Below are 56,047 nucleotides of genomic sequence, written 5' to 3' on the forward strand. Positions count from 1 at the left end.
TTGGCGATGTGGGCGTCCGGGAAGTGGAGCAGCCGCGATCTCTGCGCGCGGCAATGTTATCTCTTGGCGGGCTTCCGCAACGTAACTACCGCCCGTCTGGCGCTGGTGGGCGCGCCGATACCGGACCCTGACGCCGTCCAACGCCAACGCGCCGCGTGGGAAACGCCGTAGCCGGCTATCCGGCGGCCTGTGGCGTTGCACCCGTTTCCGCGTGGGTATCGCTGCGCTCCACCCACCCTACGGTTGGAATCGTGTTGGGGCCGCGTTTGGGTAGGGTGGGTGGAGCCGTCAGGCGATACCCACCAAATCGGCGGCTGTCCGGCGGCCTGCGGCGTCGCACCCGTTTCCGCGTGGGTATCGCTACGCTCCTCCCACCCTACGGTGGGGCTGTGCTTGGGGCCGCGTTTGGGTAGGGTGGGTGGAGCCGTCAGGCGATACCCACCAAACAGGCGGCTATCCGGCGGCCTGTGGCATCGCACCCGTTTCCGCGCGGGTATCGCTGCGCTCCTCCCACCCTACGGTTGAAGCCGTGTTTGGGGCCGCGTTTGGGTAGGGTGGGTGGAGCCGTCAGGCGATACCCACCAAACAGGTGGCTGTCCGGCGGCCTGTGGCGTTGCACCCGTTTCCGCGTGGGTATCGCTGCACTCCTCCCTCCCTACGGTTGGAGCCGTGTTTGGGGCCGCGTTTGGGTAGGGTGGGTGGAGCCGTCAGGCGATACCCACCAAACAGGCGGCTGTCCGGCGGCCTGCGGCGTCGCACCCGTTTCCGCGTGGGTATCGCTGCGCGCCTCCCACCCTACGGTTGGAGCCGCGTTGGAGCCGCGTTTGGGTAGGGTGGGTGGAGCCGTCAGGCGATACCCACCAAACAGGCGGCTATCCGGCGGCCTGTGGCGTTGCACCCGTTTCCGCGTGGGTATCGCTGCGCGCCTCCCACCCTACGGTTGAGGCCGCGTTGGGTAGGGGGAAGCCGTCAGAACGTGTTCACGCCCTTGCGGGCGTGAACGGTTGCTTAATAGGGCTTATTGGGCAGGAACTTGCCGTCCAGGGTGATCACCGCGCGCTCGCCGCCGTCCGGGTCTTCCACTTTGCGGATGTCCAGCTTGAAGTTGATGGCGCTGATGATGCCGTCGCCAAACTTTTCGTGCACCAAGGCCTTCAACGTGGTGCCGTAGATCTGGATCATTTCATAGAAGCGGTAAATGGTGGGGTCGGTGGGAATGCCGCCGGGAATGCTGCCGCGCAGCGGAATGGTTTGCAGCTGTAGAGCGTCCGCGGCGTTCAGGCCCAGCCGTTCGCAGACCAGCTCCGCCGCGAGCTTGGACAGCGCGTGCTGGCCCAGCACGGCGGCGGTCACATAGGCCAGGCTGAGGCCGGTGCCGGCGGCCAATTGCTCCCAGCTCAGGTCTTTCAAGGCCTTGGCGGCCAGGGCGCGGGCGGTCAATTCCAGGCGGGGGTCTTGGTGGATATTGGCGTGTTGCATGGTGAGGTCCTTTCTTCAGGTTTACGGGAGGCGCCGGTTTCAGGCGGCGCGGGTTAGCGGAAAATCCGCTAGGGAAACGAAACGCTGGCTGGCGTGGTCCAGGGCCAGGACGGCGCCGGTTTCAATGTCGTAGACCCAGCCGTGCAGGGTCAGCCGGCCCTGGCGCATCGCCAGCGCCACCGAGGGATGGGTCTTGAGGTTGGCCAGCTGGGCGACGACGTTTTCCTTGACCATGTCGTCCAGCCGCTGGCGGGCGTTGTCGTGATGGCGCGCCGCGTTCACCACTTTGGCGGAGTCGGCGTGGCGCAGCCAGCCGGCCACCGCTGGCAGATGGTCCAGGCAGCGGCCGTTGGCGATCGCCGTCATCGCGCCGCAGTCGGAATGGCCGCAGACCACGATGTCGGCGACGCCCAGCGCCGCCACCGCGTACTCCACGGAGGCGGTGACGCCGCCCGGTTCCGGCCCGTAGCTGGGGACGATATTGCCGGCGTTGCGGATCACGAACAGCTCGCCGGGCTCTTGCTGAGTCAGCAGCTCCGGCACCACGCGGCTGTCCGAGCAGGTGATGAACAGTGCGCCGGGGGCCTGGCTGTCGGCCAGTTGGCGAAACAGCGCCGAACGCTGGGGGTAGGCTTCCTGTTGGAATTTCAGAAAACCGTCGATGAGGGCTTGCATGGCTTGCTCCTTGGCGGGGAAGGGATGCGCCAAGGATGAAGCTTTTTCATCATAGGGTCCAAGACCGATATAGAATGATTTCCATAATTATTTCCTATAGTTTGGACACATGATTCTTCGACATATCCGTTATCTGCAAGCGGTGGCCGAACACGGCAATTTCACCCGGGCGGCGGAGGCGCTGCATGTGTCGCAGCCCACGCTGTCGCAGCAGATCAAGCAATTGGAAGAGACGGTGGGCGCGCAGTTGCTGGACCGCAGCGGGCGGACGGTGCGGCCCACCGACGCCGGGGCCGCCTATCTGGAATACGCGCGCCGCGCGCTGCGCGAGCTGGAGGCGGCGCAGCGGGCCACCCGGGACGTGGGCGATCTGTCGCGCGGCAGCTTGCGGCTGGCGATGACGCCGACCTTCGCCAGTTATCTGCTGGGGCCGCTGGCGGCGCGGCTGCGCCGGCTCTATCCGGGCATAGAGCTATGCGTGCGCGAGGCGACGCTGGACGCGATCGAGCGGGCCTTGCTGGAGGACGAGATCGATGTCGGGATCGCTTTCGATCAGGCGCGCTCGGCGGAGATAGACGCGCGGCCCTTGTTCCGGGAAACCCTGGCCGTGGTGGTGGGTGACGGCCATCCATGGCGTCGGGCGGGGGCGATAGGCGCGGAAGCGCTGGCGCAGGCGCCCTTGGCGCTGTTGAGCGCGGATTTCGCCACCCGCGGCCATATCGATCGTTACTTCCTGGCGCTGGGTCTGAAGCCGCGGATCGCGGTCCAGGCCAACAGCATCAGCGCGGTGATGGAAATCGTCCGCCACGGCGATTGCGCCACCATTTTGCCGCGAGCGATCACGCGACAGCATCCGGCGCTGAGCGCGGTGGGCTTGAGCACGCCCTTGCCGGCGCGCACGGCGGCGGCGCTGACGCGCAAAGACGCATATCGCAGCGCCGCGGCGCGTGCGCTGATGCCTTTGCTGGATGCCTTGGGGAAGGAGTTGGGAGCGGAGGACGATAGGGAATAAGACGGCGCGGGCGGCGCGAGGCCGCCCGCTGCGGGGCCGACGGAGCGGCCCCCGGTAGGATTTAGGCTTGCTGGCCGGCCAGCTTGCCGCGCGGCGCGCTCTCGGCGGCCGCCATATCGGCCACCGCGCCGGCGTCGTGCTCGGCGTCCAGATAGCGGGTGCGCCAGCCGCTGTTGACGCCCCAGTAGTAGAAGCCCAGCGAGATCACCGCCACCACCGCCATGTCGGGGCCGTAGGGCAAGAGGCCGATGCCGCCGAAGTCCCGGCTGCCGATATAGGACATGAGGGCCATCGTCGGCAGGTAGAGCACCATCCACAGCGCGCCTTTCAGCTCGCGGCTGAATTCCGGCCAGCCGGCGCGGGCCTGATACCAGAAGTACACCGGCAAGGCGGCCACGATCAGGAAGATGATCTCGCCGGTCAGCGGCCAGCGCGCCCAGTACAGCACCAGGGACGCGCAGACGAAGGCGAAGGGCGCGATCACGCCGAGGCCGGCCAGGCGCAGCGGGCGCGGCAGGTCGGACGCGCAGCGGCGCAGCGAGGCCACGCTGATGGGGCCGGTCAGGTAGGAAATCACCGTGGCCACCGAGATCACCGCCGCCAGCGTGCCCCAGCCGCGGAAGAAGAACAGGAACACGAAGGAGATCGCCAGGTTGAACCACATCGCCGGACGCGGGATCTGGTACAGCGGGTGGATGCGGCCGAAGATCTCCGGCATGGTGCCGTTGCGCTGCATGCCGTAAATCATGCGCGAGGTGGTGGCCATATAGGTGGCGCCGGTGCCGCTGGGGCTGACGAAGGCGTCGAAGTACAGCAGCAGCATCAGCCAGTTCAGGCCCAGCGCCATCGCCAGTTGGGCGAAGGGGGAGCTGAAGTTCAGACCCTGCCAGCCGTGGGCCAGGTCCGCCGGCGACAGCGCGCCGATGAAGGCCACTTGCAGCGCCACATAGATCACCGCCGCCAGCAGGATGGAGCCCACCACGCCGAAGGGCACGCTCTTGCCCGGGTTGCGGGCCTCGCCGGCCAGGTTGATCGGGCTTTGGAAGCCGTTGAAGCTGAACACGATGCCGCTGGTGGCCACCGCCGTCATCACGCTGGCCCAGCCAAAGGGCGCGAAGCCGCCCGGGGTGTCCCCGCCCAGATTGCCGGGATGGAAGCCGCTGTAGATCAGCGCGCCCACGGTCAGCGCCGGCACGATCACCTTGAAGATGGTGATGGCGCTATTGGCCTTGGCGAACAGGCGCACGCCCCAGTAGTTGAGCATGAAGTAGACGATGACCAGCAGCGCGGACAGCATCAGGCCGGGCGGGGTCAGTTCGCCGTTGGAGAACAGCTGCTGGGCCCAGGGATACGGCCAGGAGCTCATGTATTGCACCGAGGCCTCGGCCTCGATCGGGATCACCGAGACAATGGCGATCCAGTTGGCCCAGCCGGCGATGAAGCCGAGCAGGGAGCCGTGGGAGTAACGGGCGTAACGCACCATGCCGCCGCTTTCCGGGAACATGGCGCCCAGTTCCGCGTAGCTCAGCGCGATGGAGAGAATGATCACCATGCCGACTATCCAGGCGACGATGGCGGCCGGGCCGGCGATCTGGGCGGCGTGGGCGGCGCCGAACAGCCAGCCGGAACCGATGATGGAGCCCAGACCGGTCAGCATCAGGGCGATGGGGCCGATATGGCGGGAGTGTTGCTGTGTCAAAGGTATCTCCTGTCAAAAGAACCTGCTGACGATCCGCTGCGCGTCGTGAGGCGTCACACGGCGAGTACCGCTTCAGAATGCTGAAGCCGCTTTCGCCCTGTCCCGCCCTGGCTCGCGAGATCGTAAACAGCTTCTGAAAACCCGACGGTCCGGCGGAGTCAGCTCCGGACGCGGCGGGCAAGCGATGGGGACAAGTTCCGGCCACGGCGCGGCGGCTCCGCCGTCCTTGTGTGGACGGGGGCGGAGCGGGGCGGTGTCGGTGCGCTGGAGACGCCGGCGCGGAGGGCGTCGGCGAGCTTGTCCCGGGTGCCGGGTGGGCCCGGTCTGATGTGCTCTTTTATAAGAGGGGGCTAATCTACCTTTGCTTTTCATTACAGTATGTAACGAAATGTACTCGCTAGCTTATTTCAAACATGACAAAAGATTGAAAATGGCGAGTCAAAGGGCGATCTATTGCGCGCTTAGGCCAATGGCAAGCGTTTGCGTTGAATAAATGCTCTATGTTTGATCCGGCGGCAATTTCCTGCCTAATTGCCGCCGGCGCGGCGGCTAGGCCGGCTGCTGCCGCAGCGGCCAATCCGGCGCCGCGGCGGAGGAGGGGGCGGGGTCCGGCGCGTCGATGCGGAACCAGCTCAGGGTCTGGTTCAAGTCCTGGGCCGCGGCGGCCAAGTGCTGCATCACCGGCGCGGCTTGCTGCATCTGTTGATCGATGGAGGCGGCCAGATGCGCGACCTCGTGGCCGTGCTGGCGGATGTCGCCGCCGGCGCGGGCCTGGGCGGCGCTGTGTTCGCGGATGTCGGCCATCAAGCGGTTCAAGCGCTCCAGCCCGGCGTCCACTTGCAGCAGCGCCTGATCCAGCGCCTGCTGCGAATCCAGCTTGTCGGCGCAGGCGCCGCCGGCTTGCTCCAGCGCGGCGTGCAGCGAGCCGGTGGCGCCTTCCACCCGGCCCAGCGCGTCGAAGATGCTGCCGGTGGCGGCGCGGGTGCGCTCCGACAATTTGCGCACCTCGTCGGCCACCACGGCGAAGCCGCGGCCGCTTTCGCCGGCGCGCGCGGCTTCGATCGCGGCGTTGAGCGCCAGCAGATTGGTCTGTTCGGCCACGTCGCGGATCAGGCCGCTGACGCCGGCGATGTCGTCCAGGCTGTGCTGGAGCTGGCGCATTTCCGTCTGCGCGCAGCCCATATTGTCGGCCAGCGTCCGCATCGTCTCGGCGTTGAGCCGGCCCAGTTCGCGCGCGCGTCCGGTATCGTCCGCCGCCTGCCGGGTGTGGGCGTCCGCCTGTTGCAGATGGCCGGCCACGATCTGGGCGCTGTCGGCCACCGCGTGGGCGGCCTCGTTGCTCAGCTTGGCCTTGGCGCTTTGCTGGCGGCTGGCGTCGGCCGCTTGCAAGGTCAGCAATTGCAACCGTTGGCAATCGGCGCCGCTGCGGCGGGCGTCGGCCTCCACCCGGCGCAGCAAATCGCTCAGCTTGTTCAGGAACTGATTCAGGCGGCCGGCGGTGGCGGCCAGCTCGTCGCGGCCCTGGGCCGGCAACCGCATCGCCAGATTGCCTTCCCCCAGCGCGTCGGCGGAGGCGGCCATCGCTTGCAACTGCCGTTTCAGCCGCCGCGCCAGCGTCAGCTGCATCGCCGTCACCACCAGGCTGGCCAGCGCCAGCGGCCCCAGGGTCAGCCAGGCCAGGCCTTGCAGCGTGTCCTGCAGTTGCGCGGTTTCCTGGGCCAGCCGGTTTTGCTCCTGCGCCTGCTGGCGGTCCAGCAGGGCCGCCAGCGGCTGCAAGCTTTGCTGCCAAGCCTGTTCCGGTATGGACAGCGCGTCCTGCGGCGCGGTCTCGGCGATGGCCAGCGCGCTGCTCAGATTGCGCTCGTAATCCTGCCACAGCCGGCCCACGGCCTGACGGAAGGCGGCGGCTTCACTGGCGGGCAGGCCGGCGGCGATCTCGCCGGTCAGCCGCGCGACGGTCAGGCTGGTTTCCCGCAGCCGCGCCGGGCTGTCCGGCAGCAGCGGGTCCAGCCGCGACAGCTGCAGCACGCCGGCCTTGAGTTGGTACAGGCCGGCGCTTAATTGTTGACGCGCGCTGTGGCGGTCCACCGCGCGGGTCAGGCCGCTCAACTGTTGTCCGGTGAGGATGAGGGCCAGCGCCAGGCTGGCGAGAGTGACGAGGATGGTCAGCCACAGACGTTTGGCCAATGTCATGATGGTGTCGTACGTTGCGATGCGGGAAGTGCCGCAGTCTAGGCGCGCGGGATGACGGGCGGATGACATGGAGATGAATTGTCTTGTCATGAAGCGTCTCGGCGCGACCATTCTTTGCCGACGCTGGGCGGCGATGCGGCTAAAATAGCCGGGTTTGTCATTTAATTTGGTTGTCGGCTTATGACTTTGCTATCCCCGGACCAGTTGGAACAGGCGCTGTGGGCGTCCACGGAACTGCTGCGCGAGCAAGTGGACCTGTACGACTACAAGAACCACGTGTTCGGCCTGTTTGTGCTCAAGCGCCTGAACGATGTGTTCGTGGAGCGGGTACAGGCCTTGGTGGCGGCCGAGGGCATGAGCCGCAAGCGCGCCGACGGCGTGGTGCAGGAGCAATACGGGATCTATCCGCAGACGGCGCGCTGGCCCGGCCTGCAGGAGCGCAAAAAGGGCATAGGCGAGGCGCTGGACAAGGCGGTGGCCGCCGTCGAGGAGCATCAACCGGCGCTGGCCGGGGTGCTCAGCGTGGCGCAATACCAGGGCCACAAGCGCTTGAGCGACGAGGTGCTGCATCCCTTGATGAATCATATCGGCGCGCTGAAGCTGGGCGACGCCGATCTGGAGGCGCCGTCCCGCCTGGGCGAGGTCTGCGAAGGGCTGGTGCGCCGCTACGCGGCGGAGTCCGGCAAGCGCGGCGGGGCCTTTTCCACGCCGGGACCGGTCAGCCAGTTGCTGCTGCGGCTGGCGGAGCCGCTGCCGGGCCACAGCCTGTACGATCCCAGCTGCGGCGCGGCCGGCACCTTGCTGGACGCCTGGCGCATGCTGGGCGGGCAGCCGGACGGCGGCGCGGCGCTGTTCGGCCAGGAAAAGCTGCCGGCCACCTGGGCGATGGCCAAGTTATGCGCTTATTTCCACGGCGTGGACATGAGTCTGGAACTGGGGGACACCTTGGTGGAGCCCAGGCATCTGAGCCCGGAAGGCTGGCTGCCTCGCTTCGACCGCATCGTGGCGCAACTGCCGTTCACGGTGAAAAACTGGTGGACGCCGCTGGAGGCCGAGGTGGTGGAACCGCCGCCCGCCGACGGCAAGAAGCGTCGCCGCAAGCGTCCGGCCGAACCCAATTACAAGAAGCTGGTGGATGAGCATCAGCGCTTCGGCTATGGCATTCCGCCGCGCAGCTTCGGCGATTACGCCTTCGTCCAGCATGTGCTGGCCACGCTGAAGGAGGACGGCCGCGCCGCGCTGGTGATGCCGCACGACGTGTTGTTCCGCGACGGCGACGAGGGCCGCATCCGCAACGGCCTGCTGTTTGGCAGCCAGGGCCAGTCCGGCGACCGCATCGAGGCGGTGATCGCCTTGCCGCCGGCGCTGTTCTACGGCTCGGGCATGCCCACCTGCGTGGTGGTGTTGAACAAGAACAAGCCGGCGGGCCTGCGCAACAAGGTGATCATTGTCGACGCCAGCAAGGAGTACGGCCGCGGGCGAGTGCAAAACACGCTGCGGCAGGAGGACATCGAACATATCCTGCGCGCTTACCGCGCCGCGGTGGACGAGGAAACGGAAGAGCCGGACTATCTGCGCCTGGTGGGGCTGCGCGAGATCAAGCAAGGCCACCGGGGCAATCTGAACGTGCAGCGCTACTTCGCCCAGGACGAGGCGGCCGAGGTGGTGGACGCGGAGGCGCTGGCCACCGAGCTGGCCGCCTTGACGGAGCAGGAGCAGGCGCTGGACGCGCGGCTGGCGGCCTTCTTCAGCGAAGAAGAGGGCTGGCGGGCGGAGGAGGGCGAGCTGGAGGGCTGCCTGGCCTTGACGGACGAAAAGCTGGAATTGCTGTCCAGCCAATACGCGGCCGAGCGCAAGCTGCGCCCCAGCCGCATCCAGGCCTTGCTCAATCGCGGCTACGGCACCCGGCGCATGGGCAAGTGGAGCCCGCATCAATCGTTCAAACCCAGCGCGCTGGGGGTGATTCCCGGCAACTGGGAGGTGTGCAAGCTGGGCGAGCTGGCCGCGCCGCTGGCCGCCGCCGCCGAGGGCGAATTATTGGAGGCCACCGTGGGCGGCAGCTGGCGCCGGGCCGGCGCGGGCCTGGGCACGGCCTTGCCGCCCAACGCTTTCGCCTACGATCCGGCGCGCTTGTATCAGGGCGCGCTGGCGCGGCACGTCGGGGAGGCCCCGGCGCTGGCCGCGGCGGATCAGCAGGCCTTCGCGCTGGACGAGGCGAGAATCTCGCCGGCTTTCCTGGAGTGTTACCGGCAGTCGGAAGGCTGGCGCTTTTGCCTGGAGCGGCTGGGCGCGGCGGTGGAAGGCGTCGAGTTCGGCTTCGAGGCGCTGGCGGAAATGCCGCTGCCCGTGCCGCCGATGAGCGAGCAACGCAAGCTGGTGGAGGAATGGGCGCGCCAGGACGAAGCCTTGCTCGCCCTGCAACAGCGCCTGCTGCAATGGCAGGCGCGTCGCGACGCCTTGGTGGCGCGCTTCCCGGCGGAAGACTGAGGGCCGGTCGGCCGCCGGCGGGCTTATTTCTGCCAGTAGGTCTTGACGTTGACGAACTCGTACAGGCCGAACTCGGACAGCTCGCGGCCATAGCCTGAGGATTTGACGCCGCCGAAAGGCAGGCGCAGGTCCGAGCTGGTGTGGCGGTTGATGAACACGCTGCCGGCTTCGATCTGCCGCGCCAGCGTCCAGGCGCGTTCCTTGTCCGCGCTGTAAATGCTGGCGCCCAGGCCGAAGGGGGTGTCGTTGGCCAGCCGCAGCGCGTCGGCCTCGTCGCGCGCGCGCAAAATGCTGGCCACCGGGCCGAACACTTCCTCGTGGTAGACGCGACAGTCCGGATTGACCCGGTCCAGCACCGTGGCCGGATAGAAGAAGCCGGGGCTGGCCGGCATCTGCCCGCCCAGCCGCAGTTCCGCGCCGTGGGCGACGGCGTCCAGCACCTGGGCGTGCAGCGCTTCGCGCAGGTCGGCGCGGGTCAGCGGCGACAAGGTGGTGGCCGGGTGGCGCGGATCGCCGGCGCGCAGCTTGGCGGCTTCGGCGCAGAAGGCCTCGATGAAGGCGTCGGCGATTTCCGGCGCCACGATCATGCGCTTGGCGGCGTTGCAGCTCTGGCCGGCGTCGCGGAAACGGGAATTGGCGGCGTCCTGGGCCGCGGCGGCGACATCGGCGTCGGCCAGCACGATGAAGGGATTGCTGCCGCCCAATTCCAGCACGGTCTTTTTCAGATGGCGGCCGGCCAGCGCCGCGATGGCGCGCCCGGTCTGGGTGGAGCCGGTGAAGGCCACCGCGTCGCACTGGCGGACGGCTTCTTCCACTTGATCATGGTCGATCCAGGCCACGTCCAGCACCGCCAGGCCGGCGGCGCGCGCCAGCTCCAGCAGGCCTTGGGTGGATTGCGGCACCGAAGGCGCCGGCTTGACCAGGCAGGCGTTGCCGGCCATCAGCGCCGGCACCGCGAAGCGCAGCACCTGCCAGATCGGATAATTCCACGGCATCACCGCCAGCACCGTGCCCAGCGGTTCGAAGGCCACGCCGCTGCGGCTGGCCTGGGTGGGAATCTCCAGCGAGGCCAGCAGTTCCGGCGCCAGTTGGGCGTAGTAGCGGATCAGCTGGGCGGATTTGTCTATTTCCGCCAGACATTCCGCGGTGCGCTTGCCCACTTCCAGCGTGACCAGGCCGGCCAGTTCTTCGCGATGGGCCTGCAATTGGTCGGCCAGACGCAGCAGTTGCGCGGCGCGCTCGGCCACGCTCAGCTCGCGCCAATGGCGCTGGGCCTGGCGCAGCTGCGCCAGGGCGGCGGGCAGTTGGGATTCCGGCCAGGCGGCGCGGGTGTAGACGACTTCTCCTGTGGCGGGGTTGCAGCTGGTAAAGGCGGTCATGACGTGCTGTATTCGGTTGGCAAGCAAAGACACAATGTAGCAAAAATCCCCGGGGACGGGGGTGAGCGGGGTCAATTCCGCGGCGATTTCTCCTTATATTTCTAATTTGAATAAATGATTAAATTTATAGTTCTTTAGGTTTTATGTGACTTGCTTATAGACTGATTCGCAATCGCCAGGCAGTGGCGTTGACGGACGGCGGGATTCAGAGGCAAGGCATGATTGAAATAGAGAACTTATACAAGCATTACCGGGTGGACGGCCGCGACGTGCCGGCGCTGGACAATGTCAGCCTGCGCGTGGCCAAGGGCGAGGTGTTCGGCATCATCGGCCGCTCCGGCGCGGGCAAGAGCACCCTGGTGCGCTGCCTGAACCTGCTGGAACGTCCGGACCGCGGCGCGGTGCGCCTGGGCGACACCGATCTGACCGCGCTGGACGGCCGGCAATTGCAATTGCGCCGTCAGCGCATCGGCATGGTGTTTCAGCATTTCAATTTGCTGAAGTCGCGCACCGTGGCCGCCAATGTGCGTTTTCCGCTGGAGCTGGCCGGCGGCGCGTCCGCGGCCGAGATGGACGCCCGCGTTGAAGAACTGCTGGCCTTGGTGGGCCTGGCCGGCCACCGCGACAAATACCCGGTGCAGCTGTCCGGCGGCCAGAAGCAGCGCGTCGGCATCGCCCGCGCGCTGGCCAATCACCCGGAATTATTGCTGTGCGACGAGGCGACCTCGGCGCTGGATCCGGAAACCACGGATTCCATTCTGACCTTGCTGGCGGACATCAATCGTCAGCTGGGGCTGACTATTGTGCTGATCACCCATGAAATGCGCGTGATCCGCCAGCTGTGCGATCAGGTGGCGGTGCTGGAGCACGGCCGCGTGGTGGAGCAGGGGCCGGTGCTGGACGTGTTCCTGCATCCGCAGCACGAGGTGACCCGCGGCCTGCTGGCGGAAACCGGGCTGTATCAAGAAGAGGCGCGCCAGACTTGGCAGCAGCGCGTGGGCGCGCCGCTGATCAAGCTGACCTTCGTTGGCGATCCCACCTTGCAGCCGGTGCTGGACGTGGTGGGCAAGCAGGCGGGCGCTCGCTTCAATCTGGTCAGCGGCACGCTGTCCGAGATCAAGGGCACGCCGTTCGGCCAATTGGTGGCCGGCGTGATCGAATCGGAGGCCCCGCTGGAGAGCCTGCCCGAGTTATTCGCCCGTCTGGGCGTGCGTTGCGAGGTGCTGTGATGGAAGGTTTCGACTGGGCCCAATTATTGAGCATGGACTGGCTGGAGATAGGCCAGGCCACGCTGGACACCTTGACCATGCTGGGCGCCTCACTGCTGTTCACCGTGCTGTTCGGCCTGCCGCTGGGCGTGGTGCTGTACGTTAGCTCGCCGGGGCAATTGCTGTCGCGGCCGCGCCTGTACGCGACGCTGTCCTTCCTGGTGAATGTGTTCCGCTCCTTGCCCTTTGTGATTCTGCTGATCGTGATGATCCCGCTGACCTTGAAGCTGGTGGGCACCTCGATCGGCGTGGCCGGCGCGATTCCGCCGCTGGTGGCCGGCGCTTCGCCCTTCTTCGCGCGGCTGGTGGAAAACGTGCTGCGCGAAGTGGATCGCGGAGTGATAGAAGCCAGCCAATCCATGGGCGCCAGCCTGTGGCAGATCGTGCGCCATGTCTTGCTGCCCGAGGCCTTGCCCGGCCTGGTGGGCGCGGCGACGGTGACCACGGTGGCGCTGGTGTCCTACACCGCGATGTCCGGCGTCATCGGCGGCGGCGGCCTGGGAGACTTGGCGGTGCGCTACGGCTACCAGCGCTTCCAGACCGAGGTGATGGTGGTGACCGTGGTGTTGCTGCTGTTGCTGGTGCAGTTGATCCAGAGTTTCGGCGACCGGCTGGTGCTGCGCTGTCAACGCGGCTGAGAACCTGTTCACGATCTGCTGCGCGTCGTGAGACGTCACACGGTGAGTGCCGCTTCGAAATGCTCATGTACCACGCGTACATTCCGCTTTCTCAGCCGCAACGCCTTGTCTCGCCTTAGCTCGCGAGATCGTGAGTTGGCTCTGAGCGCCCGGCGCTGCGGCCGCATCGGAAACCCAAGAGATTTGAACCCAACATTGTGTTGAATAGAGGAAATCGCATCATGAAAAAGAATATCGCTCGCTTCGCCTTTACCGCCGTCGCCGCGCTGTGGGGCGCGCAGGTGCTGGCCGCCGATCCGGTGACCGTCACCGTGGCCGCGTCTCCGGTGCCGCACGCGGAAATCCTGGAAGCCTTGAAGCCCACCCTGGCCAAGCAAGGGGTCAAGCTGGAGGTGAAGGTGTTCAACGACTACGTGCAGCCCAATCTGCAAGTGTCCGAGAAGCGTCTGGACGCCAACTTCTTCCAGCACATCCCCTATCTGGACAAGTTCAACAAGGACCGCGGCACCAAGCTGGTCGTGGCCAGCAAGCCGGTGCACATCGAGCCGTTCGGCGCTTATTCCAGCAAGTTCAAGAAAGTGGCTGACCTGCCCAAGGGCGCGACCGTGGCCATTCCCAACGATCCGACCAACGCCGGCCGCGCCTTGCTGCTGCTGGACCAGGGCGGCGTGATCAAGCTGAAGGACCGCAACAATCTGTATCCGACGGTGAAGGACATCGCGGCCAACGCCAAGCAGGTGAAGATCAAGGAACTGGAAGCCGCCACGCTGCCGCGCGTGCTGCCGCAGGTGGATCTGGCGCTGATCAACGCCAACTACGCCTTGGAAGCCAAGCTCAATCCCAAGCGCGACGCGCTGTTCATCGAGACCACTTCGCCGTACGCCAACCTGCTGGTGGCGCGCGCCGACAACAAGGACAGCGTCGGCGTGAAGAAGCTGGCCGCCGCGCTGGCCAGCCCGGAAGCGCGCAAGTTCATCGAGAGCAAGTATCAGGGCGCGGTGATCCCCGCTTTCTGAGCCTCTTGTTTAGGAGGCGCCCGGCATGCCTGGGTTTGAACGACAAAGCCCCGCAGAGCGGGGCTTTGTCTTGTCGGCGTCTTCAGCGCCGGCTCATGACGCGGCGAGATCGGCCGGCTTCTCCCCGGTCAGGAAGTAGCGGATGGTTTCGCTGACGCTGCGCATCGAACTGCCGAAGGGCAGCGGATCGGCGCCGCGGAAGAACAGGCCCTTGCCCACTTCGCCGCGGAAAGCGGCCGCCAGTTTGAGGTCGATGCAGAACTGACCCATCTTGGCCACGCCGTCGCGCAGGCCGCAGGCGCTCAGGCAGTTGAGGCTTTGGGTGCAGCGCGCCGGATCGGCCTTGGCGTTGGCCTGCAGCTTGGCCTCGCGCTTCAGATAGCTTTTCAGGAAGGGCGTCAGCACGCCGCGCGCCGGCAAGCCGGCCACGCTCATGAATTCCGCGATGTCTTCCGGCTTGGCCTCGGCCAGCGTGCGCTTGAAGTTGTCGTGGGCGTCGCCCTCGCGGGTGACGGCGAAGGCGGTGCCTATCTGCACCGCGGATGCGCCGAAGTCCTGGATGCAGGCCTTCATCTTTTCGAAGCTGTTGACGCCGCCGGCGACGATCAGCGGAATCCGCTCGCTCTCCAGTTGCAGGCTTTTGAACAGCTGGCGGGTGTCGTCCAGCACTTTCTGGAAGCTGAAGCGCTCGGCGTCCAGTTCGGCGAGGCTGGCCGCGCCCAGGTGGCCGCCGGCGTGCTTGGGATGCTCGATCACGATGGCGTCCGGCAGCCGTCCCTTTTTCATCCAGCGCTTGAGCACGATGCCGATGCCGCGCGCCTCGGACAGGATGGGAATCAGGGCCACCTTGGGAAAGCCGGCGGTCATGTCCGGCAGATCCAGCGGCAGGCCGGCGCCCATCACCACCGCGTCGGCGCCGGATTCGCAAGCCTGGCGGACATAGTCCGGATAGGAGGCCACGGCCTTCATCACATTGACCGCCACCATGCCGCGGCCCTGCGCGTAGCACAGCGCGCCCTTCACTTCGCGATCCAGCGCGATTAGGTTGAGGCGGTCCAGCTCGGCCTGGCCGCGCGCGTATTGCGACTGCTCGACCAGATCGGCGTGCAGATGACGCAGGTCGACGCTGGCGACCGTGCCCAGCGCGCCTTCGCGCGCGACATGGCCGGCCAGGCTTTTGGCTGAGACGCCTATGCCCATGCCGCCCTGCACGATGGGAAGCAGGACGCGTTGTCCTATCTGCAAGGGAGCGTAGAGCGGGAAATTTGTGGTCATTTAGCAACGATGCCGGGGCGGATGAATAAAAGGCGATCTTAGGCATGGCGGCCTTAAGAGTCTTTGCTCTAGAGCAAAAAACTAAGGATGGCTCGCTTTCTAACTCGGAAAAACTATTGACGCTTCAAAGACTTGAGCGCTTGCCTCTGCCGGACATGGCACGCAAACTTTTGATTTTAGTGAGGATATTTTTAGCTAAGCCATTGTGATGCGTTCAAATATGTCTTTGGTATTTTTTGTGAAAAGAAATCGCGCGGCGAAAGTCCCGGCAAATCCAGGGTAAAGACTTTTTGCCATCGTTGGCCTTAGCACATTCCTAAAAATCAGCTCCTGTCCATTTGGTCAGATTTCCCGGTTCAGTCCTGCTCTTACAGTGCCCGTGCCGGTAACTTGATGATTGGAGAAAATAAAATGGCTCATTTCTTTCCACTGGAGTTGGATGGCTTGCAGATGAAGAAGGTCAACGCGACGTCTTATGAAATTGATTTGCTGAAGTTCCGCCACCAGGTGTTTCGCGTGCAACTGGGTTGGGTGCCGCCGCGGCCGGACGGCCTGGACCTAGATGATTACGACGCGTTCTCCGACAATCTGGCGGTGATTGCGCAGCAGCAAGTGGTGGGGTCGGCGCGTTTCACGCCAGGCGATCAGCCCTTCATGATCGAGCGGGAGTTTGCCCGTTTGCTGGCGCCTGGGGAGCGCATCCGCAAAGGCGCGGGTTGTGGGGAAATCACTCGCTTCGCGGTGGGCAAGACGATTTCCGGCCGTGAGACGAGAGCGATTGCGCGCTTGTTGTATCTGAGCTTATGGGAGTGGTCGCGCGCCAACGAGGTGCGCTGGCTTTATTTCGTGGTGGAGCCGTCTTTTTATCGGCATCTGTCCCGAATGGGGTTTCCGATACAGCCGGTGGGCGTGCCAAGACCGCTGGACGGCGGAGTGATGTCGGTTGCGGGCTGCTTTGACTGGGAGCAGGCTGATCCGGAGTTCATCAAGTCGCTGCGACGGGAAGTCGCTGCGCCAAGAGAGTGCGTCCGTTCCTGGTTGGAATACGACCGTGCGCATGCTCCCGCGTGGGCTTAAGCTGGCCGGCCCGCAGCTAATCGCTGACCTGGAGTCCGGGAGGCGGCAACAAGTGCATGCCCAGCACGATGGCGTGAGTGCGATTGTTGGCGTTCAGCTTGCGGATGACGTTGGCGACGTGGAACTTCACCGTTCGTTCGCTGATGTCCAGGATGGTGGCGATTTCCCAATTGGTCTTGCCGCGGCTCATCCAGTGGAAAATATCGTATTCACGCTGCGATAGCGGCATGGAACTGGGTGTGGCCGGGGCCAGATTGGCGATGCGCACCGCAGCTTGGTGCAAGTGGGGCGTCAGACATTCCAGCATGGCGACCAGATTGGGGTCGGAGCTGGCGTCTTTGCCGCTGACGGAGAAAATGCAACCCAGATTATTGCGTTTGGAGGCGGCGCTGAAGGTGACGCCGCTTTCCAATCCTACGGTGGCGGCCTCGGCGATGAACTTGCGTTCTTCCTTGCCCTTGGCACGGCTGAAGCGCTCTTGCCACTGCACCGGTCCGCTGCCCAGATGGATCTTCAAGATGGGATCGTGCTGGGCGTAGTTTTCCTCCATGTAATGCTTCAGCCATTCCGTGGGATAGCTGACATTCAAGACCCGCTCCAGCCGCTGAATCTGCTGGTGCTGGTTGATGCGACCCAGCGCCAGCACCATGTGCTCGGAAGGCGCCTGGCTGAGCAACATGTCCAGAAACCCCCTGAGCTCGGCTTCGGTTTCGATTTGTCCGGCAAGGTGAATCCATTCCAGCAACGTCCATTGCTGACTCGCGGACAAGCCGCTGGGCAGCGGCCGTGCTATCGCGGAATTTGAGATGACCATGAGCAAATCTTTCTTGATCTTGTGGTTTTACGCTGCTGGATAGTAGCCCACATGCAAAAGGCATGGGAAGCGCTAACTCCTTGTTCTGGTGCCAAGAACAGCGACTGTTGCATTCGTCGCCGACATTATAACAAATTGCCTGTCCAAAAATCCGTAAGTAGAAATAATTATATTGATCAATGACTTATTTGGTGCTATTTGGCGAGGGACAAACTAGGCGGGAAGTTGGGGCGTCATAAGGAAGACGCCGGGACAAGCTTGGAAAACTGGACCTTCTGTCAGTGTTCCCGATAACTGAAGCGCTGGAACAAAGGCGCGATCTCTTCTATCAGTTGCGGCGCGGGCCAGCCGGCCGGGGCCGGAGGCAGGGCGAAGGAGGGCGGCGGACGCAGTTGCTGCCAGTGATAGTCGGCGACGCCCAGCGCCGCCAGCCGCCGCGCCAGCGCGGCCAGTTGGATCTCATTGTGCCAGTGCGGATGTATGCTGCTGCGACATTCAAAATTGCTGTTGTTTTGCAACAAACAGTGCAGCGAGGCCTCGGTCTGCTCCCCGCTGCGGGGCAAGCCGGTCAGCGCCGGATAGGCGCTGAAATCGGTCTTGATGTCCAGGCCGACCCAATCCAGCAACGGCAGCACCCGCCGCAAGCGCTGCGGGTACGCGCCGCCGGTATGCAGGCCGGTGGCGAAGCCCAGCGCCCGGGTCTGTTCCAGCAGCGCCGGCAGCGCCGGCTCCTGCAGCGGTTCGCCGCCGGAGAACACCACGCCGTCGAGCAGGCCGACCCGGCTTTGCAGCCAGCGCAGGGTGTCCGGCCAGCGGGTTTCGCCGTTTTGGCGCCGCAGCAGGTGGGGATTGTGGCAATAGCCGCAACGCCAGGGGCAGCCGGCGAGAAAGACCACGGCGCACAGTTTGCCCGGCCAGTCGCAGCTGGAGAACGGCGTCAGCCCGCCGATGCGGGCTGCTGCGGGGTCAGCGGGCGGCGTGTTCACTGAAGCAGACCCGTTCGTCGAATTCTCCGCGTTTGCCGATATTGAAAGACTGCACCGGGCGGTGATAACCCATTACGCGGGTCCAGACTTCGCAGCGGGTGCGCTGTTCGTCGTTGAGCGGGGCGGCGTCTTGGCCGGGGATGCGGGTGGGGGGAGTCATGAGCTTTCCTTTCTTAAGGGCTTATGAAGGCTGGCGCGCCAGCAGTTCCGCGTCGCAGCGCGGGCAGAATTCGTGGTGACCGGACAGATAGCCGTGCTTGGGGCAGATCGAGAAGGTCGGGGTGACCGTGATATAGGGCAGGCGGAAGCGGGATAACGAGCGGCGCACCAGTTCGCGGCAGGCGTCGGCGCTGCTGACCGCCTCGGTCATATAAAGGTGCAGCACGGTGCCGCCGGTGTATTTGCGCTGCAGCTGTTCCTGGCGCTGCAGGGCCTCGAAGGGGTCGTCGGTGAAGCCCACCGGCAGTTGGCTGGAGTTGGTGTAATAAGGATGGGCGTCGCTGCCGGCCTGCAGGATGCCGGGGTAGCGTTTGCGGTCTTCCTTGGCGAAGCGGTAGGTGGTGCCTTCCGCCGGGGTGGCTTCCAGGTTGTACAGGTGGCCGGTGCTTTCCTGGAACTCCACCATGCGCTGGCGGATGTGATCCAGGTAGTCGCAGGCCAGTTGGTGGCCTTCCTCGCTGGTGATGTCGATGCGGTCGCCGCTGAAGTTGCGGATCATTTCATTGATGCCGTTGACGCCTATGGTGCTGAAATGATTGCGCAGCGAGCCCAGGAAGTGACGGGTGTAGGGGTAGAGGCCGTCGTCTATCCGCGCTTGCACTTCGCCGCGTTTTTTCTCCAGCGCGTCGCGGGACAATTCCAGCAAGCGGTCGGTTTCGGCCAGCAGCGCGGCGTAGTCGCCGGCGAAGCGGTGGCCCAGACGCGCGCAATTGACGGTGATCACGCCGACGGAGCCGGTTTGTTCGGCGCTGCCGAACAGGCCGTTGCCGCGCTTGAGCAGTTCCCGCAAGTCCAATTGCAGCCGGCAGCACATACTGCGCACCATCTGCGGCTCCAGGTCGGAGTTCACGAAGTTCTGGAAATAGGGCAGACCGTATTTGGCGGTCATCTCGAACAAGAGATCGGTGTTTTCGCCGTGCCAGTCGAAGTCGCGGGTGATGTTGTAGGTGGGAATCGGGAAGGTGAAGGAGCGGCCCTTGGCGTCGCCGGCCAGCATCACTTCGATGTAGGCGCGGTTGATCATCGCCATTTCGCGCGCGCAATCGCCGTAGCGGAAGCTCATTTCCTCGCCGCCTATCACTGGAATCTGCTCGGCGATGTCGTCCGGGCAGGTCCAGTCGAAGGTCAGATTGGTGAACGGGGTCTGGGTGCCCCAGCGGCTGGGCACGTTGAGGTTGTAGATCAGTTCCTGGATGCACTGGTGCACGTCCGCGTAGCTCAGCCCGTCTTTTTTGACGAAGGGGGCCAGATAGGTGTCGAAGGAGCTGAAGGCCTGGGCGCCGGCCCACTCGTTTTGCAAGGTGCCGAGGAAGTTGACGATCTGGCCGCAGGCGGAGGACAAGTGACGCGGCGGCGCGGATTCCACCTTGCCGGGAATGCCGTTGAAGCCATTTTGCAACAGGGTGCGCAGCGACCAGCCGGCGCAGTAGCCGGACAGCATGTCCAGATCGTGGATGTGCAGATCGCCTTGGCGGTGGGCGAGGGCGGCTTCCGGCGCCAGCACCCGCTCCAGCCAGTAATTGGCGGTGAGTTTGCCGGCGATGTTGAGAATCAGGCCGCCCAGGCTGTAGCCCTGATTGGCGTTGGCGTTGACCCGCCAGTCGGCCCGGTCCAGATATTCGTCGATCGCGGAGATGGCATCCACCATGGCGGTGGGCGCGGAGGCTGTGCTCATTTCTATATCTAGTGAAGTTATCGAATGATCGCCACTATAAATTGTGTTTTGTACGCTGTGTGGCTGAGGTGGCGATAACTTGACGCGGATCAAGCGAGGCGCTTTTGACGACGGCGAAGGCTGGATTCCGGGGCGAAAACCTGGCCATTGGGAGCGCAATGTCATGTTGTTTGCGACAGCGCATGACTTATGCTGGATTGGGGCCGGCTGTGGCGTTCAAGGGCGGCGCGGGCGGGGTTGCGGCATATTGTTGCCAACTTGATGCTGTTTCATTGAGTCTGTTGCAACAAACTCATGGCATTCAGACCGAATCAGGTGCATACTTGGATTGCATAGAAAATAGGGCAATGTATTTTCAACTAAGCTGTAAAACTATATGACAAAGTGCGCTCCGCGAGCGGTGCAGTGGGGAAGCTGCGGTCGGTTCTGTTCCTGGCGTGGATTTGTCCATGAAGATGCATTCACAACAATTTGCAAGTTCTTCTTTAATCATCAAAGGGTATGGTGTACCCTTTTTAAAGAGATACTACTTAATAATGTTATCAGCATTGTCAAATCCAGGGCGTCCGTCCGGGCGTGAAGGGTAGGCGATGCCGAGCCTGGAACATCCCTGATTATGGACACCTTAAAAGCATTGATGGTCTTCATGACCACGGCGGAAAACGGCAGTTTCTCCGACGCCGCGCGCAAGCTGGGCGTATCGCCGGCCGCTATCAGCCAGAGCATCGCCCGGCTGGAGCAGGAACTGGAGGTTCGCCTGTTCAACCGCACCACGCGCCAATTGACGCTGACCGAGGACGGGCGCCGTTTCTACGCCCAGTGCCGCGGGCCGGTGAACAATCTGGATTCGGCGATCAATCAGTTGAAAGCCAGCCGCGACGAGCCGGCCGGCCATCTGCGGGTCAGCATGCCCAACTCCTTTGGCCGGCGTTTCATCCTGCCCATCATGGGCGAGTTCTGCGAGCGCTATCCCAAGGTGCGGGTCTTCTTCGGCCTGGACGATCATTTCAGCGATCTGATCGAGGACGGCTACGATGTGGGCGTGCGTTCCGGCATGATGCCGGACAGCCGCATGGTGGCGCGCAATCTGGCGCAGATGCCGCTCTATGTGGTGGCTTCGCCCGGCTACTGGGATTTGCACGGCCGCCCGAGCGCGCCGGAGGAGTTGAGCAACCACGATTGCATCAACTTCCAGTTCCCCACGTCCGGCCGTCTGTTCAAGTGGGAGTTCGACCGCAAGGGCGAGCGGATTCCGCTGGAGGTCAACGGCACGTATACGCTGAACGAGATGGAGGCGGTGGCCGAGCTGGCGCGGCTGGGCATGGGCGTGGCTCAGTTGCCGGGCCATGAGGTGGTGCATCTGATCCGCTCCGGCGAACTGGAGCCGGTGCTGACCGATATGGTGTCGCTGGAGCGCTCTATCTACATCTGTTTCCCGCATCGCGATCACATCGCGCCGCGTACCCGGGTCTTCGTTGATTTCGTGGTGGAGAAGTTGGCCGACCATCCGGACATCATGGCGGACCTGCCGGGCCTGGACTTGAGCGCCAAGCGCAAGGCGGCCCAGAAAAACGCGATCTGATCCCGTCTCCGTCTGAACCCGAAGCCAGCGCTTGCGCTGGCTTTTTTCATGTCTTTTTGTCGCCGCGACCCATCCTTTCTCCCAGGTGTTGTTAAATATAATGAGCGCGTGTATTGTATTTTTATACCAATCATGAACGGACGCTCCGCGTTCGCTTCGCCAAGGAGACAGCCATGAACGCGCCGGCCAGACTGGAACACACGAGCTCTTATTACGCCGCATCCGCCCATCCGTCGCCGGAGCGTCCATCTTTGCAAGGGGCGGAGCAGGTGGACGTTTGCGTGATCGGCGCCGGCTACACCGGGGTGTCCGCGGCGCTGCATCTGGCGGAGCGCGGTTATCAGGTGGCGGTGCTGGAGGCGGCGCGGGTGGGTTGGGGCGCGTCGGGCCGCAACGGCGGGCAGATCGTCAACAGCTATAGCCGCGACATGGACGTGATCGAGCGGCGGCACGGCAGGGCGGCGGCCGAGGCGCTGGGTGCGATGGCTTTCGAGGGCGGCCGCATCATCCGCGAGCGCATCGCGCAATACGGCATTCAGTGCGATCTGAAAACCGGCAATGTGTTCGCCGCCTTCACCCAGAAGCAGCTGGACGAGCTGGCGGCCAAGAAGCGGCTGTGGGAGCGCTATGGCCATACCGGCCTGCAACTGGTGGGCCGAGAGGGCATGCGCGGCATCGTGGCGTCGGACCAGTACGCCGGCGCCTTGCTGGACAATTGGGGCGGGCATATCCATCCGTTGAACCTGGTCTTGGGCGAGGCGGCGGCGCTGGAGTCGCTGGGCGGGCGGATTTTCGAGCAGTCGGCGGTCTTGAAGATTCATCCGGGCGGCCGGGTGCGGGTGGAGACCGCCGGCGGCGAGGTCAGTTGCCGCTTCCTGGTGGTGGCCGGCAACGCTTATCTGGGCGAGTTGCTGCCGGCGCTGGCGGAGAAGAGCCTGCCCTGCGGCACCCAGGTGGTGACCACCGAGCGTTTGCCGGAGGCGCTGGCCAAGAGCTTGCTGCCGGGCGATCACTGCGTCGAGGATTGCAACTTCCTGCTGGATTATTACCGGCTGACCGCCGACAACCGGCTGTTGTACGGCGGCGGCACCGTGTACGGCGCGCGCGATCCGGGCGAGGTGGAGCGGCTGATCCGTCCCAAGATGCTGAAAACCTTTCCGCAGTTGGCGGATTACAAGATCGAGTTCGGCTGGACCGGCAATTTCTCGCTGACCCTGTCGCGGCTGCCGCAGGCCGGGCGCATCGGCGACAATGTCTATTACTCTCAGGGTTGCAGCGGCCACGGCGTCACGTATACCCATTTGGCCGGTCGCTTGCTGGCGGAGGCCATCCACGGCGACAGCCGGCGCTTCGATCAATTCGCCGGTCTGCCGCACTATCCCTTCCCTGGCGGACGCGCGCTCCGCGTGCCGATGCTGAGCATGGGGGCGTGGTGGTACGGGCTCCGGGACCGTCTGGGGCTGTGAGTTATTCGTCGGGGGCGAGGCGGCGTTCGCGGCTGGCGCTGCCGGCTTCGCCCACCGCCCGGTTGCGGCCCGCGTTCTTGGCCGCGTACAGATACATGTCGGCGCGGTGCAGCAAGGTTTCCGGCATGTCGTCCACGGTCTGGGTGGCCACGCCTATGCTGGCGCTCAGGCGTTTCACCGCCGGCAGCTCGGTCTGAGCCAGCCGCTGGCGGATGTCGTCGGCCAGCGCCAGCGCGCCGCTTTGCTCGGTCTCAGGGCAAATCACCAGGAATTCGTCGCCGCCCCAGCGCGCCACCGTGTCCAGCTGGCGCGCGCGTTTTTGCAGCAACTGGCCAAAAGCGGCCAGCACCTGGTCGCCGGCCAGATGGCCGTAGTTGTCGTTGACGTCCTTGAAGTGGTCGATGTCCAGCAGCAGCACCGAAAACGGCCGCCGGGTACGGTAGGAGCGCTCGGTTTCGCGCTCCAGTATGGTGTTGGCCTGGCGGCGGTTGGCCAGGCCGGTGACCGCGTCCTGGCCGGCGATGGTGTTGAGCTCTTGCAGCATGGCGTGGGATTCGCGGGCCCGGCGGTAGGCGAACAGCGCCAGCGACACGGCCAGGTTCACGCATAGCAGCAACGCCAGCGCCATGGTTTGCGCATTGCCGTCGCCGGGGCCCGTCCCCAGCGCGGACAGCAGTTGGTAGCGCTGGGCCAGCCAGAGCAGCAGCAGATTGGCCATGAGCAGGATGGCCAAGTCGAACAAGATCTGCCGCAGGCTGAACAGGCGTGGCTTCATGGGGCTTGGGCCGTTTCCGATGAGTGCAGGCCGCCGGGAGGCGGCTTGATTGCGTTGATTCTTTTCGGATTAGCCCAAACTTGGCTCAGCCACAAGGGGCGAGCGCCGACGAGGCGCTCCAAGCAGCGCGTCAAAGTCCGCCGCGCGCCGGCGGGATGGATGGAAAAGGGCTTTGAAAACGCCTTGGAAAGGCTTGCGCGCCATCCGCGCCTCCCGCTTGCTCGGCGGTTTCGGCCTTGCCTCGTCCCCGGCCGCGAAAGCTTGAACAGGGGATTAAACGGCCATGAAGCGCGCCAGCGGCGTGGCGCTCCAGTCCACGCTGTCCAGCAGATTCTTGACGATGAGCCCCAGCTCGGTGTCGCCTTCAATCAGCAGCTTGCGGTGGAAAAACAGCGTGTCCGGGTCTTCCTCGCGCAGCATCATCCGGGCGAAGTCGGCCAGCGTGGCGGAGAGCTGCAAATCGGCGGCGCCGTCGTCCCGGTCGCGGTGGAAGCCTTGTTCGTCGGCGCGGAAGCGCAGGGTCAGGCCGGCGTCCAGCACGCGGATGGCGAAGCGGCGGCCGGCCAGCAGCGCCATGTCGGCCGGCAGCACGCCGCGCCGCGCCAATTGATTGAGGCTGGCGACCAGCAGCCAGGCCGGCGGCGCGGCGGGCAGCCGGGACAGCAGCGCGGCGGCGGCGGCGGGCAGGGCGAGATCAGGAATGCGCATGGGGGGCTCCTATGGCTTGGTTGCCGGCCTGACCGCGCCAATAGCCGTCCACCAGTTCGGCGTCGGCGTGCCGGCCGCTGGCGGCTTGCAGCGCCGCCGGGTCGGCGCCGTCCAGCGCTTGGCGGAACAGGGCGACGATATCGCCGGTGGCGCGGGACTGCGGACTGAGGCGCACGGCGTCGACGCCGATGGCGGCCAGCTCGCGCAAATGCGGCAGCAGGCTGTGGCAGCCGGCGGACAGGGTCTGGATGCCGTTGAGGGTGAGGAAGTCCTGCTGGTCCTGGGTGCGCATGGCGAGGCCGTCCGGGTGTTCCAGGCAGCGGAACTGGCAATCGTCCTTGCTCAGATTGTAATGACGGGCGGTGAAGCAGCGCGCGGACAGGGCCAGGGGCAGCTTGCCCCAGGCGAACAGCTCGGTGGCGATGGGCGCGCCGATCTCGGCGTAGCGCGCCAAGAGCTCGGCCAGCGTGGCGCGGTCCATTTCCACCGGGGGCACCCAGCGTTCGGCGCCCCAGCCGCGGATCAGCTTCAGGGTGTCGGCGTTGTAGATGTTCAGATGCGGGCCGGCGACGAAGGGCAGGCCGTGTTCCCGCGCCAGCTTGATCGCGCCCAGGTCGTTGGCTTCCAGCGCGATGTCGCCGTTGGCGGCCAACTGGCGCGCGCGGCGCAGATCGGATTCGCTCTCCAGCAGCGCCTGGCAGCTGAGCGTGACGCGCTTGCCGGCGGCGGCCAGATCGCGCGCCAGCGAAATCCAGTCTTGCGGCCGCATTTGCTGGCGGCGGGAGCACACCACCTCGCCCAGGTAGATCCGGTCCAGCGGCCAGTCGGCGGCGGCGGCGTAGAAGTCCAGCAGGGTGTCGCGCGGCCAGAAGAACAGCACCGGGCCCAGCGTCAATTGCAGATTAAGGCTTGTCATTGGCGGTTTTCCATCGGGGGCGGCGCTCATTTCCACGGCCGGTTGTAGGCGCCCAGCGTCTGCTGCTGCCCTTCCGACACTTTGTTCAGCGCCTGGTGCCAGGCCGGACGCGGCTGGAAGCGCGCGCCGTCGCGGGCGGCGGCGTCCAGCGCTTCGCGCAGCGCGCGCGTCACCTGGGCCACGTAGGCCGGGCTGCGCTGGCGGCCTTCCACCTTGATCGCGGCCACGCCGCTGGCGATGATTTGCGGCAGCATGTCCAGCACATTGAGGCTGGTGGGTTCTTCCAGCGCGTAATAGGTTTCGTCGCGCACCTGGAAGCGGCCCTTGCACAGCGTCGGGTAGCCGGCGGGTTCGTCGTCGCGGTAGCTGTCGATCAGGATGTGGTTGAGGCGGGCGTTCATGCTCCGCTCGCCCGGTTCCCAGCGCACGAATTTGGCCGGCGAGCATACGCCGTGGGTGTTGGGCGATTCGCCGGTGGCGTAGCTGGACAGCTGGCAGCGGCCTTCCACCATTACGCACAGGCTGCCGAAGCCGAAGACTTCGATCTCGACGTCGGTGTGCTCGATCACATGGCGCACCTGGTCCAGGGTCAGCACCCGCGGCAGCACCGCGCGGCGGATGCCGAACATGTCGCGCGCCAGATTGATGGCTTCGTAATTGGTGGCCGAGCTTTGCACCGACATGTGCAGGCGCAGCTGCGGATGGCGCTCGGCGGCGTAGGCCATCAGGCCCAGGTCGGCCAGGATCAGCGCGTCGGCGCCCAGCGCCGCGCCCTGGTCCACCGCCGCGCGCCAGCGGCCGGCGTCGCCACCCTGGGCGAAGGTGTTGATCGCCATCAGCACTTTGCGGCCGTGGCGGTGCGCGTAGGCGATGCCTTCGCGCGCGCTGGCGTCGTCGAAATTCAGCCCGGCGAAGTTGCGGGCGTTGGTCTGGTTTTTAAGGCCCAGGTAAACGGTGTCGGCGCCGTTGTCCACTGCGGCCTTGAGCGCCGGCAGGCTGCCGGCGGGGCAGACCAGCTCGGGCAGGAATGTGTGCAGAGCCATCTTGGTCGGTCCGGTTCAAAACCCGCCGACGATAACAAGCCCCGCGTCGCGGGGCCTTGTTCTGGGTCAAGCGCAGGCGGAGGGCCTAGAAGAAAGGGAAGACCAGCTTGGTCTTGGCCACCAGCACAATGTAGAACACCGTCGCCAGCGCGCAGAGGAAGGCGATCAAGCGGGTTTGCGGGGTTTTGCCGCGGCGCAGCGCGATGGTGCCCAGCGCCACGTACAGCACCAGGCCGACGATCTTGGCCAGCAGCCAGGGGCTTTGCAGAATGGGCCAGCCGCCCATGACCACCAGGGCGATGGCACAGCCCAGCAGCAGGGTGTCGACGACGTGGGGCAGGATGCGCACCGGTTTCAGCGCCAGGATGTGCTGCTTGCCGCCCAGCATCAGGCCGCCGCGCACGGCGAACAGCAGGATCGATAGATAGGCGAAGCCCATATGGGCGTGTTTGACGATCAGATAAGGGTACATAGGCGTCCAAAGTTGAGGAGTGAGAACGGGTTTACGCTCTGGCAAGGCATGGCGGATCGTAAACAGGCTCTTAGACGGCGCTTAACGATAGCGCGCCCATAATACCCGGGCCGCGCCCGTTTGCGGGTTCGGCGTGCCGCCGCCGCCTTCGCCCGGCAATCCGTTCTGACCGCTGATGTCGATCACGGTTTCCGCGCCCAGGCTGTTCAGCGGCCGGGAGGGCGGCGGCGCGCCGGGCGGGCGGCTTTGCAGCCCCGCGCTGACCGGGCCGAAGATATGGGTGCTGCCGGCGGTGTCCAGGGTGTCGCCGGCCAGTACCGCGCCGTGGATGCGGTTGCTGGCGCCCAGCCGGATCTTGCCGCCGCCGAAGGCCTGGGCGGCGTCGTAGCCGCCGGCCAGCAGGGCGATGCCGAGCAGCGGGGATTCGCGCAGCGAGTTCCGGTCCGCGGTGCAGTGGTTCAGCGGATAGACGTCCGGGAAGTCCGGGCTGCGGCACACGCGCGCCGCGCCGGCCTGGCGCAGGCTCCACAGTTCCACATTGCTGCTGGTTTCGATGTGGCCGGTGGCGAGAATGGCGTTGTCCAGCCGGCCGTACAGCGACAGATTGCCTTCGAACAGCGCCACGCCGGGCAGCATGCCTTGCGGCGGCTTGAGGCGCAGCAGCCATTGCTGAGCGGTGCTGCCGGACAAGCAGCTCTCCGCGTCGCTCTCGCACAGCCGCAAGGCCGGCTGGCCGGCGACCGGGGCGCAGCGCCTGCCGTCGGCCTGCAGGGCCGGGCACAGATCGTTGCGCTGCCAGTCGTCGGCCCGCTGCCGGCCCAGCCGGTAGACCGCGCCGTCCGGCACGCCGGCCACATGTTGCAGCCGGACGCGGATGCGCTGCAGCGCGTCGGCGGAACGGTCCGCCGCATCCCAGTAGACGATGAGGTTGGCGGCGTCGCGGTAATCGTTGGCGTTGATGCGGGTCGCGCCCAGGCGGAACTCCGGCACCGGCTCCAGCGGCACTTTCAGCCCGGCCTGATGGCGCACCCGCACGGTGTTCGGCGGCGGCTGGCGCGCTTGGCCGGCGGCGTCGAAGATCTGCGCGCCGTTGTGGGTGAAGGCGCCGCCGATGAGGCCGTCGTCGATATTGGCGTTGCCGCGGCTGTCCAGCAGGCCCTGAGCGCGCAAGGCGTTCAGCCGGTTGCTGCTGCTGGTGCGCACATCGCCCTGGCTCAGCAATTGCGCGGAAACGGCGACGTTGCCGGCCAGGGTCACGTCGCCGATGGCGGACAGCCGGCCCACTCGTTCGCCGCTGCTGCCGACCGAGCCGTTGGCGGCGGCGGTCTCCACGTCGCTGCCGCTGCCCATGACGATGTTGCCGCGCGCTTTCAGCGTCAGGAACTGGCCGCTGTTGACGCGGATGTCGCCGTTGCTCCACAGGCTGAGCGGGGCCTGGCCGTCGCCGCGGGCCGGATTGCCCTGGAACAGGATGTCGCCGGTGGCCTGGATCGCGCTGACGCCGCTCAGGCTGCCGCTGGTGTCCACTGCGCCTTCCACTTGCAAGAGCGCGTCCTTGGCGCCGGTGACCACAATATTGCCGCTGGTGGACAGGCCGCCGCGGATTTGCGCCGCGGCGTTGGCGGCCGGCGGCGTCGGCGCGCCGTTCAATTGGTAGACCACCTCCAGCGTCACCGTGGCGTCGCCGCTGCGGGCGGTGATCCAGGCGGCGACCTTGTCGTCCTCGATCACGGCGCCGGCGGCGCGCGGCGCCGGCAGCAGCTTGATCTGGAGGGCGTCGGCCAGCGCCTGGCTTTCCGGCGGCAAGCTGGCGCGCTCCAGATTCAGCGCCGCGCCGTCCAGCTCCAGCGCCTTGATTTGCGCCGGTGTCAGCGCCGACAGGTATTGCCGCACCAGTTCCGCGCCGGTCCAGGCGCGCCATTGCGCCTCGCTATTGCCGCGCAGCGAGCGGGTCAGTTCCTGCTGGCCGCGCAGATGATGCATGCCGCCCAGCGCCAGCGCGGTCAGGGCCATGCCGGTGAGCAGCACCATCAGCACCGCGGCGACGCCGCGCTGCCGGCGCGGCGGGAGGGAACGGGCCTTCATGCGGGGGCCGCCAGATTGGTCAGACAGCTGGCGAAGCTGCGGCTCTCGCCTTGCAGCGTGTTGTCGTAGTTGAGCAGCAGCTGCGGAAAGGTCTGGCTCGCCGCCGCGGCGACGGCGTAGGGCCAGCAGGTTTGTTCCAGCCGCAAGGCCATGCCGAGCTTGTGCCGCGGCGGCAGCGGGCCGGTCAGCGCCCGCGCCCGCCATTGCGAGGGCTGGGTCAGCGCGTCGGCGATGGCCGCGCAGTCGTCCGCCTGCAACTGGTACAACACGCTGCTCTGGCCGGCGCCGTCCACGCTGGCCACGCCGCGGCAGGCGTAAGCGCCGGCGTCCAATTGCGGACGGTAACGCCAGACCGCCGCGTTGGCGGCGCCGGAAGCCGCCGGCGCGGCGCTAAGCGCGGAGACGGCGCCGTCGGCGTCGACGCTCAAATCGCTTATCGACAGCAGTTGAAGGTTTTGTTCGCGGCCGCCGGCGGCGCCGAAACCGGCTTCCTGCGCCTGCTGCTGCACGCTGAGCAGCGCCGCCATCAATTGGCCGTCCCGCTGCGCCAGCTTGGCGCTGCCCTGATCCGGATCGAACACGCTGCGCGCGGTCTGGCGGTAGAGGGTCAGCATCGCCAGCGTGGTGATCAGCGCCAGCAGCATGCCGATCAAGAGCTCCAGCAGACTGAAGCCGGCGGCGCGCTTATTCATGATTGCTCAGACTGAGGGTGGAGGAGGCCGCGTCCCGCAGCTGCAAGGTTCGGCCGCTCAGCGCGGCCTTGGCGCTGATGTCCGCGCCGCCGTTCTGCGGCTGTCCGCGCAGGGTCACCGCGGGCGCGGAACTGCAGCTCAGCCGCGCGGTGGCGCTGACGCCGCTGGCCAGCGGCCAGTCGTTGGGGCTGTCGCAGGGCAGGCCGCCCTGTTGCAGTTGTTCCCGCGCCTTGCTCAGGGCCAGCGCATGCTGTTGCAGCTGCTGTTGACTACCCAGGCTGCGCGCGTTGACGAAAACAATGCCGAGGCCGGTCAGCATCAGCAGCAACATGGCGATCAGGCTTTCCAGCAGGCTGACGCCGCTTTGCGTTTTACAAATCACCGCTGAGCTCCTGCTGCGCGCCGCGGATGCAGTAGGCCGGCCGCGTGCCGCAGGCGACGCCGGCCGCCTGCGCCGCCAGCGGCTGGCCCTGGTTGTTCAGGGCCAGGCATTGCGCGGCCGGGGTCGCCAGGCAGCTTTTTCCCAGGCTCACCGGGCGCGGCGCGGCGGTGCGCCACAGCGCCGCGCCGTGGCAACGCTCGCCCTGGGTGCCGCTGGCCGGCGTGCCGGCGAAGACGCACAGCTGGCCTTCTGCGCTGGACATCAGCACCGCGGCGGGCTGGTCCGGCGCGGCCGCCAGCGGATTGCTCAGCGCCGCGGCCTGGGTTTGGGCGTAGGCCCGCGCCAGTTGGCTGCGGCCCAGCGCCAGTTTGTGGGCGTCGCTCCAGCCTTGCGCCAGCGGCACGCTGAGCAGCGCCAACAGGCCGATCAGCGCCAGCGTCGCGCACAGCTCCATCAGGGTCAGGCCGCGCTGGCGGCGGGGCGGGGTCACCATTGGGTCCGGCAGTCGGCGCTGCTGGTGTTGGCGCTTTGATCCGCGCCGTCGAGTTTCAGCACGCAGCCGGACAGCTGCGGGCTGACGCCGCTGGCGGTGAGCAGGAAGCTGCCGCCTTGCGGCTGGTAACGATAGTTGAATTCAGGCTGCGCCGGCTGCCAGCTGTTATTGCCCAAAGCGGCGCGGATGGCGCTGGCGTTGTCCGCGCTGGCGGCGGGATAGGCCAGGTGCAGCAGTTTGTGGTTTTCCAGCGCCAGGCTCAGGGCCATCAGATCACTCTTGGCGGTATTGGCCTTGGCCGCCTGCACATGGCGCTGATAAGACGGCACCGCCACCAAGAGCAGGATGCCGACGATGGCGGCCACCACCATCATCTCGATCAGGGTGAAGCCGGAATGGCCTTGCGGCCGGACGGATGCGCTCACGACATCGCCTTGCTAAATAAACGTCATATTTTAGCGTTATTGGACTCACATTGGTATTGATTGGCATCAATATGCTTTGTAAATATCTTGGCGAGAAGCAAGCCGCCGTCTGAGCGTCGCCTAGCGGCATAATCTGCCGCGCGCGGCGCATGCGGCCGATCCGGGCCGCGGATGCTACACTTGGGCTGATCTCACCTACCGCCTATCCCCGCATGCTGCTTCTTTACCAGTCCAACCGCTTGGAGCAATTGGGTCAGCTGTTTTGCGGCATGAGCCAGAGCCTGCCGCTGTCCGACTCGTTCGCGCCGGAAACCGTGATCGTGCAGAGCCGCGGCATGGGGCGCTGGATCACGCTGGACCTTGCCCGCAGCAACGGCGTGGCCGCCAATCTGGACTTCGTGCTGCCGGCCGCCTTCGCCTGGCGGCTGATGCAGCGGGTGATGCCGGATCTGCCGCGCAAATCCTCGTTCGCGCCGGAAGTGCTGAGCTGGCGGCTGATGGAGCTGCTGCCCACGCTGGAGGGCGAGCCTTTTCTCGCTTTGTCGCGCTATCTGGAGGGCGGCGAGGCCGCCTGTTTCGAGCTGGCCGGCAAGGTGGCCGACATCTTCGACCAATATCTGGTGTTCCGGCCGGATTGGATCCGCGCCTGGGAGGCCGGCCAGTTGCTGGGCCTGGGCGACGACGAGGCCTGGCAGGCCGCCTTGTGGCGGCGGCTGGCCGACAGCGATCCCAGCCGCCACCGCGTGCGCATGCTGGACGAGTTCTTCGCCGAGCTCAGGGCCGAGCATCTGCCGGAACGGGTGACGCTGTTCGGCATCGCCAGCCTGGCGCCGATGTATCTGGCCCTGGTCAAGCGCCTGTCCCAGCTTACCGACGTCTGCCTGTTCACCCTCAATCCCTGCGAAGCTTACTGGGGCGACATCGTCGACGCCCGCCGCAAGCTCAAGCTGCAGCAGAAGGGGGATTTGTTCGCCACCGAGGGCCATCCCTTGTTGGCCTCGCTGGGCAAGCAGGGCCGCGATTTCTTCGAACTGATCGCCGAAGACAGCGAGCTGGACGCGCGGCCCCTATTCGACATTCCCCGCGGCGACGCGCTGCTGGCGCGCTTGCAGCGCGACATCCTGCAATTGAACGATCCCAAGGACGCGCCGCGTCCGCTGGCGGCGGACGACGATTCGGTGCAGATCCACGCCGCCCACGGGCCGATGCGCGAACTGGAAGTATTGAAAGACCGCTTGCTGACGATGTTCCGCGAGGACTCCGGCCTCAATCCCGCCGACGTGGCCGTGCTGACCCCGGACATCAACAGCTACGCGCCTTATATCGACGCGGTGTTCGGCGCTCGTCCGCAGGAGGACGCGGCGCCGGACATTCCCTACAGCATCGCCGACCGCCGCATCGCGCGCGAAGAACCGCTGCTGGCCAGCTACGCGGCCTTGCTGGACCTGGCCGACTCCCGCTTCGCCGCCGATCAGGTGCTGGCCTTGCTGGACGCGCCGGCCTTGTTGCGCCGCTTCGGCCTGGACGACGCCGACGTGCCCTTTGTGCAGCAATGGGTGCGCGAGGCCGGCATCCGCTGGGGACGGGATGCCGCGCACAAGGCGGCGCTGGGTTTGCCGGCGGACCCGCTGTTCACCTGGCGCTGGGGCCTGGACCGGCTGTTGCTGGGCGCGGTGCTGCCGCCGGCCTTGGCCGGCGACGACAGCGGCCTGTACGCCGGCCTGCTGCCGCACAGCAGCGCTCAGGGCCAGTTGGCGGAAGCGTTGGGGCGCTTTTCCGCCTGCTATCGCGAACTGGAGCGCGTGGCGGAGGAGTGGGCGCGTCCGGCCGCTCCGGCCCTGTGGGCGGAGCGCTTGCAACAGGCTTGCGAGCGGCTGTTCGACGCGGACGCCGACGACGAGAAAGCGCTGGAGGTATTGCGCGCCGCGTTGGCGGAACTGGCGGGGGACGCCGAGCTGGCCGGCTTCGAGCAAGAGGTGGGCCTGCCAGCGGTGCGGGATTGGCTCAAACGCAAACTGACCCTGGCCTCGCCGCTGGGCTTTCTGTCCGGCGGCGTCACCTTCTGCGCGATGGTGCCGATGCGCTCCATTCCCTTCCGCGTGTTGTGCCTGATCGGCATGAACGACGGCGCTTATCCGCGCGACGAACGCCCGGTCAGCTTCGACCTGGTGGCGCGCCATCCGCGCCGCGGCGACCGCTCGCGCCGTTTCGACGACCGCTATCTCTTCCTGGAGGCCATTCTCTCCGCGCGGGAAAAGCTCTATCTGTCCTATGTGGGCCAGTCCGCCCGCAGCGGCGAAACCCTGCCGCCCTCGCCGCTGATCGCCGAATTGCTGGATTGCTTCTCCGCCATGTGCGGCCAGGATCTTGGCCGGGCGCTGACGGTGCGCCACCCGCTGCAGCCGTTCTCGCCCGCCGCCTACGACGGCGCGGACCCGCGGCTGGCCAGCTTCGAGCCCACTTTCGCCGCCGCCCTGTCGCAGCCGGAGGCCGCGCCGCGGCCGTTCGCCGAAGCTTTGCCGCCGGCGGCGCTCAGCGGCGTGGTCAATCTGCACGACTTCATCCGTTTCTGGCGCAATCCGGTGCGCGCCTGGCTGGCGGACCGGCTCGCCATCCGCCTGTTCGGCGGCGACGAGGAGCTGCCGGTGCGCGAGCCTTTCGCCGTGGACGGCGACGCCAGCCAGGCGGTGCGCAGGCAGTTGGTGGACGCCATGTTGCATCGCCGTCCGCAAGCGCCGGTGCGCGAGCGCGTCGCCGCCGCCGGCCTGCTGCCGCCGGCCGCGCTGGGCCGGGCCTGGCTGGTGGAGGAGGCGCGTTCCAGCGTCAAGCTGGCGGCGCGGCTGCCGGCCGCGCTGAGCCGGGACGTTCTGCCGCCGCAGCCGGTCCATCTGCATGCGGCCGGCCTCACCCTGGTGGGCGAGCTCACCGGGCTGCGCCCCGAAGGTCAGCTGGATTTCGTCGTCGGCAAGATCAACGCCGCCCAGCGCGTGGCCCTGTGGCTGAGCCATCTGATTCTGTGCGCGGCGCGGCCGCCGGGCGTGGTCTGCCGCACCGCCTGCTACGACGATACTGGCAGCCTGCTGCTGGAGGACGAGCCGGAGGCCTTGGCCTTGCTGGAGCCGTGGCTGGCGCGCTGGCGTCAGGGCCAGGACCAAGCCTTGCCCTGGTTCGGCCGCACCAGCTGGGCGTATGCCGAAGCTTTGGCGGCGGAGCCGGAGCGGCGCGACAAGGCGATGCGGAAAGCGCTGGAAAAATGGGACCCCGGCTTTGTCCGCGAAGGCGGCATGGCGCAAAAGGACGAGGCGGCGATCGCGCTGGCCTTCCGCAATCAACAGCCCCTGGACGATCCTCTGTTCGCGCAACTGGCGGAAACCCTGCTGTCGCCGCTGGCGGAGCGGCTGCAGGGCGGCGGCGCGGAGTGAGGCGGCCGGCGCCGGCTCATTCCTCCGGATACGGCGCTTCGAAGTAGCGCTGATACAAGGTCTGAATCGAGCCGTCGCGCCGCATGCCGGTCAGGGCCTGCCGGAAAGCGTCCGCCACCGGCTGCGGCACGCTGCTTTTGCTGAAGATGAAATACGCGCCGCCGATATTCCAGACCGGCGCGAGCGGCACGATCTCCGCTCCCGTCGGTTGGGCCTGCAGCGCCGCGCGCAGGGTGGCGCTGTTGGCCAGCAACAGGTCCAGCCTCCTGGCTCGCAGCTTTTGGATATTGATGTCCAGCGTCGGCCCGATGTCCACGGCGACGCTTGGCGGCGGGAGTTTCAGCCAGGCGTCCAGGCTGGCCCCGTAGCTGTCGCCGCGGGTGACGCCCAGGATGAGCTTGCCGTGCTTGCCCAAATCTTCCAGCCGGTGCGTCGGCCATTGCGCCGCGCGGCCGCGCAAGCTCCACAAGCGCACGGTGGTGGGGCTGTAGGCCCAGACGAAGTGGGCGAAGGACTCGCGCTCCGGTGTTTTCAGCGCCTCCATCGCCACGTCCACCAGACCGTTTTTCAGGCTCAGCAAGGTCCGCGGCCAGGGCATTTGCTGGTAGTGGAGCCGGCAGCCGGTCCGGCGCGCGGCTTCGTTGAGCACGGCGACGGCGTAGCCGTCCAGTTGCTGGCGCGCGGATAGATAGTGGTAAGGAGGCCAACTGTCCCAGCCGACGCTTAATTCCCGGACGCAGGCGCTGACGGCCGGTTGAGGCGCGGCCAGGACCGGTCCGGCGCATAGCGCCGCGGCAGAGGCCAGGCCGTGGACGGCGAGGCGGAAAAGTCGGCGCATGGCGAGGCTCCGGCGGGGGATGCTTTACTATAGCCGGGCGGAGGCTGGGGATAACTTTGCGTAGCCGTGCGGGTCTGTGGATAAACGGGAAGGGGCCGAAGGCGGCGGGAATGCGAAAAGGGTCAGCTTGCGCTGACCCTTTTCATTTTGGTGGCGAATCAGGGACTCGAACCCCGGACCTGCGGATTATGATTCCGTCGCTCTAACCGACTGAGCTAATTCGCCGTGAAGACTTGTCGAAAACAACTCTTCGCAAACTGTGGTGGCGAATCAGGGACTCGAACCCCGGACCTGCGGATTATGATTCCGTCGCTCTAACCGACTGAGCTAATTCGCCACGTTTTTCGATGCACGAGTGCACCGAGACGCGAAATATACGCAGCCGAAAGCCGGCTGTCAACAAGATTCTCGCGGCCGCCGGCTTACAGGGTGTAGCAGCGGTCGCCGCGCAGGAAACCGCTCCAGTCTATGTTTACCCCCTTGCCGAAGCCTATGGCCTTGAACAACTCGCCCATTTCCGACGGCGACAGCAGCTTCTGCACCGCGGCGGCCTGCGGCAGATAGCCGGCGGCGTCGGCCGGGTCCAGCTGCTCCAGCAACTGGGTGATGCCGGCGTTGATCAGGAATTGAGCCTGGGTGGTGTAGCCGATCAGGTCCAGACCGGCGTCTATGCCGGCCTGGGCCACCGCGCTGAAATCGACGTGGCAGGTCAAGTCCATCAGGCCGGGCAGGAAGAAGGGATCGTCCACGGTGTGGTGGCGGTAATGGCCTATCAGCGTGCCCATATGGCGCTGCGGGTGATAGTACTCGGCGGCGGGGAAGCCGTAGTCCAGCAGCAGCACGGCGCCGTGATCCAGTTTTTGCGCCAGGGTGTGGAGGAAGCCGATATTGGCCGGGCTGATTTCGGAAACATAGTCGTCGTGCCGCGGCTGGATGGCCTGGGCCAGTTGCAGCAGCCGCGGGTCCTGAATGGCGCGGTCTTCCCAGACGAAGCGCTCGCCGTCCAGCGCCACGCCGCGCCGTTGGGCTTCGGGGGTCCAGCGGATCAGCTCGCAGGGCATGGCGTCCAGCACTTCGTTGCCGATGATCACGCCGTCCAGCCGCTCCGGCAGCTGGCTCAGCCACTGCACGCGCTCGGCCAGTTGCGGCAGCGCCTGGCGGATATTGCTTTGCTGGCGTTCGATCAGGTCTGGCGACAGATCGACGATGCAATAGCGTTCCGGCAGCGCGTCCAGCGCTTGCAGTTCGCTGAGAATGTCGATGGCCAGCTTGCCGGTGCCGGCGCCGAACTCATAGACCACATTGGCGGTTTGCGGCAGCAGTTCCGCCAGCTGGCGCGCCAGCGCGCGGCCGAACAAGGCGCTCATTTCCGGCGCGGTGGTGAAGTCGCCGGCCGCGCCCAGTTTGCGGCTGCCGGCGGCGTAATAGCCCAGGCCGGGCGCGTACAGCGCCAGCTCCATGTAGCGGGAGAACGGCATCCAGCCGCCCTGCTGGCGGATTTCCGCCTGAATGGCGTGGACAAGTCTTTGGCTGGTGGCCAGCGCGTCGGCGCTGGCGGCGGGTAAGGTGGTCATGGCGGTCATCCTGCTACAATGTGCCGCGATTGTGGTGGAAACTGAGGGACAGGAGAAGAGGGTGAGCGGATTTTACCGTTGGATGGCCGGCTGCGCGGGCGGCCTGTTGCTGGGGCCGGCGCTGGCGGCGCCGCAGTGGGCGGTGTCGAAGCCGTATCCGGACAATCCTTTGCAAGTGGCCAGCCTGGACGGCGAGGCGACGGTGGGGCGCAGCCGCTTTCCGGCGCGTTTGGACGTGGCTTGCCGCGCGGACAGCCCGCCCTTGCGGCTGTCCTTGCACGTGTCGGATCAATTGGGCGGCTGGGACGTGCGTCCGTACGAGGGGCCGGGCGGCCTGGGCGAGCGGCGCAAGCTCAAGCTGAACCTGGCCGGTTTGCGCCGCGGCGTGGACAGTCATTTCGCCGGCTGGTACGAGGCGAGCGGCCGCTTTGTGTTCGAGTGGCCGTCGCGGGGCGAGTTCTTCGCCTGGCAGTCCGCCGCGCATAAGGAACTGCTGGTGACGATAGACGGCGCCAGCCGCAAGCACGGCAAGCTGGTGGCGCGTTTCGTCTTGCCGCCGTCCAGCCAGGCGGCCCTGGCGGCGGCCCAGCCGTGCATGGGCAAGAAATAGAGCGCGCGGCCGGCGTCATCGCGGCGTAAGGCGCGTGTGGGAGCCTGCGGCGGCGGGCGAAGATTCAGAGGAGCGGAAATGGCGGATCAGGGGACGACAGGAGAGCAGCGGGTGGCGCTGATCAGCGGCGCGGCGCGGCGCGTGGGCGCGGGCATCGCCCGGCATTTGCACGCGCGCGGCCTGCGGGTGGTGTTGCACTATCGCGGTTCGCGCGGCGAGGCGGAGGCCTTGGCGGCGGAACTGAACGCGGCGCGGCCGGATTCCGCGCGCTTGCTGCAGGGCGATTTGCTGGACACGGCGGCCTTGCCGGCGCTGGCGGCGCGGGCGGTGGCGGCGTTCGGCCGGCTGGACGGCCTGGTCAACAACGCGTCCAGCTTCTTCCCCACCGAGGTGGGCCGGATCGACGAGGCGGCCTGGCACGATCTGATGGGTAGCAATCTGAAGGCGCCGCTATTCCTGTCCCAGGCGCTGGCGCCTGAGCTGGCCAAGCGTCGCGGCGCCATTGTCGGCATCGCCGACATCCACGTGGAGCGGCCGATGGCCCGCCATGTGGTGTACAACCTGGCCAAGGCCGGCCACGCGCAGCTGATCCGCAGCCTGGCGATAGAGCTGGCGCCGGCGGTGCGGGTCAACGGGGTCTCGCCCGGAGTGAATCTGTGGCCGGAGGACGACGCGTCATTCGACGCGGCGGAGCGCGCGGCGATAGAGGCCAGCATTCCCTTGCGCCGCACGGGAGTGCCGGAGGACATCGCCCGGGCGGTGGCCTTTCTGCTGCTGGACGCCGGCTACGTCACCGGTCAGATTCTGGCGGTGGACGGCGGCCGCAGCGTGGTGTTGTAGCCGCTGCGCGGGCGGGCTGCGCGCGCGCCTTGTTCGCCGTCGTGGATTTCGCCGCGGAAAAAAAGTAAAATCGCCTGTTTTTCAATTTCTTAGCCGTACTCCATGTCCGAAGCAAGCAGCGTCCTCGACGACAAGGCCAAAAAGGCCGTGTTTGAAGGCAATAAACTGGCCAAGCGCCTGCGCCACCATGTGGGTGACGCCATCAATGACTTCAATATGATAGAAGAGGGCGACCGCGTGATGGTCTGCCTGTCCGGCGGCAAGGACAGCTACACCTTGCTGGACATTCTGCGCGGCTTGCAGAAGTCCGCGCCTATCGATTTCTCCATCGTGGCGGTCAATCTGGACCAGAAACAGCCGGGCTTCCCCGAGCACGTGCTGCCGGAATACCTGGATTCCATCGGCGTCGAATACCGCATCGTCGAAGAAGACACCTATTCCATCGTCAAGCGCCTGGTGCCGGAAGGCAAGACCACTTGCAGCCTGTGTTCGCGGCTGCGCCGCGGCATTCTCTACCGCGTGGCCGACGAACTGGGCGCGACCAAGATCGCGCTGGGCCACCACCGCGACGACATTCTGCACACCCTGTTCCTGAATATGTTCTACGGCGGCAAGCTGAAGTCCATGCCGCCCAAGCTGGTGTCCGACGACGGCCGCCACATGGTGATACGCCCGCTGGCTTACTGCCGCGAAAAGGATATCGAGCGCTATGCCGCGCTGCGCGAATTCCCCATCATTCCTTGCAATCTGTGCGGCTCGCAACCCAATTTGCAGCGCCAGGTGGTCAAGGACATGGTCAATGACTGGGACCGCCGCTTCCCCGGCCGTCTGGAGAGCATGTTCCGCGCGTTGCAGAACGTGGTGCCGTCCCATCTGGCCGACACCGGCCTGTTCGACTTCGCCGGCCTGAAGACCGGCGACGCGCCGTTCGAGGACGGCGACACCGCTTTCGACAAGGAAGAATTCCGCGACCCGCCGCCGCCGCAGGACGACGAGGCCGACGCGGCGCCGAAGAAACGCACCATCAGCATTCTGGATTCGCGCAAACCGGCGGGAGAGGACTCAGGCTGTGGCGCGTAGGGCCTTGCATCCGTTCCGCCGCCGCGTGCGCCCCGCGGTGGAGGAAATGCCGGAGGTGGAGATCTCGGAGGCGGACAATATCCGTTCTTTGCACCTGGGCTCGGAAACGATACAGAGTTCCATGGATCTGGACGACCCGGCCGATCTGGTGCTCAGTTACAGCCGGGCGATGATGGGTTTTCTACTGTGGAACGACGCGCCGCAGCATATTTTGCAGATCGGCCTGGGCGGTGGCTCCTTCGCCCGCTTCATCGATGAATACCTGCCGGACGCGGTCAGCGTGGCGGTGGACATCAATCCGCAGGTGATCGCGGTGGCGCGCGCCTTTTTCCAGCTGCCGGAGGAGGGCGATTTCTTCGAGATCGTCGAGGCCGACGGCGCCGATTACGTGAAGATCTTCCGCGGCTCCACCGACGCCATCCTGGTGGACGGCTTCGACGGCCTGCAGATCGTCGACGCGCTGACCACCGAGGACTTCTTCGAGGACTGCAAGCGCGCGCTCAGCCCCAAGGGCGTGTTCGTCACCAATTGGTGGAGCGGGGACAAGCGTTATCAGTCCTTCATCGAGCGCCTGTTGAACGTGTTCGAGGGCCGGGTGCTGGAACTGCCGGCGGCCAGCCACGGCAATGTGGCGGTGATGGCTTTCCGCCAGAGCCCGACGCTGACGCAGTGGGAGGCCTTGAAAAAACGGGCCGACGAACTGGAGGGGCGCTTCGGTCTGGAGTTCGTCGATTTCGTCAGCCGTTTGAAAATGACCAATCAGCACACGGCGGGGCATTTACTGGTCTGAAGCGGGGCGTCTGCGTACATTTGCTTACCCAATGACGCGCGGGAAGAGGCGTATAATGCCGGCATTACGGCCACGCCGGCTTGGGACGGATGGCGCGCTGCGCGAAACGAGTTCGGATGCAGAGAGCTCTGAGGCAGATCAGTACGGACAGAAACGGAAAACGGCAAGCTGGCTTGCCGTTGAATGAACTTTATGGCGGTGGACCGGACAGTTTAGGACAGGCGCGGCGCGGGCGATTTCGCTTCCGCGCCGCTCGTCCTGAATGTCCGGTCCGCCGCTATCGTATTTACATACTGTTGGGACTTACACCGTGATCAAGCAGCAACTGCTCAATCGGATTGCAGACAAATCCGCCGTCATCGGCATCGTGGGCCTGGGCTATGTCGGCCTGCCGCTGATGCTGCGTTTCGCCGAAGTCGGCTACAAAGTGCTGGGCTTCGACATCGACCAGGGCAAGGTGGACGCCCTGATGGCCGGCCAAAGCTATATCGAGCATATCTCCGCCGACAGCATCGCCACCGCGCTGGAGCGCGGCTTCGAGGCCACCACCGACTTCAGCCGCGTGCCGGAAGCCGATACCCTGATTCTGTGCGTGCCGACGCCGCTGAACAAATACCGCGAGCCGGACCTGTCCTTCGTGCTCAACACCATGGACAGCCTGGTGCCCTATCTGCGCGAAGGCCATCTAGTGTCGCTGGAGTCCACCACCTATCCGGGCACCACCGATGAAGAACTGCTGCCGCGCATGGAGTCGCGCGGCCTGAAGGTGGGCGACAACGCCTTCCTGGTGTTCTCGCCGGAGCGTGAAGATCCGGGCAACCCCAACTTCACCACCCGTACCATTCCCAAGGTGTGCGGCGGCGTGACCCCGGCCTGCCAGGAAATCGGCGTGGCGTTGTACAGCGCGGTGATCGACAAGGTGGTGCCGGTGTCCTCCACCCGCGCCGCGGAAATGACCAAGCTGCTGGAAAACATCCACCGCGCGGTGAACATCGGCCTGGTCAACGAAATGAAGATCGTCGCCGACAAGATGGGCATCGACATCCACGAAGTGATCCGCGCCGCCGCCACCAAGCCTTTCGGCTTCGTGCCCTATTATCCGGGCCCGGGCCTGGGCGGCCATTGCATCCCGATCGACCCGTTCTACCTGACCTGGAAGGCACGCGAATACGGGGTCAACACCCGCTTCATCGAACTGGCCGGCGAAGTGAACAGCAATATGCCGGACTACGTGGTGTCCAAAGTGGCCGCCGCGCTGAACCTGCGCAAGAAGGCGATCAACGGCAGCCGCGTGCTGGTGTTGGGCATCGCCTACAAGAAGAACGTCGACGATATGCGCGAAAGCCCGTCGGTGTTCCTGATGGAAAAGCTGCGCGATCTGGGCGCGGAAGTGGCTTACAGCGATCCGCACGTGCCGGTGTTCCCCAAGATGCGCGAGCACCGTTTCGAGCTGTCCAGCGTGGCGCTGAGCAATGAAGCCATCGCCGGCTACGACTGCGTGCTGCTGGCCACCGACCACGACAAGTTCGACTACGCGCAGATCAAGGCGCACGCGCAGCTGGTGGTGGACAGCCGCGGCAAGTATCTGGAGCCGGCGGACAATATCGTCAAGGCCTGATTGTTTTTAGCCACGGAAAGACACGGACAAAGCCGGAGCCCGCAGGTCAAGATGACTTGAGGGCGCTCTCGTATCTTGGGTATTTGGGGGCTTCCGTGTTGTTCCGTGTGCTTCCGTGGCTCACTGAATTTAGGGTTTAAACTCATGCACACTCTGCACCTTCCTCCGATTACCGACCGCAAGATCCGCTTTGCGCTGGTGGGCTGCGGCCGCATCGCCCAGAACCACTTCGGCGCGCTGGAAAAGCACGCCGACCGCGCCGAGCTGGTGGATGTCTGCGACATCGACCCGGCCGCCTTGAAGGCGGCGGAGGAACGCACCGGCGCGCGCGGCCACGCCAATCTGGCCGACATGCTGGCCAAGACCGACGCCGACATCGTGATTCTGACCACGCCGTCCGGCCTGCATCCCAGCCAGAGCATCGCCTGCTCGGAAGCCGGTTTCCACGTGATGACGGAAAAGCCGATGGCCACCCGCTGGGAAGACGGCCTGGAAATGGTCAAAGCCGCCGACCGCGCCAACAAGCATCTGTTCGTGGTCAAGCAAAACCGCCGCAACGCCACCTTGCAGCTCTTGAAGCGGGCAATGCAGGAGAAGCGCTTCGGCCGCGTCTACATGGTCAACGTCAATGTGTTCTGGACCCGTCCGCAGGAGTATTACGACGCGGCCGGCTGGCGCGGCACCTGGGAGTTCGACGGCGGCGCCTTCATGAACCAGGCCAGCCATTACGTGGATCTGCTGGATTGGCTGATCGGCCCGGTGGAAAGCGTGCAGGCCTACACCGCGACGCTGGCGCGCAATATCGAGGTGGAGGACACCGGCACCGTCAGCGTCAAATGGCGCAGCGGCGCGCTGGGCAGCATGAACGTGACCATGCTGACTTATCCGAAGAACCTGGAAGGCAGCATCACCATCTTGGGCGAGAAGGGCTCGGTGCGCGTCGGCGGCATGGCCGTCAACGAAATCCAGCACTGGGAGTTTTCCGAGCCGCACGCGATGGACGAGGACATCAAGCAGGCCAGCTACGCCACCACCAGCGTTTACGGCTTCGGCCACCCGCTGTACTACGACAATGTGATCAAGACCATGCGCGGCGAAGCCGAGCCGGAGACCGACGGCCGCGAAGGGCTGAAGTCGCTGGAGTTGTTGATCGCGATGTATCTGTCCGCCCGCGACGGCCGCCGCGTCAGCCTGCCGCTGGATTATTGAGTTATTTTTAGCCACGGAAGCACACGGAAAAACACGGAAAACGCAGCTTCTGCATAGCTAAAAACACGGAAGGGAAGCGCGCAATGTCGCCTCTAATCGATGAGGATCTGACGTATCGTATCCAGGGCTGTGTTTTTGAGGTTTTCCGCCAGCTGGGCCACGGCTACCTGGAAAAAGTGTATGAGAATGCTTTGTTGCAGGAGTTGAATAGCGCGGGTTTGGCTGCCCGGTCGCAGGTCCCGCTATTGGTGCGTTATAAAGGGCAGGTGGTCGGCGAGTACTGTGTTGATTTGCTGGTTGAAGAGCGCGTTGTATTGGAGTTGAAAGCGCAGGAAAAGCTGGCCGCCATTCATGAGGCTCAATTGTTGAACTATATGAGGACTAGCGGTTTGAGACTGGGTCTGTTGATTAATTTTTGGCACCCCAAGGCCGAGGTCAGACGCTTTGTCTTGTAGTTGACCTATTCCGTGTCTTTCCGTGTGGTTCCGTGGCTAAACTAAAGGTTTTAATTAAGATGCATCCTATCATCCACCCCAGCGCCATCGTCGACGACGGCGCGCAGATCGGCGAGAACACCCGCGTCTGGCACTGGGTTCATATTTGCGGCGGCGCGCAGATCGGCGCCGGCTGTTCCTTCGGCCAGAACGTGTTCGTCGGCAACGACGTGCTGATCGGCGACAACGTCAAGGTGCAGAACAATGTGTCCATCTACGACGCGGTGACGCTGGAGGACGACGTGTTCTGCGGCCCGTCCATGGTGTTCACCAATGTCAACAATCCGCGCAGCCACGTTGCGCGCAAGCATGAATACCGCCGCACCCTGGTGAAAAAAGGCGCGTCCATCGGGGCCAACGCCACCGTGGTGTGCGGCCACACCATAGGCGAGTACGCGTTTATCGGCGCCGGCGCCGTGGTGACCCGCGATGTGCCGGCCTACGCGCTGATGGTGGGCACGCCGGCCAAGCGCATTGGCTGGATGTGTTCCTGCGGCGAACGACTGGCCAACGATATCGGCACCCATAGCTGCCCGGCCTGCGCCAAGCATTACGAGGTGGGCGGCAATCACTGCTCGCCGCTCAAGAACGACTGACAAGCCCCCTGATGCGGCCTGGCTTCAGGGCGCTTCTCCGTCGTTCCGCGTGTCGCTATATGGGCGATATCTTTCAAAAATTGATTTGGGGTTGATCCTCTTATGTCCATCCAGTTCATTGATCTGAAAGCGCAATACCAGCATCTGAAAGCCGATATCGACGCCCGCATCCACGCGGTGCTGGAGCATGGCCAGTACATCATGGGGCCGGAAGTGAAGGAGGTGGAGCAGGGGCTGGCGGAATACACCGGCGCCAAGCACGCCATCGGCGTTTGCGACGGCACCAAGGCGCTGCTGATCGCGATGATGGCCCTGGACATCGGCCCCGGCGACGAGGTGGTCACCACCCCGTTCACCTTCATCGCCACCGGCGAGATGATCGCGCTGCTGGGCGCCAAGCCGGTGTTCGTCGACATCGACCCGATCAGTTACAACCTGGACCCGGCGCTGCTGGAAGCGGCAATCACGCCGCGCACCCGCGCCATCATGCCGGTGAGCCTGTACGGCCAGTGCGCCGATTTCGACGCCATCAACGCCATCGCCGCCAAGCACGGCATCGCGGTGATCGAGGACGGCGCGCAGAGCTTCGGCGCCGGCCAGCGCGGCAAGAAGTCCGGCAATCTGTCCACCATAGGCTGCACCAGCTTCTTCCCGAGCAAGCCCCTGGGTTGCTACGGCGACGGCGGGGCCTGCTTCACCAACGACGACGCGCTGGCCAAGAAAATGCGCGAGATCCGCGTGCACGGCCAGGATCGCCGCTATCACCATCCCGTCATCGGCCTCAACGGCCGGCTGGACACGATACAGGCGGCGGTGTTGCTGGCCAAGCTGCCGAGCTTCGCCGACGAAGTGGCGGCGCGCGAACGCATCGGCGCGCGCTACAGCGCGCTGCTGCGCGAGGTGGCGCGGGTGCCGGTGATCGCCGAGGGCAACAGCCATGTCTACGCGCAGTACACCATCGAGGTGGACGATCGCGAGGCGGTGCAGGCCAAGCTGAAAGAACTGGGCGTGCCCACCGCGGTGCATTACCCGATTCCGCTGCATCTGCAGCCGGCCTTCGCGCATCTGAACCTGCCCGAGGGCAGTTTCCCGCTGTCAGAGGCCGCCGGCCGCCGCGTGATGAGCCTGCCCATGCACCCCTTCCTGGACGAGGCGACGCAAGACGCCATTGTCGCCGCGGTCAAGCAGGCTCTGGCCTGAGCGCATGGGCCTGTTGTTGTCCCGCCTGCCCAAGAGCGGCTTCATCCGCCACATCGTCACCCTGATTACCGGGGCGGCGGTGGCGCAGGTGATTCCGCTGCTGGTGTCGCCCCTGATCACCCGCCTGTACAATCCGCACGAGGTGGGGGTGCAGGCGGTCTACGTCTCCTGGCTGTCCACGCTGGCGGTGCTGGCCACCGCCCGTTACGAGATGGCCATCGTGTTGCCGGCCGAGGAGAGGCGGGCCAGCAATCTGATGGGCCTGTCCATCGCCTGCGCGCTGGCCTTGTCCTTGTTGGTGGGCGTGGCGGTGGCCTTCGACGGCCATGCCCATATCGCCCGCCATCTGGGCGCGCCGGAGCTGGAGCCCTGGCTGCTGCTGCTGCCGCTGTCCGTCGCGCTGGCGGGCTTGATGCAAGCCTGGACCAACTGGAACAACCGCCACCGCCGCTACCAGGCCAACGCCAACGGCCGCATGCTGCAGTCGCTGAGCATGGCGGCCACCCAGGTCGGCTTGGGTTGGGCCGGGGCGGGCGCCGCCGGCCTGATCCTGGGCCAGCTCGCCGGCCAGTTCGGCTCTTTGCTGGCGCAAACCTGGCAGGACCTCAAGGGCCGCTTCGCCTGGCGTCACGAACTCAGCCGCGCCGGCATGCGCGAGGTGGCGTGCGCTTATATCGAGTTTCCCAAGATCAATGCGCCGCACGCCTTGAGCACCGCCTTGCTGGATTCGGCGACGCTGGTGGCGCTGACCATGCTGGCCGGCACCGCCTCGGTGGGCTTTTACGGCCTGATGATGCGGGTGCTGAAGCTGCCGGCGGCCCTGATCGGCCAGGCGGTGGCGCAAGTGGCCTACCGCGAGCTGGCCGACGCCCGTAATCAAGGGCAGCCGCTGCGCCCGATTTTGCGCAAGATGATGCTGACTTTGAGCGGCATGGCCTTGCTGCCCTTCCTGGTGATACAACTGGCCGGGGAACCCCTGTTCTCGCTGGTGTTCGGCCAGAACTGGGCCACTGCCGGCCGCTACGCGGAGGCGATGTCGCTCTACATCCTGTTCCACTTCGTCGCCTCGCCGTTGGGCATGGTGCCGCCGGTGATCAACCGCCAGCGTCAGGCCTTCCTGTGGTCCTTGCTGCAGGCCCTGTTGTTCCTGGGCACGATGTGGGCGGGTTTTTCGCTGTGGAAAGACGCGGTGCCCACCTTCCAACTGGTGTCGGTGGTGATGGCCGCTTATTTCCTGGCTTATTTTGCATGGCTTTACAAGGCAGCCCGATGAATTGGCACGCTCTATTCAGCCGCATCCGTTTCCGCCTGTCGGCGTGGGTGCAGCCCAGAATGGTGTATGGATTCACCCGCGGCGACGGGGTGTTCCTCAAACGCACCCGGGTGTCCAACATGACCCGAATCGAACATGTCGGCAAGCTGATGGTGGACGACAACGTCTACATCGGCCATTTCAATCTGATCGACGCCTCCGGCGGGCTTTACATCGGCGAAGGTTGTCAGATCACCAACTATGTTTCGCTGCTGACCCACTCCAGCCATGTGGCCATTCGCCTGTACGGCGACCGCTATCTGGAGAGCAACAATCACGTCGGCTATCTGAAAAAACCCACCAAGCTGGGCCCGTACAGCTTCGTCGGCCCGCACTCGGTGCTGATGCCGGGCGTGGAACTGGGCAAGGGCAGCATGGTGTCGGCTTACAGCTATGTGCCGGCCGGCGTGTATCCCGATTTTGCCATCCTGTCCGGTAATCCGGCGCGGGTAGTGGGCGATACCCGGGAGATGGACGCCAAGTGGCTGGACGAACATCCCGAGCTGCTGGCCTTGTACGAGGCCTGGGCGCATGACTGAGCCGGTGAGGGACAAGATCGCCAGCGTCGCGGTGCTGGCTTCCGCCTCGGTGCACACCTGGCGTTTCCTGCGCGGCATCGCGCCGCATGTGGACCAGCTCTACCTGGCCTGCAACGGCGAGGTTCCGGCCGACGTGGCCCCCTTGCTGGCCGGCAGCCTGCGCGTGGATTTCCGTCTGGCGGCGCTGGGCACTGTGTCGCGTCTGCGCGCCTGGCTGCGCGAAACGCGGCCGCAGCTGCTGCACATCCATCAGGCCAATAGCGTGGCCTGGCACGGCAGCCGCGCCGCGGTCAGCCTGGACTTGCCCATGGTGCTGACCGCCTGGGGCTCCGACGTGCTCTTGCTGCCGGAGCGCAGCCGGCTGATGCGGGCGATGGTGCGCGCCAATCTGGCCGCCGCCGACGCGATCACCTCGGATTCGCTGCACATGGCGGCGAAAATCCGCGAGCTGGCCGGCGAGGGCTGCCGCATCCGCCTGCTCAATTACGGCATAGACGCCATGCCGGAGCCGGCGGCCAGCGCGGACAAGGGCAAGAGGGTGCTGTCCTGCCGGCTGCACAAGCCGCTCTATCGCATCGACGCCATTCTGCGCGCCTGGCAGAGCGTGGAGCTGTGCGAGCGTTTCGGCGACTGGCGTCTGACCGTGGCCGCCAGCGGCAGCGAGACCGAGGCCCTGAAGCGCCTGGCCGCCGAGCTGGGCCTGAGCCGCGTGGACTTCGCCGGCTTCGTCGACAGCGCGACCCTGGGGCGGATGTACGCCGAATCCAGGGTCTTCGTCAGCGTGCCGCGTTCGGACGCCACCAGCGTCAGCCTGCTGGAAGCGATGGGCCACGGCTGCCTGCCCTTATTGTCCAATCTGCCGGCCAATGGCGAATGGGTGATAGACGGCCTCAACGGCGTGATCGCCGAGGACGTCGGACGCTTGGGCGAGGAACTGCTGCGCGCGATGGAACTGGCCGGCGAGGATGCGCGGCTGGACGAAATCGCCGCGCTCAACCGCCGGCTGGTGGCGGACAAGGGTTTGCATCAGCCGAATATGGCCGGCTTCGCCCAGTTGTACCGGGAGCTGATTTAAGGAATGAATTTAGCCGCGGAAGCACACGGAAAGACAGGGACCAAACGGCATCGCCATATCCAGCCTATGCAGGCCTTGCCGCAGGCAGGGTGCGATGTAAAGCCGAAGTCCCTTCTGTGTGTTTGCGTGGCGTAAACAAGGTTTACCCATGAAAATTGCCCATCTCACTTCCGCCCATCCGCGTCACGACATCCGCATCTTCGTCAAGGAGTGCGCGAGCCTGGCCGCCGCCGGGCATGAGGTGACGCTGATCGTGGCCGACGGCCAGGGCGAGGAGATCAACCGCGGCGTGCGTTTCCACGATGTCGGCCCCAAAACCGGCGGCCGTCTGGCGCGGATGACCGGCACCGTCAAGCGCGTGTATCAGGCGGCGCTGAAGCTGCGCCCTGACGTGGTCCACTTCCACGACCCGGAACTGATTCCCGCCGCGCTGCGCCTGAAACAGGCCGGCATCAAGGTGGTGTACGACGTGCACGAAGACGTGCCGCGCCAGATCCTGGCCAAGCACTGGATACCCGGCGCGGTGCGCCCCCTGGTGTCCAGCGGTTTCGAGACGCTGGAAGATTGGGCGGCGCGCCGCTTCGACGCGGTGGTGACCTCGACGCCGCACATCCGCAAGCGCTTCGAGAAGCTGGGCGCGCGCGCCTTGGACGTGTGCAACTTCCCCATCCTGGAAGAACTGGTGCGCGACACGCCGTGGGAGCAGCGCCGCAACGAGCTGTGCTATATCGGCGGCATCTCGCGCATCCGCGGCATCGAACCCATCGTCGAGTCCTTGCCGGACACCGCGACGCGGCTGAACCTGGCCGGGCCGTGGAGCGAGAGCGATCTGAAGGCCCGCGTGTCGGCGCGGCCGGGTTGGGCGCGGGTCAACGACCTGGGCGTGCTGGACCGCAAGGGCGTGGCCGAGGTGCTGGCCAAGAGCAAGATCGGCCTGGTGACCTTGTTCCCTACGCCGAACTATGTCGACGCCTTGCCGATCAAGCTGTTCGAATACATGGCCGCCGGCATGCCGGTGATCGCGTCGGACTTTCCGGTGTGGCGCGAGATCGTGGACGACGCCGGCTGCGGCCTGCTGGTGGACCCGCAGGACCCGGCCGCCATCGCCGCCGCCGTCAACGAACTGATGGCCGACGAGCCGCGCATGCGGGCGCTGGGCGAGTCCGGCAAGCAGGCGGTATTGAACAAATACAGCTGGGCGGCCGAGGCCGACAAGCTGGTCAAGCTGTACGCAACCTTGTAAACCATGAAAATTCTTTACATCAACCACTATGCCGGCAGTCCCCGGCACGGCATGGAATTCCGTCCCTACTATCTGGCGCGGGAATGGGCGCAGGCCGGCCATGAAGTCAATATGCTGGCCGCCGATGTCTCCCATCTGCGCCAGACCCATCCGCAAGTGGACGGCAAATACCGGGACGAAGACATAGACGGCATCCGCTACACCTGGTGCAAGACCCGCCCTTACGAGGGCAACGGCATCGGCCGCGTGCTCAATATCTTCAGCTTTCTGGCCCGGGTGATGGGCTTGTCCGGCCGCTATCTGAAGCAGTGGAAGCCGGACGTGGTGATCGCCTCGTCCACCTATCCGCTGGACACCGTGCCGGCGGCCTGGATCGCCGCCAAGACCGGCGCGCGGCTGGTGTACGAGGTGCATGATCTGTGGCCGCTGACGCCGGTGGAGGTGGGCGGCATGTCGCCCAAACATCCCTTCATCCGCCTGCTGCAATGGGCCGAGGATTTCGGCTACCGCAAGGCCGACACCGTGGTGTCCATGTTGCCCTGCGCCAAGGACTATATGGTGGCGCACGGCATGGATCCGGCCAAGTACGCGGTGATCCCCAACGGCGTCGACGTCGCCGAATGGCGCGGCGAGGCCGAGGCCCTGCCGACCGAGCACCGGATGCGGCTGGCGGAGCTGAAAGCGCAGGGGCGCTTCCTGATCGGCTATGCCGGCGGCCACGGCCTGGCCAATGCGCTGGATGTCCTGCTGGAGGCGGCGGCGCTGATGCGGGACGCGCCGGTGACTTTCGTTCTGGTCGGCGACGGTCCGGACAAGGAGGCTTTGGCGGCGCGCGCGGCCGAGCTAGGGCTGGATAACGTCATCTTCCTGCCATCCATCGCCAAACGCGCGGTGCCGGGCTTCCTCGCCGAAATGGATGCTTTGTTCATAGGCTGGCGCAAACTGCCTATCTATCGCTTTGGCATCAACCCCAATAAACTGTTCGACTACCTGATGGCCGCCAAGCCGGTGATCCATTCGGTGGAAGCCGGCAACGATATGGTGAAGGACGCCGGCGCCGGCATCAGCGTGGGCGCCGAGGACCCGGCCGCGATTGCCGACGCGGCGCGGCGGATGGCGGCGACGCCGGCCGAGGAACGCGCGCACATGGGCGCGGCGGGTCAGGCCTATGTGCTGGAGCATCATGATTACGCAGTGCTGGCGCGGCGGTTTTTGCAGGCGGTGCTTGCTCGCGAGTGAGTGATCAGCGTTTTTTCATCGCGGGGTGTGTGAAGGCCGTCTGCCGTTGGACTGGGCAGGGGGCGAGAGAGATGGTGTGTTTGGGGAATGAGCATGGTGCGTGGGCAAGCTCTTGAACTTGTCCATCCTACCGGGTTTGCAAGGTCGCTTGGACAAGTCTGGACGAGTCCGCGCGCTTAACTGATAGCGAAGAATACTATGAGCGAAACAAAATTCCTGCCCTTCGCCCTGCCGGACATCGGCGAGGACGAAATCAACGAAGTGGTCGACGCGCTGCGCTCCGGCTGGGTCACCACCGGTCCCAAGACCAAGCAGTTCGAGGCCGACTTCGCGCAGTTCATCGGCGACGGCGTCGAGGCGATCGCGGTCAACTCCGCCACCGCCGGCTTGCACCTGGCGCTGGAAGCGATAGGCATCGGCCCCGGCGACGAAGTCATCGTGCCCAGCTACACCTTCACCGCCACCGCCGAAGTGGTGCGCTACCTGGGCGCGGACCCGGTCTGCGTGGATATGGACGCGGCCACCTTCAACATCAGCCCGGACGCGATCCGCGCGGCGATCACCGCAAAGACCAAGGCGATCATGCCGGTGCATTTCGCCGGCCTCGCCTGCGAGATGGACGAGATCATCGCCATTGCCCGCGAGCACGGGCTGAAGGTCGTTGAAGACGCCGCCCATGCGTTGCCCACTTATTACAAGGGCAAGCTGGTGGGGACCCTGGACTCCGACGTCACCGTGTTCAGCTTCTACGCCAACAAGACCATGACCACCGGCGAGGGCGGCATGGTGGTGTCCAAGAACAAGGACATCATCGCGCGTTGCAAGGTGATGCGTCTGCACGGCATCAGCCGCGACGCTTTCGACCGCTATGTGTCCAAGACACCGGCCTGGTTCTACGAAGTGGTGGCCCCGGGCTTCAAATACAATATGCCGGACACCGCCGCGGCGATGGGCATTCATCAGTTGAAGAAGATCCGCCGCTTCCAGGAATTGCGCGAGGCGATGGCCCAGCGTTTCGACCGCGAGCTGGCTGACCTGCCGCTGATCCTGCCGGCGCGGCCGAAGGACGCGGGCAGCAACCACGCCTGGCATCTGTATCCGGTGCGCATCAAGCCCGAGGCCGGCGTCAGCCGCGACGACTTCATCGCCCGGATGGCGGAAAAGGGCATCGGTTGTTCGGTGCACTTCATCCCGCTGCATCGCCAGCCGGTGTGGCGCGACGGCTATCAGCTGACGCGCGAACAGTTCCCGGTGACCGACGCCGCCTTCGAGGCCGAAGTGACCCTGCCGCTGTACACCCGGATGACGGACGATGACCAGAGCCGGGTGATCGCCGCGGTGCGCGAGATCCTGAGCGCATGAGCGAGCGGGGTTCAGACAGCGGCGGCTTGCTGCCGCCGTGCTGCCGTCCGCGTCGCCACGGTTCGCGGCTGCTGAAGCGCGGCTTCGACATCGTCGCCGCGGGCCTGGGCTTGGCCGCACTGGCGCTGCCGCTGCTCGCGGTGGCGCTGTGGGTGAAGCTGGATTCGCCGGGGCCGGTGTTTTTCCGCCAGGTGCGGGTAGGGCGGAGCGGCACGCTGTTCCGCATCCACAAATTCCGCACCATGCAAGTGGACACCGAGCGCCACGGCCTGCTGACCGTGGGCGCGGACGCGCGCGTCACCGGCGCCGGGCGCCTGCTGCGCAAGACCAAACTGGACGAACTGCCGCAGTTGATCGATGTGTTGTTCGGCGATATGAGCTTGGTCGGCCCACGGCCGGAGGTGCCCAAATACGTCGCCCACTATCCGGATGAAGTCCGCGACATCGTATTGTCGGTGCGCCCCGGCATCACCGACTGGGCGTCGATCAAGATGATAGACGAGAACGAAATCCTGGGGCGGGCCGAGGACCCGGAGCGCGCCTACATCGAGCAGGTGTTGCCGGAAAAACTGGCCTATTACGTGCGCTATGCCGAAAGCCACAGCCTGGCGGAGGATATCCGCATCATCGTCGCCACGCTGATGAAGATCGTCAGCCGATGACGATTTCCATCCGCTTGGCCGAACCCGGCGATGCCGTCGCTTTAACGGACATTTATCTGGCCTGCCGCCGTGAGATGAGCTACGCGCCGCTGGCGCATAGTGATGCGGCGGTGCAGGCCTGGTTCGCCAATGCGCGGCTGCCGGCGGGCGATGTCTGGCTGGCGGAGCGGCATGGCGATATCGCCGGCTTCGCCGCCGCATCGCTGCAAGACGGCGTGTTATGGCTGGATCAGCTTTATGTCGGCGCCGAGCATCGCGGTGTCGGAGTGGGCGCGGCTTTGCTGGATCGGGTGCTGACGCCGCCGGCGCCGGCCTGCCGGCTTTGGGTGTTCCAGGCCAATGCGGGCGCGCGCCGCTTCTACGAGGCGCACGGCTTCGCGCTGCTGAGCCTGGGCGACGGCCAAGATAATGAGGAATGTTGTCCGGACGCGCTGTATCAACGGCCGTCGGACGCGAAAGAATGACCATGTTTGAAAAACTGCTCGCCTTCTCCCGCCACAACAAGATGGCGATGCTGGCGCTGATGGACGCGCTGCTGCTGCCGCTGGCGCTGTGGAGCGCGGTCTTCCTGCGCCTGGGCGGATACTGGGATCCCAAGCTCAACCCGCATTTGTGGATCTTCATCGTGCCGCCGCTGTGGGCCATCCCCATCTTCATCAAGCTGGGCCTGTACCGCGCGGTGCTCAAATATCTGGACGACAAGATCATCCTGACCGTGTTCTCCGGCGTGACCTTGTCGGTGCTGGTGTTGCAGGCGGTGCTGCAGATGGCTCACATCTGGGCGATGCCGCGCACCTCGGTGATCATCTTCTGGGTGTTCGCCATGGCCTATATCGGCGGCAGCCGCTTTCTGCTGCGCGGCCTGGTGCGCCGCATCGACGCGGTGGACGCGCCGCGCGAGCACGTGATCATCTACGGCGCCGGCCATGCCGGCGTGCAACTGATGCTGGCCCTGCAGGCCGGCCGCGAATATCGGCCGATGGCCTTCGTCGACGACAGTCCCGAACTGCATCGCCGCACCTTCCGCGGCGTGGCGGTGCATCCGCCGCGGGATCTGCCGCAGCTGGTCAAGGACCTGGAGGCCAAATGCATTCTCTTGGCCATGCCCTCGGTCAGCCGCAGCCGCCAGCGCGAGATACTGGAAACCCTGGAACTGCTGCGGGTGCCGATCAAGCGGCTGCCGGGCATGGCGGACCTGGTGTCCGGCGAGGCGCGGGTGGAGGAGCTGAAAGAGGTCGAGATCGAAGACCTGCTGGGCCGCGACCCGGTGCCGCCCAAGCCCGAACTGCTGGCGCGCAATATCCGCGGCAAGGTGGTGATGGTCACCGGCGCCGGCGGTTCCATCGGCTCGGAACTGGTGCGCCAGATCGCCAAGAACCAGCCGGCGCGTATCATCCTGTTCGAGCAGTCCGAATACGCGCTGTACGCGATAGACCAGGAACTGGGCCGCGCCGCCGCGGCGCCGGCGCGCACCCCGGTGCTGGGCTCGGTCACCGACTACCAGCGGCTGGTCCAGGTGATGCGGGCCTTCAAGGTGGACACCGTCTATCACGCCGCCGCCTACAAGCATGTGCCCATGGTGGAGCACAATCCGGTGGCCGGCATCGTCAACAATGTGTTCGGCACCGACACCACCGCGCGCGCGGCCGAGGATTGCGGCGTGGACACCTTCGTGCTGATCTCCACCGACAAGGCGGTGCGCCCCACCAATGTGATGGGCGCCACCAAGCGCATGGCGGAACTGACGCTGCAGACCCGGCATGCGCGCGGCAGCGCCACCCGCTTCGTGATGGTGCGCTTCGGCAATGTGCTGGGCAGCTCCGGCTCGGTGGTGCCGCTGTTCCGCGCCCAGATCAAGGCCGGAGGGCCGATCACGCTGACCCACGCCGACATCACCCGCTACTTCATGACCATTCCGGAGGCGGCGCAACTGGTGATCCAGGCCGGCGCGATGGGCGACGGCGGCGACGTGTTCGTGTTGGACATGGGGCAGCCGGTGCGCATTATCGATCTGGCGCGGCGCATGGTGCATCTGTCCGGTCTGGAGCTGAAGGACGCGGCCCGTCCCGGCGGCGACATCGAAATCCGCATCACCGGCCTGCGGCCGGGGGAAAAGCTGTACGAGGAGTTGCTGATCGGCGACAACGTGCTGGCCACCGATCACGAACGCATCATGCGCGCTCAGGAATACTGCTTGTCGGACGCGGAGATGCGGGATCTGTTGGCGAGCATGGACGAGGCCTGCGGGCGGCTGGACGCGCCGACGGCGTTTGCTTTACTGCAACAGGCCGTGCGCGAGTTCCGCGCCGCCGACGCCACTCAGGACTGGGTGACGCGGGAGAACGCGGCCTCTTGAGGAAGCCGGAGGCGGCTCACCATTTGCAGCCGTCCTCGCGCGCGCTCTGCACCGCCAGCACCGGGATGGCCAAGAGGCCCAGTCCGGCGTAACGCGTTTTGCAGTCCGGTTTTTCGGCCCGCTCGATCGAGCGGGCCAATTTCGTTTTGGCGGGGTCGGCCGGCAGCGGGGCGATTTTTTCCGGCGCGGCGGCGGCTTGCTCGCGCACTTGCTGCCGCAGGCCGCCCAAGGTCAAGGCCGTGGCGGGCGCCGAAGCGTCGCGCCCGCTTGGGACGCTGCGTTTGCCGGGGCCGGCGGCCGCGATGTGCGTCGCCGCGTTTGAATGCCGCGGGGCCGCGGCCGATTTTCGGGCAGAGGGTTCGGGCGCGGCGGGGCGCGTCGGCGGCGGGACGACGGCCGGCGCCGGCGGACGCAGTTGTATCCGCAGCGGCGGGGCCGCGGCGGCGTCCGGGCGGCCGCCGGGTTTGCTCAGCCACAGCAGCGCGCCATGGGCCAACAGGCTGAGCAGCAGCGCGGCGGCGACGCCGCGGGAGCGGGGAAGGAGCGGGGCGGTCAGAACGGTCATGCCGCCCACGATAAGGAAAGTCGCCCGGCGGGTAAAGCTTCAGCCGGAGATCACTACTCGATTGCGCCCGGTCTGCTTGGCGCGGTACATGCGGGTATCGGCCAAATCCACCAAGGCTCGCCAGTCGGCGCTGCCGTCTTGAAACAACTCCGCCACGCCGATGCTGGCGGTCAGCGCATGGCCTTCCGGCCGCTCGCCCAGGCCCTGGGCGCGCAGCCGGGCGATGACCTGGGCGGCGTGGGCCAACTGCGCGCCGGGCATCAGCAGCACGAACTCCTCGCCGCCCCAGCGCACCAGCACGTCGCTGCGTCGCAGCCTGCCTTCCATCAGCTCGGCGAAATGACGCAAGACCTGGTCGCCGGCCAGGTGGCCGTAGTGGTCGTTGATCGCCTTGAAGTGGTCCAGATCGATGAAGGCCAGGCTCAGCGGCTGCCGGCTGCGCTGAGCCTGCAACTCCAGCAGGCCCAGCATTTCCTCGCCGCTGCGGCGGGA

50 protein-coding genes, 2 tRNA genes and 1 pseudogene (1 of these 53 cut by a window edge) are annotated in these 56,047 nt (G+C 65.7%); 28 read left to right on the top strand and 25 right to left on the bottom strand.

The window, feature by feature from the left end; genetic code table 11:
* Positions 1–1,008: 1,008 nt before the first annotated feature.
* Entirely contained in the window at positions 1,009–1,479 is a 471-nt protein-coding gene (gene cynS, locus NK214_RS17715; RefSeq protein ID WP_107797958.1) for a cyanase, read from the bottom strand.
* A 39-nt stretch (positions 1,480–1,518) separates the two neighbouring features.
* Positions 1,519–2,154: a carbonic anhydrase gene (locus tag NK214_RS17720; RefSeq protein ID WP_253315116.1), complete on the bottom strand. Its 636-nt coding sequence runs from the start codon at positions 2,152–2,154 to the stop codon at positions 1,519–1,521.
* A 109-nt stretch (positions 2,155–2,263) separates the two neighbouring features.
* On the opposite strand from NK214_RS17720, the gene cynR reads away from it, so the two are divergent.
* Positions 2,264–3,166, top strand: a complete 903-nt coding sequence (gene cynR / locus NK214_RS17725) for a transcriptional regulator CynR (RefSeq protein ID WP_235084776.1) — start codon at positions 2,264–2,266, stop codon at positions 3,164–3,166.
* Positions 3,167–3,227: 61 nt separating this feature from the next.
* Here the strand turns inward: cynR and NK214_RS17730 are convergent, their stop codons facing one another.
* Positions 3,228–4,865 carry an APC family permease gene (locus NK214_RS17730; RefSeq protein ID WP_253315117.1) on the bottom strand — a complete coding sequence of 546 codons (1,638 nt, stop codon included), beginning with the start codon at positions 4,863–4,865 and terminating at the stop codon, positions 3,228–3,230.
* A gap of 549 nt (positions 4,866–5,414) precedes the next feature.
* Positions 5,415–7,058 (bottom strand): methyl-accepting chemotaxis protein, encoded by a 1,644-nt coding sequence (locus NK214_RS17735; RefSeq protein ID WP_253315118.1) that lies wholly within the window; start codon positions 7,056–7,058, stop codon positions 5,415–5,417.
* A gap of 180 nt (positions 7,059–7,238) precedes the next feature.
* Here NK214_RS17735 and NK214_RS17740 point away from each other — a divergent pair, with 180 nt between their 5' ends.
* A complete protein-coding gene (locus NK214_RS17740) occupies positions 7,239–9,545 on the top strand; it encodes an N-6 DNA methylase (protein WP_253315119.1) in 2,307 nt (768 codons plus the stop codon).
* Between the two features lie 23 nt (positions 9,546–9,568).
* Here the strand turns inward: NK214_RS17740 and NK214_RS17745 are convergent, their stop codons facing one another.
* Positions 9,569–10,924: an aldehyde dehydrogenase family protein gene (locus NK214_RS17745; RefSeq protein ID WP_107797962.1), complete on the bottom strand. Its 1,356-nt coding sequence runs from the start codon at positions 10,922–10,924 to the stop codon at positions 9,569–9,571.
* Positions 10,925–11,142: 218 nt separating this feature from the next.
* Here NK214_RS17745 and NK214_RS17750 point away from each other — a divergent pair, with 218 nt between their 5' ends.
* The 3 genes from NK214_RS17750 to NK214_RS17760 all read left to right on the top strand — a co-directional run bounded on the left by NK214_RS17750 (position 11,143) and on the right by NK214_RS17760 (position 13,846).
* Positions 11,143–12,153 (top strand): methionine ABC transporter ATP-binding protein, encoded by a 1,011-nt coding sequence (locus tag NK214_RS17750; protein WP_253315120.1) that lies wholly within the window; start codon positions 11,143–11,145, stop codon positions 12,151–12,153.
* Positions 12,153–12,830, top strand: a complete 678-nt coding sequence (locus NK214_RS17755; RefSeq protein ID WP_235084762.1) for a methionine ABC transporter permease — start codon at positions 12,153–12,155, stop codon at positions 12,828–12,830. The genes NK214_RS17750 and NK214_RS17755 overlap by 1 nt, the downstream gene beginning before the upstream one ends.
* A 221-nt stretch (positions 12,831–13,051) precedes the next feature.
* Positions 13,052–13,846, top strand: a complete 795-nt coding sequence (locus tag NK214_RS17760) for a MetQ/NlpA family ABC transporter substrate-binding protein (RefSeq protein ID WP_253315121.1) — start codon at positions 13,052–13,054, stop codon at positions 13,844–13,846.
* A gap of 93 nt (positions 13,847–13,939) precedes the next feature.
* Here the strand turns inward: NK214_RS17760 and NK214_RS17765 are convergent, their stop codons facing one another.
* Positions 13,940–15,121 (bottom strand): nitronate monooxygenase family protein, encoded by a 1,182-nt coding sequence (locus NK214_RS17765; protein WP_107797966.1) that lies wholly within the window; start codon positions 15,119–15,121, stop codon positions 13,940–13,942.
* Between the two features lie 44 nt (positions 15,122–15,165).
* On the opposite strand from NK214_RS17765, the gene NK214_RS17770 reads away from it, so the two are divergent.
* Positions 15,166–15,330, top strand: coding sequence for a hypothetical protein (locus NK214_RS17770; protein ID WP_253315122.1), 165 nt, complete (start codon positions 15,166–15,168; stop codon positions 15,328–15,330).
* 184 nt (positions 15,331–15,514) lie between these two features.
* Complete coding sequence (locus tag NK214_RS17775) at positions 15,515–16,198, top strand: acyl-homoserine-lactone synthase (RefSeq protein ID WP_253315123.1); 684 nt, start codon at positions 15,515–15,517, stop codon at positions 16,196–16,198.
* Between the two features lie 16 nt (positions 16,199–16,214).
* On the opposite strand, the gene NK214_RS17780 is transcribed toward NK214_RS17775, so the two are convergent.
* From NK214_RS17780 to NK214_RS17790, 3 genes and pseudogenes are all read right to left on the bottom strand, one after another.
* Positions 16,215–17,012, bottom strand: coding sequence for a LuxR family transcriptional regulator (locus NK214_RS17780; RefSeq protein ID WP_107797968.1), 798 nt, complete (start codon positions 17,010–17,012; stop codon positions 16,215–16,217).
* A gap of 278 nt (positions 17,013–17,290) precedes the next feature.
* Complete coding sequence (locus NK214_RS17785; protein WP_253315124.1) at positions 17,291–17,998, bottom strand: anaerobic ribonucleoside-triphosphate reductase activating protein; 708 nt, start codon at positions 17,996–17,998, stop codon at positions 17,291–17,293.
* A pseudogene (locus tag NK214_RS17790) lies at positions 17,979–20,057 on the bottom strand (ribonucleoside triphosphate reductase). Before NK214_RS17790 ends, NK214_RS17785 begins: the two are co-directional and overlap by 20 nt.
* A gap of 451 nt (positions 20,058–20,508) precedes the next feature.
* Between NK214_RS17790 and NK214_RS17795 the strand changes: the two are divergent.
* Both NK214_RS17795 and NK214_RS17800 read left to right on the top strand, forming a co-directional pair.
* Positions 20,509–21,474, top strand: a complete 966-nt coding sequence (locus NK214_RS17795) for a LysR family transcriptional regulator (protein ID WP_048413744.1) — start codon at positions 20,509–20,511, stop codon at positions 21,472–21,474.
* A gap of 173 nt (positions 21,475–21,647) precedes the next feature.
* Positions 21,648–22,940 (top strand): FAD-binding oxidoreductase, encoded by a 1,293-nt coding sequence (locus NK214_RS17800; RefSeq protein WP_253315125.1) that lies wholly within the window; start codon positions 21,648–21,650, stop codon positions 22,938–22,940.
* A gap of 1 nt (position 22,941) precedes the next feature.
* On the opposite strand, the gene NK214_RS17805 is transcribed toward NK214_RS17800, so the two are convergent.
* The 10 genes from NK214_RS17805 to NK214_RS17850 all read right to left on the bottom strand — a co-directional run bounded on the left by NK214_RS17805 (position 22,942) and on the right by NK214_RS17850 (position 30,931).
* Complete coding sequence (locus NK214_RS17805) at positions 22,942–23,715, bottom strand: GGDEF domain-containing protein (protein WP_107797973.1); 774 nt, start codon at positions 23,713–23,715, stop codon at positions 22,942–22,944.
* 273 nt (positions 23,716–23,988) lie between these two features.
* Positions 23,989–24,423 (bottom strand): SCP2 domain-containing protein, encoded by a 435-nt coding sequence (locus NK214_RS17810; protein ID WP_227106632.1) that lies wholly within the window; start codon positions 24,421–24,423, stop codon positions 23,989–23,991.
* Complete coding sequence (locus NK214_RS17815; RefSeq protein ID WP_253315126.1) at positions 24,410–25,339, bottom strand: U32 family peptidase; 930 nt, start codon at positions 25,337–25,339, stop codon at positions 24,410–24,412. Before NK214_RS17815 ends, NK214_RS17810 begins: the two co-directional genes overlap by 14 nt.
* Before the next feature lie 26 nt (positions 25,340–25,365).
* Positions 25,366–26,382 carry a peptidase U32 family protein gene (locus NK214_RS17820; RefSeq protein ID WP_253315127.1) on the bottom strand — a complete coding sequence of 339 codons (1,017 nt, stop codon included), beginning with the start codon at positions 26,380–26,382 and terminating at the stop codon, positions 25,366–25,368.
* 85 nt (positions 26,383–26,467) lie between these two features.
* Complete coding sequence (locus NK214_RS17825) at positions 26,468–26,854, bottom strand: SirB2 family protein (RefSeq protein WP_107797977.1); 387 nt, start codon at positions 26,852–26,854, stop codon at positions 26,468–26,470.
* 81 nt (positions 26,855–26,935) lie between these two features.
* On the bottom strand, positions 26,936–28,939 hold the full coding sequence (locus NK214_RS17830; protein ID WP_253315128.1) for a hypothetical protein: 2,004 nt from the start codon (positions 28,937–28,939) through the stop codon (positions 26,936–26,938).
* Positions 28,936–29,631, bottom strand: coding sequence for a hypothetical protein (locus NK214_RS17835; protein ID WP_253315129.1), 696 nt, complete (start codon positions 29,629–29,631; stop codon positions 28,936–28,938). Before NK214_RS17835 ends, NK214_RS17830 begins: the two co-directional genes overlap by 4 nt.
* Complete coding sequence (locus tag NK214_RS17840) at positions 29,624–30,013, bottom strand: hypothetical protein (protein ID WP_253315130.1); 390 nt, start codon at positions 30,011–30,013, stop codon at positions 29,624–29,626. Before NK214_RS17840 ends, NK214_RS17835 begins: the two co-directional genes overlap by 8 nt.
* Positions 30,003–30,503, bottom strand: coding sequence for a prepilin-type N-terminal cleavage/methylation domain-containing protein (locus tag NK214_RS17845; protein ID WP_253315131.1), 501 nt, complete (start codon positions 30,501–30,503; stop codon positions 30,003–30,005). The genes NK214_RS17840 and NK214_RS17845 overlap by 11 nt, the downstream gene beginning before the upstream one ends.
* On the bottom strand, positions 30,500–30,931 hold the full coding sequence (locus NK214_RS17850) for a type IV pilin protein (protein ID WP_227106644.1): 432 nt from the start codon (positions 30,929–30,931) through the stop codon (positions 30,500–30,502). The genes NK214_RS17845 and NK214_RS17850 overlap by 4 nt, the downstream gene beginning before the upstream one ends.
* A gap of 212 nt (positions 30,932–31,143) precedes the next feature.
* Here NK214_RS17850 and recC point away from each other — a divergent pair, with 212 nt between their 5' ends.
* The gene (recC, locus tag NK214_RS17855) at positions 31,144–34,353 is read left to right on the top strand and encodes an exodeoxyribonuclease V subunit gamma (RefSeq protein ID WP_253315132.1); all 3,210 of its coding nucleotides are present in this window, start codon (positions 31,144–31,146) and stop codon (positions 34,351–34,353) included.
* Positions 34,354–34,369: 16 nt separating this feature from the next.
* Here recC and NK214_RS17860 read toward each other — a convergent pair whose 3' ends face one another.
* The 4 genes from NK214_RS17860 to NK214_RS17875 form a co-directional block, all read right to left on the bottom strand.
* The gene (locus NK214_RS17860) at positions 34,370–35,191 is read right to left on the bottom strand and encodes an ABC transporter substrate-binding protein (RefSeq protein ID WP_253315133.1); all 822 of its coding nucleotides are present in this window, start codon (positions 35,189–35,191) and stop codon (positions 34,370–34,372) included.
* Positions 35,192–35,339: 148 nt separating this feature from the next.
* A tRNA-Met gene (locus NK214_RS17865) sits at positions 35,340–35,416 on the bottom strand.
* Between the two features lie 35 nt (positions 35,417–35,451).
* Positions 35,452–35,528, bottom strand: a tRNA-Met gene (locus NK214_RS17870).
* 85 nt (positions 35,529–35,613) lie between these two features.
* Positions 35,614–36,765, bottom strand: coding sequence for a class I SAM-dependent methyltransferase (locus NK214_RS17875; RefSeq protein WP_253315134.1), 1,152 nt, complete (start codon positions 36,763–36,765; stop codon positions 35,614–35,616).
* A gap of 61 nt (positions 36,766–36,826) precedes the next feature.
* Here NK214_RS17875 and NK214_RS17880 point away from each other — a divergent pair, with 61 nt between their 5' ends.
* From NK214_RS17880 to NK214_RS17965, 18 genes are all read left to right on the top strand, one after another.
* Positions 36,827–37,375: a hypothetical protein gene (locus tag NK214_RS17880; protein ID WP_146176552.1), complete on the top strand. Its 549-nt coding sequence runs from the start codon at positions 36,827–36,829 to the stop codon at positions 37,373–37,375.
* Between the two features lie 78 nt (positions 37,376–37,453).
* The gene (locus tag NK214_RS17885) at positions 37,454–38,215 is read left to right on the top strand and encodes a pteridine reductase (protein ID WP_227106652.1); all 762 of its coding nucleotides are present in this window, start codon (positions 37,454–37,456) and stop codon (positions 38,213–38,215) included.
* A gap of 102 nt (positions 38,216–38,317) precedes the next feature.
* The gene (ttcA, locus tag NK214_RS17890; protein WP_227106653.1) at positions 38,318–39,295 is read left to right on the top strand and encodes a tRNA 2-thiocytidine(32) synthetase TtcA; all 978 of its coding nucleotides are present in this window, start codon (positions 38,318–38,320) and stop codon (positions 39,293–39,295) included.
* 46 nt (positions 39,296–39,341) lie between these two features.
* Positions 39,342–40,085, top strand: a complete 744-nt coding sequence (locus NK214_RS17895; RefSeq protein WP_233246777.1) for a polyamine aminopropyltransferase — start codon at positions 39,342–39,344, stop codon at positions 40,083–40,085.
* Between the two features lie 313 nt (positions 40,086–40,398).
* On the top strand, positions 40,399–41,703 hold the full coding sequence (locus NK214_RS17900; protein ID WP_227108522.1) for a nucleotide sugar dehydrogenase: 1,305 nt from the start codon (positions 40,399–40,401) through the stop codon (positions 41,701–41,703).
* A 144-nt stretch (positions 41,704–41,847) separates the two neighbouring features.
* Positions 41,848–42,912 (top strand): Gfo/Idh/MocA family protein, encoded by a 1,065-nt coding sequence (locus NK214_RS17905; RefSeq protein WP_305883561.1) that lies wholly within the window; start codon positions 41,848–41,850, stop codon positions 42,910–42,912.
* A gap of 83 nt (positions 42,913–42,995) precedes the next feature.
* On the top strand, positions 42,996–43,367 hold the full coding sequence (locus NK214_RS17910) for a GxxExxY protein (protein ID WP_253315135.1): 372 nt from the start codon (positions 42,996–42,998) through the stop codon (positions 43,365–43,367).
* Positions 43,368–43,426: 59 nt separating this feature from the next.
* Entirely contained in the window at positions 43,427–44,002 is a 576-nt protein-coding gene (locus NK214_RS17915) for an acyltransferase (protein WP_235084728.1), read from the top strand.
* Positions 44,003–44,104: 102 nt separating this feature from the next.
* Positions 44,105–45,202: a DegT/DnrJ/EryC1/StrS aminotransferase family protein gene (locus NK214_RS17920; protein WP_253315136.1), complete on the top strand. Its 1,098-nt coding sequence runs from the start codon at positions 44,105–44,107 to the stop codon at positions 45,200–45,202.
* Between the two features lie 4 nt (positions 45,203–45,206).
* Positions 45,207–46,475, top strand: coding sequence for a lipopolysaccharide biosynthesis protein (locus NK214_RS17925; RefSeq protein ID WP_253315137.1), 1,269 nt, complete (start codon positions 45,207–45,209; stop codon positions 46,473–46,475).
* Positions 46,472–47,053, top strand: a complete 582-nt coding sequence (locus NK214_RS17930; protein ID WP_107797995.1) for an acyltransferase — start codon at positions 46,472–46,474, stop codon at positions 47,051–47,053. Before NK214_RS17925 ends, NK214_RS17930 begins: the two co-directional genes overlap by 4 nt.
* Complete coding sequence (locus tag NK214_RS17935) at positions 47,046–48,128, top strand: glycosyltransferase family 4 protein (RefSeq protein ID WP_253315138.1); 1,083 nt, start codon at positions 47,046–47,048, stop codon at positions 48,126–48,128. Before NK214_RS17930 ends, NK214_RS17935 begins: the two co-directional genes overlap by 8 nt.
* Before the next feature lie 148 nt (positions 48,129–48,276).
* Positions 48,277–49,371, top strand: a complete 1,095-nt coding sequence (locus tag NK214_RS17940) for a glycosyltransferase family 4 protein (protein WP_107797997.1) — start codon at positions 48,277–48,279, stop codon at positions 49,369–49,371.
* Positions 49,372–49,374: 3 nt separating this feature from the next.
* Complete coding sequence (locus NK214_RS17945) at positions 49,375–50,610, top strand: glycosyltransferase family 4 protein (RefSeq protein WP_253315139.1); 1,236 nt, start codon at positions 49,375–49,377, stop codon at positions 50,608–50,610.
* A gap of 198 nt (positions 50,611–50,808) precedes the next feature.
* Positions 50,809–51,972, top strand: coding sequence for a DegT/DnrJ/EryC1/StrS aminotransferase family protein (locus NK214_RS17950; protein ID WP_227106665.1), 1,164 nt, complete (start codon positions 50,809–50,811; stop codon positions 51,970–51,972).
* Complete coding sequence (locus tag NK214_RS17955) at positions 51,969–52,634, top strand: sugar transferase (protein WP_305883562.1); 666 nt, start codon at positions 51,969–51,971, stop codon at positions 52,632–52,634. Before NK214_RS17950 ends, NK214_RS17955 begins: the two co-directional genes overlap by 4 nt.
* Complete coding sequence (locus NK214_RS17960) at positions 52,631–53,098, top strand: GNAT family N-acetyltransferase (RefSeq protein WP_253315140.1); 468 nt, start codon at positions 52,631–52,633, stop codon at positions 53,096–53,098. Before NK214_RS17955 ends, NK214_RS17960 begins: the two co-directional genes overlap by 4 nt.
* A gap of 2 nt (positions 53,099–53,100) precedes the next feature.
* The gene (locus tag NK214_RS17965; RefSeq protein WP_253315141.1) at positions 53,101–54,990 is read left to right on the top strand and encodes a nucleoside-diphosphate sugar epimerase/dehydratase; all 1,890 of its coding nucleotides are present in this window, start codon (positions 53,101–53,103) and stop codon (positions 54,988–54,990) included.
* A gap of 16 nt (positions 54,991–55,006) precedes the next feature.
* Here the strand turns inward: NK214_RS17965 and NK214_RS17970 are convergent, their stop codons facing one another.
* Positions 55,007–55,555: a hypothetical protein gene (locus NK214_RS17970; RefSeq protein WP_253315142.1), complete on the bottom strand. Its 549-nt coding sequence runs from the start codon at positions 55,553–55,555 to the stop codon at positions 55,007–55,009.
* A 39-nt stretch (positions 55,556–55,594) separates the two neighbouring features.
* Positions 55,595–56,047 carry the 3' end of a diguanylate cyclase gene (locus NK214_RS17975; RefSeq protein ID WP_227106673.1) on the bottom strand. The gene runs 726 nt beyond the window's last position, so the window shows 453 of its 1,179 coding nt (coding positions 727–1,179); its start codon lies off the right edge, out of view; its stop codon occupies positions 55,595–55,597.

It is taken from the genome of Chromobacterium sp. S0633 (assembly GCF_024158805.1).
In the GTDB taxonomy this organism is placed as follows: Bacteria; Pseudomonadota; Gammaproteobacteria; order Burkholderiales; family Chromobacteriaceae; genus Chromobacterium.

Excerpts from the sequence above, each read along its gene's own strand:
- cynS (WP_107797958.1), bottom strand. The coding sequence starts at position 1,479 with ATGCAACACGCCAATATCCACCAAGACCCCCGCCTGGAATTGACCGCC.
- NK214_RS17720 (WP_253315116.1), bottom strand. The coding sequence starts at position 2,154 with ATGCAAGCCCTCATCGACGGTTTTCTGAAATTCCAACAGGAAGCCTAC.
- cynR (WP_235084776.1), top strand. The coding sequence starts at position 2,264 with ATGATTCTTCGACATATCCGTTATCTGCAAGCGGTGGCCGAACACGGC.
- NK214_RS17735 (WP_253315118.1), bottom strand. The coding sequence starts at position 7,058 with ATGACATTGGCCAAACGTCTGTGGCTGACCATCCTCGTCACTCTCGCC.
- NK214_RS17740 (WP_253315119.1), top strand. The coding sequence starts at position 7,239 with ATGACTTTGCTATCCCCGGACCAGTTGGAACAGGCGCTGTGGGCGTCC.
- NK214_RS17745 (WP_107797962.1), bottom strand. The coding sequence starts at position 10,924 with ATGACCGCCTTTACCAGCTGCAACCCCGCCACAGGAGAAGTCGTCTAC.
- NK214_RS17750 (WP_253315120.1), top strand. The coding sequence starts at position 11,143 with ATGATTGAAATAGAGAACTTATACAAGCATTACCGGGTGGACGGCCGC.
- NK214_RS17755 (WP_235084762.1), top strand. The coding sequence starts at position 12,153 with ATGGAAGGTTTCGACTGGGCCCAATTATTGAGCATGGACTGGCTGGAG.
- NK214_RS17760 (WP_253315121.1), top strand. The coding sequence starts at position 13,052 with ATGAAAAAGAATATCGCTCGCTTCGCCTTTACCGCCGTCGCCGCGCTG.
- NK214_RS17765 (WP_107797966.1), bottom strand. The coding sequence starts at position 15,121 with ATGACCACAAATTTCCCGCTCTACGCTCCCTTGCAGATAGGACAACGC.
- NK214_RS17770 (WP_253315122.1), top strand. The coding sequence starts at position 15,166 with ATGGCGGCCTTAAGAGTCTTTGCTCTAGAGCAAAAAACTAAGGATGGC.
- NK214_RS17775 (WP_253315123.1), top strand. The coding sequence starts at position 15,515 with ATGATTGGAGAAAATAAAATGGCTCATTTCTTTCCACTGGAGTTGGAT.
- NK214_RS17780 (WP_107797968.1), bottom strand. The coding sequence starts at position 17,012 with ATGGTCATCTCAAATTCCGCGATAGCACGGCCGCTGCCCAGCGGCTTG.
- NK214_RS17795 (WP_048413744.1), top strand. The coding sequence starts at position 20,509 with ATGGACACCTTAAAAGCATTGATGGTCTTCATGACCACGGCGGAAAAC.
- NK214_RS17800 (WP_253315125.1), top strand. The coding sequence starts at position 21,648 with ATGAACGCGCCGGCCAGACTGGAACACACGAGCTCTTATTACGCCGCA.
- NK214_RS17805 (WP_107797973.1), bottom strand. The coding sequence starts at position 23,715 with ATGAAGCCACGCCTGTTCAGCCTGCGGCAGATCTTGTTCGACTTGGCC.
- NK214_RS17810 (WP_227106632.1), bottom strand. The coding sequence starts at position 24,423 with ATGCGCATTCCTGATCTCGCCCTGCCCGCCGCCGCCGCCGCGCTGCTG.
- NK214_RS17815 (WP_253315126.1), bottom strand. The coding sequence starts at position 25,339 with ATGACAAGCCTTAATCTGCAATTGACGCTGGGCCCGGTGCTGTTCTTC.
- NK214_RS17820 (WP_253315127.1), bottom strand. The coding sequence starts at position 26,382 with ATGGCTCTGCACACATTCCTGCCCGAGCTGGTCTGCCCCGCCGGCAGC.
- NK214_RS17825 (WP_107797977.1), bottom strand. The coding sequence starts at position 26,854 with ATGTACCCTTATCTGATCGTCAAACACGCCCATATGGGCTTCGCCTAT.
- NK214_RS17830 (WP_253315128.1), bottom strand. The coding sequence starts at position 28,939 with ATGAAGGCCCGTTCCCTCCCGCCGCGCCGGCAGCGCGGCGTCGCCGCG.
- NK214_RS17835 (WP_253315129.1), bottom strand. The coding sequence starts at position 29,631 with ATGAATAAGCGCGCCGCCGGCTTCAGTCTGCTGGAGCTCTTGATCGGC.
- recC (WP_253315132.1), top strand. The coding sequence starts at position 31,144 with ATGCTGCTTCTTTACCAGTCCAACCGCTTGGAGCAATTGGGTCAGCTG.
- NK214_RS17860 (WP_253315133.1), bottom strand. The coding sequence starts at position 35,191 with ATGCGCCGACTTTTCCGCCTCGCCGTCCACGGCCTGGCCTCTGCCGCG.
- NK214_RS17875 (WP_253315134.1), bottom strand. The coding sequence starts at position 36,765 with ATGACCACCTTACCCGCCGCCAGCGCCGACGCGCTGGCCACCAGCCAA.
- NK214_RS17885 (WP_227106652.1), top strand. The coding sequence starts at position 37,454 with ATGGCGGATCAGGGGACGACAGGAGAGCAGCGGGTGGCGCTGATCAGC.
- ttcA (WP_227106653.1), top strand. The coding sequence starts at position 38,318 with ATGTCCGAAGCAAGCAGCGTCCTCGACGACAAGGCCAAAAAGGCCGTG.
- NK214_RS17895 (WP_233246777.1), top strand. The coding sequence starts at position 39,342 with ATGCCGGAGGTGGAGATCTCGGAGGCGGACAATATCCGTTCTTTGCAC.
- NK214_RS17905 (WP_305883561.1), top strand. The coding sequence starts at position 41,848 with ATGCACACTCTGCACCTTCCTCCGATTACCGACCGCAAGATCCGCTTT.
- NK214_RS17910 (WP_253315135.1), top strand. The coding sequence starts at position 42,996 with ATGTCGCCTCTAATCGATGAGGATCTGACGTATCGTATCCAGGGCTGT.
- NK214_RS17915 (WP_235084728.1), top strand. The coding sequence starts at position 43,427 with ATGCATCCTATCATCCACCCCAGCGCCATCGTCGACGACGGCGCGCAG.
- NK214_RS17920 (WP_253315136.1), top strand. The coding sequence starts at position 44,105 with ATGTCCATCCAGTTCATTGATCTGAAAGCGCAATACCAGCATCTGAAA.
- NK214_RS17925 (WP_253315137.1), top strand. The coding sequence starts at position 45,207 with ATGGGCCTGTTGTTGTCCCGCCTGCCCAAGAGCGGCTTCATCCGCCAC.
- NK214_RS17930 (WP_107797995.1), top strand. The coding sequence starts at position 46,472 with ATGAATTGGCACGCTCTATTCAGCCGCATCCGTTTCCGCCTGTCGGCG.
- NK214_RS17935 (WP_253315138.1), top strand. The coding sequence starts at position 47,046 with ATGACTGAGCCGGTGAGGGACAAGATCGCCAGCGTCGCGGTGCTGGCT.
- NK214_RS17940 (WP_107797997.1), top strand. The coding sequence starts at position 48,277 with ATGAAAATTGCCCATCTCACTTCCGCCCATCCGCGTCACGACATCCGC.
- NK214_RS17945 (WP_253315139.1), top strand. The coding sequence starts at position 49,375 with ATGAAAATTCTTTACATCAACCACTATGCCGGCAGTCCCCGGCACGGC.
- NK214_RS17950 (WP_227106665.1), top strand. The coding sequence starts at position 50,809 with ATGAGCGAAACAAAATTCCTGCCCTTCGCCCTGCCGGACATCGGCGAG.
- NK214_RS17955 (WP_305883562.1), top strand. The coding sequence starts at position 51,969 with ATGAGCGAGCGGGGTTCAGACAGCGGCGGCTTGCTGCCGCCGTGCTGC.
- NK214_RS17960 (WP_253315140.1), top strand. The coding sequence starts at position 52,631 with ATGACGATTTCCATCCGCTTGGCCGAACCCGGCGATGCCGTCGCTTTA.
- NK214_RS17965 (WP_253315141.1), top strand. The coding sequence starts at position 53,101 with ATGTTTGAAAAACTGCTCGCCTTCTCCCGCCACAACAAGATGGCGATG.
- NK214_RS17970 (WP_253315142.1), bottom strand. The coding sequence starts at position 55,555 with ATGACCGTTCTGACCGCCCCGCTCCTTCCCCGCTCCCGCGGCGTCGCC.